The sequence below is a fragment of the Klebsiella sp. Sb-30 genome (assembly GCF_057652795.1).
This window is the reverse complement of the sequence record NZ_CM172749.1, coordinates 2,746,330-2,802,778: the sequence shown is the minus strand read 5'-3', so window position 1 is coordinate 2,802,778 and position 56,449 is coordinate 2,746,330. Positions and strand designations below refer to the sequence as shown.

Annotated in this window: 53 protein-coding genes (2 of these 53 running past the window's edge); 26 read left to right on the top strand and 27 right to left on the bottom strand. The window is 58.3% G+C overall.

Annotation, left to right across the window (positions count from 1 at the left end; all coding sequences use genetic code 11):
• The 5 genes from AC236I_RS13155 to pptA all read left to right on the top strand — a co-directional run.
• Nucleotides 1-260: the 3' end of an amino acid ABC transporter ATP-binding protein gene (locus tag AC236I_RS13155; RefSeq protein ID WP_487608514.1), read on the top strand. 517 nt of this gene lie to the left of the window's left edge; the window shows 260 of its 777 coding nt (coding positions 518-777); the start codon falls outside the window, past its left edge; its stop codon occupies nt 258-260.
• A complete protein-coding gene (locus tag AC236I_RS13150) occupies nt 257-1,150 on the top strand; it encodes a transporter substrate-binding domain-containing protein (protein WP_015584401.1) in 894 nt (297 codons plus the stop codon). The genes AC236I_RS13155 and AC236I_RS13150 overlap by 4 nt, the downstream gene beginning before the upstream one ends.
• A gap of 324 nt (nt 1,151-1,474) precedes the next feature.
• Nucleotides 1,475-2,131, top strand: a complete 657-nt coding sequence (locus AC236I_RS13145; protein ID WP_162661347.1) for a hypothetical protein — start codon at nt 1,475-1,477, stop codon at nt 2,129-2,131.
• 215 nt (nt 2,132-2,346) lie between these two features.
• On the top strand, nt 2,347-2,964 hold the full coding sequence (locus AC236I_RS13140; RefSeq protein WP_054829238.1) for a glutathione S-transferase family protein: 618 nt from the start codon (nt 2,347-2,349) through the stop codon (nt 2,962-2,964).
• Nucleotides 2,965-3,031: 67 nt separating this feature from the next.
• Complete coding sequence (gene pptA / locus AC236I_RS13135; RefSeq protein ID WP_004861642.1) at nt 3,032-3,259, top strand: tautomerase PptA; 228 nt, start codon at nt 3,032-3,034, stop codon at nt 3,257-3,259.
• Nucleotides 3,260-3,467: 208 nt separating this feature from the next.
• Here pptA and AC236I_RS13130 read toward each other — a convergent pair whose 3' ends face one another.
• Genes AC236I_RS13130 through AC236I_RS13120 form a run of 3 tightly spaced genes read right to left on the bottom strand, consistent with a single transcriptional unit; the run spans nt 3,468 to nt 8,096 of the window.
• Entirely contained in the window at nt 3,468-5,072 is a 1,605-nt protein-coding gene (locus AC236I_RS13130; protein ID WP_032717399.1) for a carbohydrate porin, read from the bottom strand.
• A gap of 44 nt (nt 5,073-5,116) precedes the next feature.
• Nucleotides 5,117-6,499, bottom strand: coding sequence for a glycoside-pentoside-hexuronide (GPH):cation symporter (locus AC236I_RS13125; protein ID WP_064367549.1), 1,383 nt, complete (start codon nt 6,497-6,499; stop codon nt 5,117-5,119).
• Nucleotides 6,500-6,524: 25 nt separating this feature from the next.
• The gene (locus AC236I_RS13120; protein WP_487608513.1) at nt 6,525-8,096 is read right to left on the bottom strand and encodes an alpha-L-rhamnosidase-related protein; all 1,572 of its coding nucleotides are present in this window, start codon (nt 8,094-8,096) and stop codon (nt 6,525-6,527) included.
• Between the two features lie 205 nt (nt 8,097-8,301).
• Between AC236I_RS13120 and AC236I_RS13115 the strand changes: the two genes are divergently transcribed.
• Nucleotides 8,302-9,123 (top strand): helix-turn-helix domain-containing protein, encoded by an 822-nt coding sequence (locus AC236I_RS13115; RefSeq protein WP_004861650.1) that lies wholly within the window; start codon nt 8,302-8,304, stop codon nt 9,121-9,123.
• A gap of 8 nt (nt 9,124-9,131) precedes the next feature.
• Here AC236I_RS13115 and AC236I_RS13110 read toward each other — a convergent pair whose 3' ends face one another.
• From AC236I_RS13110 to AC236I_RS13095, 4 genes are all read right to left on the bottom strand, one after another.
• A complete protein-coding gene (locus AC236I_RS13110; protein WP_004861652.1) occupies nt 9,132-9,650 on the bottom strand; it encodes a ClbS/DfsB family four-helix bundle protein in 519 nt (172 codons plus the stop codon).
• A gap of 122 nt (nt 9,651-9,772) precedes the next feature.
• Nucleotides 9,773-10,549 carry a DNA alkylation repair protein gene (locus AC236I_RS13105; RefSeq protein WP_004861654.1) on the bottom strand — a complete coding sequence of 259 codons (777 nt, stop codon included), beginning with the start codon at nt 10,547-10,549 and terminating at the stop codon, nt 9,773-9,775.
• Nucleotides 10,539-11,048: a MarR family winged helix-turn-helix transcriptional regulator gene (locus AC236I_RS13100; protein WP_004861657.1), complete on the bottom strand. Its 510-nt coding sequence runs from the start codon at nt 11,046-11,048 to the stop codon at nt 10,539-10,541. The genes AC236I_RS13105 and AC236I_RS13100 overlap by 11 nt, the downstream gene beginning before the upstream one ends.
• 333 nt (nt 11,049-11,381) lie before the next feature.
• Nucleotides 11,382-11,963 (bottom strand): flavin reductase family protein, encoded by a 582-nt coding sequence (locus AC236I_RS13095; RefSeq protein ID WP_004861659.1) that lies wholly within the window; start codon nt 11,961-11,963, stop codon nt 11,382-11,384.
• 211 nt (nt 11,964-12,174) lie between these two features.
• Between AC236I_RS13095 and AC236I_RS13090 the strand changes: the two genes are divergently transcribed.
• The 4 genes from AC236I_RS13090 (at nt 12,175) to nhoA (ending at nt 16,491) form a co-directional block, all read left to right on the top strand.
• Nucleotides 12,175-12,879, top strand: a complete 705-nt coding sequence (locus AC236I_RS13090; RefSeq protein ID WP_162098180.1) for an ABC transporter ATP-binding protein — start codon at nt 12,175-12,177, stop codon at nt 12,877-12,879.
• Nucleotides 12,876-13,844 carry an ABC transporter substrate-binding protein gene (locus tag AC236I_RS13085; protein WP_032717403.1) on the top strand — a complete coding sequence of 323 codons (969 nt, stop codon included), beginning with the start codon at nt 12,876-12,878 and terminating at the stop codon, nt 13,842-13,844. Before AC236I_RS13090 ends, AC236I_RS13085 begins: the two co-directional genes overlap by 4 nt.
• 69 nt (nt 13,845-13,913) lie before the next feature.
• Complete coding sequence (locus AC236I_RS13080; RefSeq protein ID WP_004861666.1) at nt 13,914-15,569, top strand: ABC transporter permease; 1,656 nt, start codon at nt 13,914-13,916, stop codon at nt 15,567-15,569.
• 76 nt (nt 15,570-15,645) lie between these two features.
• The gene (gene nhoA, locus AC236I_RS13075; protein WP_004861668.1) at nt 15,646-16,491 is read left to right on the top strand and encodes an N-hydroxyarylamine O-acetyltransferase; all 846 of its coding nucleotides are present in this window, start codon (nt 15,646-15,648) and stop codon (nt 16,489-16,491) included.
• A 454-nt stretch (nt 16,492-16,945) separates the two neighbouring features.
• Here the strand turns inward: nhoA and AC236I_RS13070 are convergent, their stop codons facing one another.
• Nucleotides 16,946-17,356: a tautomerase family protein gene (locus AC236I_RS13070; protein ID WP_015584395.1), complete on the bottom strand. Its 411-nt coding sequence runs from the start codon at nt 17,354-17,356 to the stop codon at nt 16,946-16,948.
• 10 nt (nt 17,357-17,366) lie between these two features.
• Entirely contained in the window at nt 17,367-17,681 is a 315-nt protein-coding gene (locus AC236I_RS13065; protein ID WP_004861674.1) for a carboxymuconolactone decarboxylase family protein, read from the bottom strand.
• 105 nt (nt 17,682-17,786) lie between these two features.
• Here AC236I_RS13065 and AC236I_RS13060 point away from each other — a divergent pair, with 105 nt between their 5' ends.
• Complete coding sequence (locus tag AC236I_RS13060) at nt 17,787-18,695, top strand: LysR substrate-binding domain-containing protein (RefSeq protein WP_015584394.1); 909 nt, start codon at nt 17,787-17,789, stop codon at nt 18,693-18,695.
• A gap of 45 nt (nt 18,696-18,740) precedes the next feature.
• Here the strand turns inward: AC236I_RS13060 and AC236I_RS13055 are convergent, their stop codons facing one another.
• From AC236I_RS13055 to AC236I_RS13025, 7 genes are all read right to left on the bottom strand, one after another.
• Nucleotides 18,741-19,013 (bottom strand): hypothetical protein, encoded by a 273-nt coding sequence (locus AC236I_RS13055; RefSeq protein WP_032717404.1) that lies wholly within the window; start codon nt 19,011-19,013, stop codon nt 18,741-18,743.
• Between the two features lie 192 nt (nt 19,014-19,205).
• A complete protein-coding gene (gene narI / locus AC236I_RS13050) occupies nt 19,206-19,886 on the bottom strand; it encodes a respiratory nitrate reductase subunit gamma (RefSeq protein ID WP_004861681.1) in 681 nt (226 codons plus the stop codon).
• A complete protein-coding gene (narW, locus tag AC236I_RS13045; protein WP_004861686.1) occupies nt 19,883-20,578 on the bottom strand; it encodes a nitrate reductase molybdenum cofactor assembly chaperone in 696 nt (231 codons plus the stop codon). The genes narI and narW overlap by 4 nt, the downstream gene beginning before the upstream one ends.
• Nucleotides 20,578-22,104, bottom strand: coding sequence for a nitrate reductase subunit beta (gene narH / locus AC236I_RS13040; RefSeq protein WP_015584391.1), 1,527 nt, complete (start codon nt 22,102-22,104; stop codon nt 20,578-20,580). Before narH ends, narW begins: the two co-directional genes overlap by 1 nt.
• Complete coding sequence (locus AC236I_RS13035) at nt 22,101-25,841, bottom strand: nitrate reductase subunit alpha (RefSeq protein ID WP_487608512.1); 3,741 nt, start codon at nt 25,839-25,841, stop codon at nt 22,101-22,103. Before AC236I_RS13035 ends, narH begins: the two co-directional genes overlap by 4 nt.
• 137 nt (nt 25,842-25,978) lie before the next feature.
• Entirely contained in the window at nt 25,979-27,367 is a 1,389-nt protein-coding gene (locus AC236I_RS13030; protein WP_004861692.1) for a NarK family nitrate/nitrite MFS transporter, read from the bottom strand.
• A gap of 276 nt (nt 27,368-27,643) precedes the next feature.
• A complete protein-coding gene (locus AC236I_RS13025; RefSeq protein ID WP_032717407.1) occupies nt 27,644-28,234 on the bottom strand; it encodes a TetR family transcriptional regulator in 591 nt (196 codons plus the stop codon).
• Between the two features lie 118 nt (nt 28,235-28,352).
• Here AC236I_RS13025 and AC236I_RS13020 point away from each other — a divergent pair, with 118 nt between their 5' ends.
• Complete coding sequence (locus tag AC236I_RS13020; RefSeq protein ID WP_088911773.1) at nt 28,353-29,843, top strand: MFS transporter; 1,491 nt, start codon at nt 28,353-28,355, stop codon at nt 29,841-29,843.
• Nucleotides 29,844-29,845: 2 nt separating this feature from the next.
• On the opposite strand, the gene AC236I_RS13015 is transcribed toward AC236I_RS13020, so the two are convergent.
• On the bottom strand, nt 29,846-30,643 hold the full coding sequence (locus AC236I_RS13015) for an IclR family transcriptional regulator domain-containing protein (RefSeq protein WP_015584389.1): 798 nt from the start codon (nt 30,641-30,643) through the stop codon (nt 29,846-29,848).
• Between the two features lie 211 nt (nt 30,644-30,854).
• Between AC236I_RS13015 and AC236I_RS13010 the strand changes: the two genes are divergently transcribed.
• The 7 genes from AC236I_RS13010 to benD all read left to right on the top strand — a co-directional run bounded on the left by AC236I_RS13010 (nt 30,855) and on the right by benD (nt 37,153).
• Nucleotides 30,855-32,021, top strand: a complete 1,167-nt coding sequence (locus AC236I_RS13010; protein WP_370590890.1) for a muconate cycloisomerase family protein — start codon at nt 30,855-30,857, stop codon at nt 32,019-32,021.
• A 19-nt stretch (nt 32,022-32,040) separates the two neighbouring features.
• Nucleotides 32,041-32,331, top strand: a complete 291-nt coding sequence (catC, locus tag AC236I_RS13005) for a muconolactone Delta-isomerase (protein ID WP_004861704.1) — start codon at nt 32,041-32,043, stop codon at nt 32,329-32,331.
• Between the two features lie 77 nt (nt 32,332-32,408).
• Nucleotides 32,409-33,335, top strand: coding sequence for a catechol 1,2-dioxygenase (gene catA, locus AC236I_RS13000; protein WP_004861706.1), 927 nt, complete (start codon nt 32,409-32,411; stop codon nt 33,333-33,335).
• Nucleotides 33,336-33,479: 144 nt separating this feature from the next.
• Complete coding sequence (locus AC236I_RS12995) at nt 33,480-34,862, top strand: Rieske 2Fe-2S domain-containing protein (RefSeq protein ID WP_316094133.1); 1,383 nt, start codon at nt 33,480-33,482, stop codon at nt 34,860-34,862.
• Nucleotides 34,862-35,347, top strand: coding sequence for a benzoate 1,2-dioxygenase small subunit (gene benB, locus AC236I_RS12990; protein WP_004861712.1), 486 nt, complete (start codon nt 34,862-34,864; stop codon nt 35,345-35,347). The genes AC236I_RS12995 and benB overlap by 1 nt, the downstream gene beginning before the upstream one ends.
• A 9-nt stretch (nt 35,348-35,356) precedes the next feature.
• Nucleotides 35,357-36,370 carry a benzoate 1,2-dioxygenase electron transfer component BenC gene (gene benC / locus AC236I_RS12985; protein ID WP_032717410.1) on the top strand — a complete coding sequence of 338 codons (1,014 nt, stop codon included), beginning with the start codon at nt 35,357-35,359 and terminating at the stop codon, nt 36,368-36,370.
• A gap of 9 nt (nt 36,371-36,379) precedes the next feature.
• Nucleotides 36,380-37,153 carry a benzoate diol dehydrogenase BenD gene (benD, locus tag AC236I_RS12980; RefSeq protein WP_064359363.1) on the top strand — a complete coding sequence of 258 codons (774 nt, stop codon included), beginning with the start codon at nt 36,380-36,382 and terminating at the stop codon, nt 37,151-37,153.
• Here the strand turns inward: benD and yddG are convergent.
• Nucleotides 37,150-38,028: an aromatic amino acid DMT transporter YddG gene (yddG, locus tag AC236I_RS12975; RefSeq protein WP_004861717.1), complete on the bottom strand. Its 879-nt coding sequence runs from the start codon at nt 38,026-38,028 to the stop codon at nt 37,150-37,152. The genes benD and yddG overlap by 4 nt on opposite strands.
• Before the next feature lie 223 nt (nt 38,029-38,251).
• Between yddG and fdnG the strand changes: the two genes are divergently transcribed.
• The 3 genes from fdnG to fdnI are packed head-to-tail and all read left to right on the top strand — an operon-like array spanning nt 38,252 to nt 42,856.
• The gene (gene fdnG, locus AC236I_RS12970; protein ID WP_341799151.1) at nt 38,252-41,299 is read left to right on the top strand and encodes a formate dehydrogenase-N subunit alpha; all 3,048 of its coding nucleotides are present in this window, start codon (nt 38,252-38,254) and stop codon (nt 41,297-41,299) included.
• 11 nt (nt 41,300-41,310) lie between these two features.
• On the top strand, nt 41,311-42,195 hold the full coding sequence (gene fdxH / locus AC236I_RS12965) for a formate dehydrogenase subunit beta (protein WP_015584385.1): 885 nt from the start codon (nt 41,311-41,313) through the stop codon (nt 42,193-42,195).
• Complete coding sequence (gene fdnI / locus AC236I_RS12960; RefSeq protein WP_004861726.1) at nt 42,188-42,856, top strand: formate dehydrogenase-N subunit gamma; 669 nt, start codon at nt 42,188-42,190, stop codon at nt 42,854-42,856. Before fdxH ends, fdnI begins: the two co-directional genes overlap by 8 nt.
• A 36-nt stretch (nt 42,857-42,892) precedes the next feature.
• Here fdnI and AC236I_RS12955 read toward each other — a convergent pair whose 3' ends face one another.
• Together AC236I_RS12955 and ppk2 are read right to left on the bottom strand one after the other, a co-directional pair.
• Nucleotides 42,893-43,324, bottom strand: a complete 432-nt coding sequence (locus AC236I_RS12955) for a VOC family protein (protein ID WP_004861729.1) — start codon at nt 43,322-43,324, stop codon at nt 42,893-42,895.
• Nucleotides 43,325-43,483: 159 nt separating this feature from the next.
• The gene (gene ppk2 / locus AC236I_RS12950; RefSeq protein WP_127673339.1) at nt 43,484-44,302 is read right to left on the bottom strand and encodes a polyphosphate kinase 2; all 819 of its coding nucleotides are present in this window, start codon (nt 44,300-44,302) and stop codon (nt 43,484-43,486) included.
• Nucleotides 44,303-44,602: 300 nt separating this feature from the next.
• Between ppk2 and AC236I_RS12945 the strand changes: the two genes are divergently transcribed.
• Together AC236I_RS12945 and araJ are read left to right on the top strand one after the other, a co-directional pair.
• Nucleotides 44,603-44,935 (top strand): hypothetical protein, encoded by a 333-nt coding sequence (locus AC236I_RS12945; protein ID WP_004861735.1) that lies wholly within the window; start codon nt 44,603-44,605, stop codon nt 44,933-44,935.
• A gap of 217 nt (nt 44,936-45,152) precedes the next feature.
• Complete coding sequence (araJ, locus tag AC236I_RS12940) at nt 45,153-46,322, top strand: MFS transporter AraJ (RefSeq protein ID WP_004861738.1); 1,170 nt, start codon at nt 45,153-45,155, stop codon at nt 46,320-46,322.
• Here the strand turns inward: araJ and AC236I_RS12935 are convergent.
• From AC236I_RS12935 to adhP, 7 genes are all read right to left on the bottom strand, one after another.
• Entirely contained in the window at nt 46,319-47,413 is a 1,095-nt protein-coding gene (locus AC236I_RS12935) for an alkylhydroperoxidase domain protein (protein WP_097357866.1), read from the bottom strand. The genes araJ and AC236I_RS12935 overlap by 4 nt on opposite strands.
• Nucleotides 47,414-47,421: 8 nt before the next feature.
• Complete coding sequence (locus AC236I_RS12930) at nt 47,422-48,411, bottom strand: putative FMN-dependent luciferase-like monooxygenase (protein WP_015584382.1); 990 nt, start codon at nt 48,409-48,411, stop codon at nt 47,422-47,424.
• The gene (locus AC236I_RS12925) at nt 48,408-50,012 is read right to left on the bottom strand and encodes a dipeptide ABC transporter ATP-binding protein (RefSeq protein ID WP_004861748.1); all 1,605 of its coding nucleotides are present in this window, start codon (nt 50,010-50,012) and stop codon (nt 48,408-48,410) included. Before AC236I_RS12925 ends, AC236I_RS12930 begins: the two co-directional genes overlap by 4 nt.
• On the bottom strand, nt 50,009-50,860 hold the full coding sequence (locus AC236I_RS12920; protein ID WP_004861751.1) for an ABC transporter permease: 852 nt from the start codon (nt 50,858-50,860) through the stop codon (nt 50,009-50,011). The genes AC236I_RS12925 and AC236I_RS12920 overlap by 4 nt, the downstream gene beginning before the upstream one ends.
• Nucleotides 50,857-51,801 (bottom strand): ABC transporter permease, encoded by a 945-nt coding sequence (locus tag AC236I_RS12915; RefSeq protein ID WP_004861753.1) that lies wholly within the window; start codon nt 51,799-51,801, stop codon nt 50,857-50,859. The genes AC236I_RS12920 and AC236I_RS12915 overlap by 4 nt, the downstream gene beginning before the upstream one ends.
• Before the next feature lie 10 nt (nt 51,802-51,811).
• Entirely contained in the window at nt 51,812-53,434 is a 1,623-nt protein-coding gene (locus AC236I_RS12910) for a TIGR04028 family ABC transporter substrate-binding protein (protein WP_075808668.1), read from the bottom strand.
• A gap of 205 nt (nt 53,435-53,639) precedes the next feature.
• The gene (gene adhP / locus AC236I_RS12905; RefSeq protein ID WP_487608511.1) at nt 53,640-54,650 is read right to left on the bottom strand and encodes an alcohol dehydrogenase AdhP; all 1,011 of its coding nucleotides are present in this window, start codon (nt 54,648-54,650) and stop codon (nt 53,640-53,642) included.
• 255 nt (nt 54,651-54,905) lie between these two features.
• On the opposite strand from adhP, the gene AC236I_RS12900 reads away from it, so the two are divergent.
• Together AC236I_RS12900 and AC236I_RS12895 are read left to right on the top strand one after the other, a co-directional pair.
• Nucleotides 54,906-55,505 (top strand): inorganic diphosphatase, encoded by a 600-nt coding sequence (locus AC236I_RS12900; RefSeq protein ID WP_004861761.1) that lies wholly within the window; start codon nt 54,906-54,908, stop codon nt 55,503-55,505.
• Nucleotides 55,506-55,706: 201 nt separating this feature from the next.
• Nucleotides 55,707-56,449: the 5' portion of a bifunctional helix-turn-helix transcriptional regulator/GNAT family N-acetyltransferase gene (locus AC236I_RS12895; protein ID WP_097357863.1), read on the top strand. Its footprint extends 235 nt past the window's final position; the window shows 743 of its 978 coding nt (coding positions 1-743); the start codon lies at nt 55,707-55,709; the stop codon falls past the right edge of the window.

Below are 56,449 nucleotides of genomic sequence, written 5' to 3'. Positions count from 1 at the left end.
GAGTGCTGCTGTTCGATGAACCGACATCGGCGCTGGATCCGGAGCTGGTGGGCGAAGTGCTCGATGTGATTAAAAAGCTGGCCCGCTCCGGTACCACGCTGGTGGTGGTGACGCATGAGATTGGTTTTGCCCGCGAAGTGGCCGATCAGGTGGTGTTTATGGTCGAGGGGAAAATTATTGAGCAGGGCAGCAGCGATGCGGTGCTCAATCATCCGCAGCATCAGCGTACGCGGCAATTTTTATCAAAGGTGCTGGCATGAAAAAAAGGATAGTCGCCCTGGCGCTGGGCGCGCTCTCTGCGGGAGCGCAGGCGGAAATCGATCTCCAGGCGAATGAACGGCCGCTGCCGGTAACGGTGGACAACGCCGCGATCGCCAGGATCCCGGCCAGCTATCGCTTTGTTGAACCCGGTACGCTGACGGTGGCGATTTCAGCGCTTAATTCCCCGCCGCTGGCGCTGCTGGCCAGCGACAACCGGACGCGGATCGGTAGCGACCCGGATATTGCCCGCCTGCTGGCCGGCAGTTTAGGCCTCAAGCTGAAACTGGTGCCGACGGCATGGGAAGACTGGCCGCTGGGGATCACCTCCGGGCGCTATGACGTGGCGCTGGTCAATATCGCCGTCACCGAACCGCGCAAAGAGAAGTTCGATTTCGCCACCTATCGCGTCGATTCGCTGGCATTTTCGGTTAAATCCACCAGCGCCATCGACAAAATCAGCGGTGCGGCGGATCTCTCCGGGCGGAAGGTGATCGTCGGATCCGGCACGAATCAGGAGCGCATTTTGCTGGGCTGGAACGGGGAAAATGAAGCGGCGGGACGTCAACCGGCTTTGCCGATCTATTTGACCGATGACGCCTCCGGCAACCTCTATATTCAGTCAGGGCGCGCCGACGTCTTTTTTGGCCCGCAGTCCACGGCAGCCTATAAAGCGGCGCTGACCGGAGCAACCAAAGTGGTTGGGCTGGGGCCGAAAAAGGCCTGGGTCGCCACCACCACCAAAAAGGGCAATGGCCTGGTGTATGCGTTGCAGGCGGCGCTCGATGGCGCCATTGCGCGCGGAGAGTACCAGCAGGTGCTGGCGCGCTGGGGCGAACAGGGAGAGGCGGTGACACAATCGCAGGTGAATCCGCCGGGCATTACCTACTAAAAAAACCGCTGTTTCGCCGGAGTACGGGGCGAAACAGCGGGGGATTATTATTGATAGCGACTTTCATCGCGGTGTTCAGCAATCGGCAAAGATGATGTCAATGTCACTTTATGCGTTGTGTGGCGGATTTAACTTTCGGCAACGTATTTAATATGATAACTGCACCATCATTTTCAGCTCGCCGGTTTTTAATTCCAAAGATAAATATGATGATGACGATTTTGATTTTTATCAAAATCCGTATATTTTTCGTGTGGTTAATATTTTCACTCCGCGGTTCTGCTGGGACCATCTCTTTACATCAATAATCATCAAGGGATTGAAGTGAATATATTATCAGAAGTTATTATACCCTTATCTGGCGTGGTGTTTCCTGCTGTTGTCGCATTCATTCGCGCTATTTATAATCGCTGGGGAGAAGGCAGGAAGCTTCATCGTGACAGTCAGTTTGATAAAGTGAATGTGGAAAAGCGCCTGGCAACGTTTCGCCGTATTAATCAATTGAAAAATAAAAACGATCTTACCCCGTTTGATTTACTGGCTATCAAGGCGTTATATGAAGGTATCGGCATAAGATATCCGGTGACCATCAGCCATAAAATTCTCGAGTATATTGCCAGCAACAATATCGATTTCAATGAGCCAACCCTGAATAGCTTTCTTCGGATGTCGAGGCTGCTGAATGTTACGGATTCAGGCGTGACGCAACCGTCCAGTAAAAGGAAAAAGGCGCGCCGGGAGATAGTTATTTTCGGCGGGCTGATGATTGCCGCTATCATATACGGATTCTTTATGTCGGTGCCCGACGTGGTAGCCGAAATGTCAGGCGCGGCCGCGGTAGCCTGTTTTGTCGTTTTATTTCTTGTTTACCTGGCGATGTTTATTCTGATTGTCAGTGCCGTGGTTAACAGCTTATATGACATTCAGTGTGCCAAAAAATTCTGGAAGACATTTTCACCCTTTCTCAATCGTCAGCCATGAATATTGCTTGCAACGCCGCGAGTATTCTGCGGATAAACGGTAAGGTATGAGGTATTGAAAAGCAGGGCGTCGCTACGCTAAACGTAGCGCTACCGGTCAAAGATCATCGCGGATAACGCCTGTTCTGTAGCATCTTGCGCCGTACTGCTGGCCGGATCTCCAGCATGTCAGCCCGATTTTGTGTCTAAACTTAAGCTTTATCGTGGAGGCAGATGATGATTACTGTCTATGGCGTTCCCGGCTGGGGATCGGCGATCGGTGAGCTGATGCTGACCCTCGCCAACATTCCTTACCATTTCGTTAACGTAGCAGGCTTCGACCAGCCGGGGCCGCAGCGCGATAGCCTGATGCAGATAAACCCGCTGTGTCAGGTTCCCACTTTGCGACTGGCGGACGGCAGCGTGATGACCGAAACCGCCGCGATGGCTCTGATGATCCTCGATAGCCGTCCGGATCTGGCGCCGGCGCCGGGCACAGCGCAGCGCCATCAGTTTCAGCGTCTGTTGATCTGGATGGTGGCCAATGTTTATCCCACCTTTACCTACGCCGATTATCCGCAGCGCTGGGCCGCCGATGCGGCGGAGCAACTGCGGCAAAACTGCATCCGCTATCGTCAATCGCTGTACCTGTGGCTGGAGCAGCAGCTGGCGGCGGCGCCTTATGCGCTGGGGGCGGAGATAACCCTGCTGGATTGTTATATTGCGACGATGTGCCGCTGGGGTCCGCGGCGGGAGTGGTTTTCCGCCCATACGCCGAAGTTTGTCGCCGTGGCTGACAAAGTCTGTCAGCACCCGGACCTGCAGCAGGTACTGCGTGACAACGAGTTGATTTAAAGCACAAAAGGCCAACCGACTGACTACCGCTATGCTAGTTTATCGCTCTCACAATAAGGAGCCTGCTATGCCGCATGTTGATATTAAATGTTTTCCCCGCGAACTGACCGATGATCAAAAAAGCGCCCTGGCCGCCGACATTACCGAGGTGCTGATCCGCCATCTGAACAGTAAAGACGGGGCGGTGAGCGTCGCCCTCAATCTGGTTGAGCAAAGCGACTGGCAAAAAGTCTGGGACAGCGAAATCGCCCCGCAGATGGAGCAGCTGATTAAGAAGCCGGGTTACAGCATGTAATGGCGAACCTTTCCCGGACAGTGATTGCCGCACCTGTCCGGGCTACCTGTCAGCTGGCCGCTGCCAGGCCCGTCGCCGTGGTGGTCTGTTGTCACGGAGTACGGTTTTAAAAGGGTGCGGATGTTGTCGCCCGGGCGATGCTGTGCAGGGTCCGGGCGACCTGTTTTCTGCAGATCATCATCCGCAGCAGCGGCCACGGTTTTGCCGATTAGAACCAAATCTCCGACTGGATGCCGAAGTTCCAGTTCCCCCCGGCGGTAAAGCCTTTGCTGCCAAAATCATCGTTGATAGCGTAGTGGTCCAGCGCTTTGTCCCAGTTCATCCACGTTACGAAGAACCGAATTTCCGGGCGAGCCTTGATATCAAACACATCGCCGACCTTAAACGTCGGCGCAAAGGTCAGCTTATAGAAATCGCCGCTCACCGCCTGATACTGGTACAGATTGTCGTTATAGCGGTAGCTACGCCCGTCAGGATTCAGGTCCATATACTGCCATGACGCTTCGTACAGCAGAGCGAAGTTACGGGTCAGCGCCTGCGAGACGCGCAGGTTGAAGGTCGCCCAGTCGTAGCGGTCGCCGTCGCGGTAGCGGTTTTCACTATGCTGGGCAATCACCGATGGCGCCAGCTGCCAGTTTTTCCCCAGCGGTAAAATGCCGTACGAGGCAAAACGTAACGATTTGGCGTTCTCGGTGAGGTCGCCATCGCTACCGGGCTGCCGCGCCTCGGCGCCCAGTCCGCTGCCGTACTGCAGAGCACTTTCCGATACTCCCGGTGCCAGACCGTAGAACCGCTCTTTGTCGTGATACGCGAGCATCGCGTAATAGCCATTTTTCGCCGTATTGTCGCTGCGCAGAGCATAGCTGCCGGTGGTGGAGGTATTATCTTTCAGCGAATCATTGCCCTGGGCGGTCATCGCGGTGGTCATCAGCTGCCATTTTTGCCAGAAGTGGTTTGCCGTGAACATCAGGTTCTGAATGTCGTTATCTGCGTAGTTATCGCTTCCCAGGTCGCCAAAATTACGCGCATAGAGCGAATAATCGCCGCGCAGGCTGTCGCCCCAGTTGACGTCGTAGATCCCGCCGCCGGTGCCGCCAAGGAACATGATATCGCTGTCGGTAAAGTGGATATCAAAGTTATCGCGGTCAAAGCGTTTACCCGCCCAGATCGACGCGTGCTTAAACGGTCCGGAGAAGTCGGCGAAGTTTCCCATCTCGACGTACAGCTGGCGCACGTTCAGATGATGGCTGTCGTTATCCTGTACCCACGGGTCCGGGTTGGTCGCACCATCGGCCAGCATCGTTTTGAAGCGTGCCCACGACCCGTCGCTGAAGGTCATCTTCTTGCCAAAGCTTAGCTCGACGTAGTTATCCTTTTCATTGCCAAGACGGCCAACGTGGGCATCACCGTTGAGCGAACTGGCCGGAGAGATCCCCGGGCCGCCGCGTGCGCCTTTGCCGTGGCTGTCAACCAGCATCCCGGCGCGGGCATAGGCATTGAACTCAAACCCGTCGCTTAGGCTGCTCTTCGCCAGCTGCTTATCGGTCGCCTGCTGTTTTTGTTCGGCCACCGCGGTTCTTTGGCTCAGGGTCTGTATCTGTTTTTCCGCTGCCGCCGCACGTTGCTCGGCGGCGGTGGTCCGTTGTTCCGCCTGTTGCACCCGGCGGTTTGCTTCTCCCGCCTCACGTTCGGCATGGTTCAGGCGAGCTTCCAGCTGCGCCAGCCTTTGTTCGACAGAAAGCGGCGTGGCATCGGCGGCGAAGGCCGAAAAAAGGGCGCAGCAAACCGCTGCGCTTATCACAGAGATGCGCATATCAATCCTTATTTATTCCAGAGGTAGAACGGTGCAGGGGCGCCTTAGATGGCGTGTTTTTCTCCTGAAGCCACCGACGGATCGGGCGGCGCGCGGCGGCCTGCATCGAGGTCGGCGCGAATCTGTTCGTAATGATCGTCAAGGCGATAGAAGCGCCCGATCCACAGCATTGAGGCAACGATCAGCAGCGCCGGGATGTAGAGATAACAGGCTTTAATCGCCAACATTGCGCTGTTGCTCTGTACCTGGTTAGCGATATAGCCGCCGGAAGAGAGCAGCACGCCGGTGATCGCACCCGCGCCGGCCATCGCCACTTTCCCCAAAAAACCGTTGATGGAGGTTAAAATCCCCGCCGTATTGATGCCGGTTTTCCACACGCCGTAATCCACGGGATCCGCCTGCATGGAGAAGTAAATGGCCGTTCGCTGACCGGCGCCGAGGGACAGTACCACCGCCCCGGCAATCAGCCCCCAGCTGTTAGCGCCGGCCGCCATCATCATGCCCATACCCATGAGGTTAATCGCGCTCGCCCACAGATAAACGTGGCGCTTTTTCATCCGGCTGGCGAGCAGCGGAACGGTGAGAGTGCCCAGCAGCGGGACAAACGTGGAGATCCCGGCAACGATCGCCGTCAGATCGTTATTGCCAACGTAGTAGTGGAAGAAATAGACCAGCGCCCCGGTCTGGAAGAAGAACGCCCCCCACATCAGGAAAATGTTCACCGCGAAGACCAACCAGGGACGATTGGCGCGCAGGCTGACCCACGCACGTTTTAAGGTCATCCGTTCTTCGGTGATGCGGATATTCTCTTTGACGTTACGGAAGCTCACCAGCAGGAAGAAGGTGGCAATCACGCCGAAAACCACCGCGGTATAGAAGAAACCCTCGGCCTGGCTACCGTTGCCCAGCGCCCCGACCAGCGGTAGGGTAGCGACCGCGACAATCGTTGCCCCAAGTGAGCCCAGCAGAATACGCACCGCCGATAGCGTGGTGCGCTCCCGCGAGTCGTTGGTCAGAAACGGTAGCATCGCGCAAAATGGAATATTGACCAGGGTGTAGAGAAACGACAGACACAGGTAGGTCACAAAGGCGTAGAGCAGCTTACCGGTGGTGCCAAAATCGGGCACGTAGAAGGCCAGAATACAGAGCACACCGAAGGGTACTGCGCCAATCAGCAGGTACGGACGGCAGCGCCCCCAGCGGGTGGCGGTATTATCGATCACCAGCCCCATCAGTACGTCAGCGACGCCATCAACCAGACGGGTGACGAGGAACATCAGGCCGACATAGTAGGCGGGAAGGCCCATCACATCGGTATAAAAGAACATCAGATATAAAGAGATCATCTGCCACACGAGGTTGCAGGAGAGGTCGGCGATGCCATAGCCAATGCGCTGCCGCCATCGGGTAAAGAATGTTTCTGCCATAAAATACACTCGCTTATTGTTGTTGTTAAAGTCCGTACTGGCGAATAAACCAGGCCGGGGTACAGCTCCACGCATGGCAATAGCTGTTGATCAGTTTGCTGCCATAAGGGGAAAACTCAGGATCCGCCGGGTCAAAAATTTCCCAGAAGGTATCGGCGCCGTAGTTGATCATCGCGCCCCAGTAGGCCTTGATTTCGGCAATGGCTTCTTCACGGAGCCCGCACTGCAGCAGGGCGGCGATATAGTGATGGCGCAAATAGGGGGTATTCATGGCGATGGCCGGCGGATGGCGTCGCAGATTATGCATGATCTCCCGACGCTGCCCGGCGCTACCGACTTCCGCCAACACCAGCCAGATCTGCGAGGCCCAGGAGACCTGGCGCTGTGCGCCGCTGACGTAAAATCCCTGCTTCTCATCCCACAGTCTCTCCTGTACCGCTGCGCAGAGCTGCTGCAAACGGGCGCGGTAGTCCGGCACCCGCTCAGGCTCAAAGCGCTCGGCCAGCCGGATGGCGCGGCGCAGGCAATAGATCAGCACGCCCTGAGCCGCGGCTTGTTTATTCAATGATGCCTGCCAGTCGATAAAGACCCACCAGTCATCGCTATCGCGCACCAGGCCAGACGCTTCGCAGCGGGCCAGGGCGAGGTCGATTTGTCGACGCGCCGTCGGCCAGAGTTCGCGAGCGGTTTTGTCATCTTCGGTACTGTGCAGATAGTTATAGAGAATGTCGGCAAAAAAAAGAGAGTAATCAAAGAGAAAGGTATCATCAGCCAGCACGTCCGGCTGGACGAAAACGTTGGCTGACACCATCCCGTCTTCCCGGGTATGACCGGCAAACAGGTACAGACAGCGGCGGACCAGATCGTGGTGCGCGAAGGTGACATCATTGACCAACGCCTGCAGGCGTAAATCCCCGAGCCACAGGCGGCGGTCACGTTTCGGACCATCTTCAAACACCTCCTGCATACAGTTCTTCAGGGTCAGGACGGCAACCCGGTCAATAGCCTGAAGCTGCGGATCGGTGGTCACCGCCGGTGGGCAGGTTTGCGTTGCTGACGTCACGGCATTGACCTGGATCTGGTTGAGACGCAGGCGGAATTTCTCCGACACCGCCTTAACCTCCACTTTCAGGTAGCGAAAGCAGTAGCGGCGTGGCAGGTCGACGGCGGCGGGCAACACGTCAAGCCACAGGTCCTGCTGCTGCAACCAGCTGCTGCTGAGCCAGCCCTGATAATCGCTGAAGGGTTCGCACACTTCGCACAGGGTTTCGCCGAAGGTCAATTGCAAATGGGCCGGGGCGTCGGGGGGGCTGCCGGCGCTCAGACAGGTGAAGTGCAGATAGCCGACGATGTGGCTGCCGAAATCGATGATCGCACTGTCACCGCTGGTCAGTTCACGCCGGGAAAAGTCCGCTAAGGTGCCTACTTCATCCCCGCGCCAGCCGAACAGGGACTCGGGGTCGGCATGGGCTTGTATCACCGCCATCGGCTGGCGCGACTGGCTGCGCAGTACGGGTCTGAGCGCTTCGGCGGTACGTAAAAAATGCGGGTGGCGGGTCATCGCGACCTGCGCGTTGCGTTGAATGGCCTGTGACATACTGCGTCCTCTGAATTGATTTTCACGCAGCATAAGATGTCGACGCCCGCCACAACCACTCTGGCAATGCCAATCCTGTTATGAAAATGGCACTGATAGTGGGGTAGGACGGTTGGCGATCACAATTCTATAAATCTTGTACGTGGCAGCCAGTAAAATGCATTATCGTGCCACTGCCCGAATGCCGTTTTGGATATTGTTAACGATGATATTAACCGTTGAGTATTATTTCGCCGATCCGCAGGATAAACTGGGGATGTACGCCAGCGATCCGGAAGATAACAGTCATGAACACAGCCACGAGTTTGCTGAACTGGTGATAGTGGACGAGGGGCACGGCTTACATATTATTAACGGCCGGCCATTATATATTCAGCAGGGCGACGTTTTTTATGTTCAGCCTGGGGATGTACATTATTATGATGAGCTTGGAACACTGAAATTAATTAATGTATTGATTAACCCCGAGGTTGAATTTCATTATTTACAGCATCTCGATTCGCTATTGCAGACCTTCTCTTCCCGGCAGGCCTCCTGCTACGGCTGGCTGGCGCCAGATGCCCGCCATATCTGCAAGGAACTGGTGGGGAAAATATTTTCAGCGGATGGCCAGCGGGGGGAAAACAGGGCGCTGCGGGAAGCCGCTTTTTTCCAGCTGGTGACGACCATAATGTATGCGGAAACCGAAGCGGAATATAGCAATACCAAATATAAACTGCATAAGCTGCTGACCTGGTTACAGGAGCACTGTTTTGAAGACCATAACTGGCAACAGCTGGCCGAAAAATTTCATCTGACGTCACGTACTGCTTTTCGCCATATAAAAGAAGCCACCGGGATGACGCCGGATAATTATTTAAAACGCCTGCGTTTAGTCTCAGCGCGAGTAAAGCTCCGGGAAACGGATATGACGATTACCGATGTGGCTTATTTGTGTGGATTTGCCAACAGTAACCACTTCACGACCCTGTACAAAAAGGTTTTTGGGGTGACCCCCAGCGAAGACAGGCGTCGTTTGCTGCGCTGAGGGAGCCACTATTTCAAGGCGACATTTTGTGCCTTCGCCCACTTGCGCAGGCGGGCGCAGGCGTTGGCATAAGGCGACGAGGTGTTGAGTGAAATCATCCGCCCCAGAGTCCATTTCCCATACCACGGCCGACCGTAAAGCGAATCATTATCCTGGGCTTCGATGCAGGCGATAAGCCGCCGTTTAGCCTGATGCAGAGAATCGAGCAGAGCCGGGTAGTCCTGCGCGGGGTAATCGAGGTAGAACTTTTGCGCCAGCAGCCCAAGCTGGTTCCATTGAAAACCGGTTTCCGGGAAGTCGATGGGCTGCTGCGCTTCATCGTGAGCCAGCCATTTGAGAACCAGTTCATTCCATCCCAGCAGATAACAGACCAGATCGCGAACGCTCATTTCGGTGTTCTGTGCATGACCGGGAAGGGTCTTTTGCTCCGTCATCTCCGGGGGAATATGCGTCAAATAGCCGGCTAGTTTAGCGTAGTTTTTATTGATGGCTTGCAGGAGTTGCGCCTGGGTTTGCGGTACGCTCATAGCGAGTTCCTTTCGGTGGGATGAGTTGGTTATACGGTATGTTTGCGCAGAACGACGCAGGGGGCGACCGTGCTCAACAATCGGCGCCGTTTGTCGCCCGGGCAGGGCGCCTGCGTCGCTCATCAGATTAAATTTCGCCTCGCGCGCTGGCAAATGCGCAAGGTGGCGGGAGACGGGTTGTCTGCCAGCCATTGCGCGCAGAGCGACTGTACCCACTCCGCTCTCTCTTTACCCGCGTCATTCAGCCAGTTGGCCACAGAATCCTGGACATATCTCGACGGATCAGCACGCAGTGGGGAAAGTATTGCCAGCGCCCGCTGGGGCTGTTGTTTCAGCTCAGCGATATGCGCGCACCAGACGCCGCGCGGGCGCAGGGACTCGCAGGCAAAACGGCGAATGTACTGCGATGCGCAACAGGTCCAGGGGGTGAGCAGGGCGATAGTAAGATCCAGATCGTGCGCCAGATGCGGACGCAGCGCCAGCCACGCCCATTCGCGAACACCAAAATGACTATCGTCGGCCAGGGGATAGATAGCGTGTAAGCGCGCATCGAGCGTTAAATCCGGCGCGGCGCCGAGCATAAAACAGGCCCAGCCGCGCACGGTATCCGACGAATGAGCCGCACAGCGGTCGAATCCACTCTCCCCGAGTTCGCTCAGCAACAGACGAGCAATACCCGCCATTCGTTTAACAATACCCTGCGCAGCCAATCCCTCTGCGGCCTGGTGGGAAACCGGCGACAGCTCTGGAAAGACCGAGCGCAGCAGAACGGCCTGATCGATGGCCAGGATTTCCGTCAGGTTGGCACCTGGCAACTCTCCCCGCGAAAGCCGGTGCAAAATGTCGTCAGGGATATCCGCGACGCGGGTTGCGCCTTTACGTTGTTGTTCAACCGGCATGGGCATCTCCTTTTCCTGCCTGGGTACCGGCGGCAACTTTCGCCAGCAGTTCAGACAGCTGGGTGCGTTCTTGCGCCGAGAGAGGGCTGAACAAACCGGCAATCCAGCGGCTGTGTCGGGCAAAAACGCGGGCGATAAGCTGCTTCCCCTCAGAGGTTAATGCGATACGCATGGCCCGGCCATCAAGGGGATCGGCGTGGCGTTCAATTAACCGGTCGCGTTCGAGACCGTTCAGCAATCCGGTAATGGTTGCCCGGGTGACGCCGGCTTTTTCCGCCAGTACGTTGGGGGCCAGACCGTCAGGCGCGCCATCGAGTATAAACAACAGAACAAAGCGCCCCTCGGACAATCCCCATGGCGCCAGCAGCAGCGCACAATCGCGATCAATCGCAGCGGCCAGCGAGAGGGTCTGAAAACAGAGACGGATCGTATCGACATCGGCAAGCTGAAGACGCCGGGCCTCCTGCAATAACGAAAGATATTTCTGTTCAAGCTCCATCGCGGCCTCTGCAATATAGTATGGCGCCTAACTATATGGATGAGTTTATCGATAATCAAATGTCAACGCGCGTTTTGTGAACATCAGCATAAAAGATGATAAATCGGGCCTGGACAGCGTGCCGGTATTTTGCCGGGTGGCGGCTGACGCCTTACCCGGCCTACAGGGGGACACGGGTGATAGCAGAATAGCCTGACCGGCGAGGGAGGGGATGTCATGCGCCGATCGTGTAGGCCCGTGCCAGCGAAGCGCCGGCGGGCAATTTCCACGAAGCGCATATGCGGCCAGCAAGCCAGGCAGGCCGGTAAACCCTGCCTGCGCCGGCGAATGGGGTTACTCTTCCGGAGTATTGGCGCGCACGTGGCGGCCGCTGGCGACAAAGTTTCCGGTGCCGAGATGATGTAGCGTATTGATCTTATCGTCGTCGAACTGCCAGCGTCCGGTGACGAAAGCGCGCTCATCGGCGGCGGCGGAAACCACCTCGCCAAACAGCGTGTCGTACTGCTCCTGAGCTGCCGTTGGCGGCAACAGTCGGCACTCCATCCACGCCAGGCACTTCTCTTCAATCAGCGGTAATCCCAGTTCCGGCCCCTGCACCACGGGGATGCCGTAAGCGTTAAATTTATCCTCATCACGTCCACTGATGCTGCCGACCGCGTAGGTCCAGCTGGCAGCTTCTACGCCGGGAACCACGATGCCGAAGGTACCGTTGCGCTCAATGATCTCCCTTGTCCAGGCACTTTTATCCACCACGATGGCGAGTCGCGGCGGGGCAAATTCCACCGGCATCGACCACGCGGCGGCCATGACGTTACGGCGTTGAGAAGCGGCATCGTAACTGGTTATCAGAATGGTCGGGCCATGATTGAGCAGGCGACTGGCGTACTGGAGTTCCACGTGGCGAAAACGGCTCATAAGCGTTCCTTGGTAAATGGGTCTGATGCCAGACAACACGTTAATCCGCAATGAAAATGTAATCAATATGTCATGCGGGCTCCCTATAGTCGGCACCACTAAATCCCAAAGAGGATAACAATATGTTAGCTCTCCTGTCTTTATCACAGGTGAGTGCGGCCCGCCGGCTGTTGACGGCGGGCGGAGCAACGCTTTCCCGGCAGGGAGGGCGATAATGCGCGCGCTTACCGGCATCAAACTCGACGGCGTTTCGTTCGCCTTCGGCACTCATACTGTCCTGAATCAAATAGACCTGCATATCGATGCGGGGAGCATCGTGGCGCTGCTGGGGCCGTCTGGCTGCGGCAAAAGTACCCTGTTGCGCCTGTTGGCGGGGCTCAGCGTTCCGGCAGCAGGCGAGATACGCTTTGGCGATCGTCTGGTGGCGAAACCCGGCTGGGGTATGGCGCCGGAGCAGCGTGACATCGGCATGGTTTTTCAGGACTACGCCCTGTGGCCGCATATGACGGCGGCGCAGAATGTCGCCTTTCCACTGCGGATGCGCGGCGTAGCGCGCGCAGCGCGACAACAGCGGGTTAATGATGCGCTGGCGATGGTTGGCCTCAACGGCTTTGCCGATCGTAAACCCTCCGGTCTTTCCGGCGGTCAGCAGCAGCGCGTCGCGCTGGCTCGCGCCATCGTTGCCGAACCTCGCGTGCTGTTGTTTGACGAACCGCTCTCCAACCTCGATAGCGAACTGCGCGAATCGCTGTGTGTCGAGATGAGCCGTCTGCTGCGTCAGCTGGGGATCACCGCGGTATATGTCACTCACGACCGCCGCGAAGCCGAACTGCTGGCCGACCGAATTGTTCATTTATCTGCCGGCACTATTGCCGCCGTTCGCACCATCACTTCATCCTCCGGGGAACTCGCATGAAAACCGTTATGACCGTTAAGAAAGGAGCTGTGCTCGCGATGTTGTTGTCTGCCACCATGATGTCCAGCGCCCACGCGCTGACCGTATATACCGCCGGGCCGGGTTCGCTGGCGAAAAGTCTCGCCAGCGGCTATGAAAAGAAAACCGGGGTGAAGGTCAATATTTTCCAGGCCACGACCGGTAAGGTGATGGCGCGTCTCGACGCGGAGCAGGCCAATCCGCAGGCGGATGTGCTGATCTCCGCCTCCTGGGATACCGCGGAAGATTTGCATCAACGCGGCTGGCTGCTGCCGTATCAAAGCGCCAATGCCGATAAGGTCCCGGCGAACCTGAAATCTGCGGATTACGTTGCGCAGGGGATATCGGCACTGGGGATCGTCTGGAACAGCAAAAGCGGCACCCCGGAGCCGAAAGAGTGGCGCGACCTGACCGAAGCGGCGTTTAAAGATAAGGTCACGACGCCAGATCCGGCGCTCTCCGGCGCATCGCTGGATTTGCTGATCGGGTTGCAGAATGGCATGGGCGACAAGGCCTGGGCATTGTTCGACGAACTGAAAAAGAACGGCATGGTGGTCAGCGGGCCGAACGCTCAGGCGGTGACGCCGGTCATGCAGGGGGCGAAAGCGGCGGTGTTCGGCGCGGTGGACTATGTCTCTTACGGTAATATCGACCAGGGGGAATCCCTGAAAGTGATTTTCCCCGCCAGCGGCACGGTGATTGCCCCGCGGCCGATGATGATCCTTAAAACCACGGCGCATGCTGACGATGCCAAAGCCTTCGTTGACTATGTCCTGTCGCCGGAAGGCCAGGCGCTGGTCGCCGGCGCGTGGCTGATGCCTGCACGTAGCGATATCCCGGCTAAACGTCCGCTGCTTAATGAACTGAGAATTCTGCCGACCACCAGCGATGGCAGCAGCGAACGCAGTACGGTACTTTCCCGCTTCAATACCCTTTTCGCGCAGTAATTTGCCTTTCTCCCGGGGGGCGGTTGACGCCTGACCCGGGAGACGGGGCCGTATTCCCAGGACTCTACCGTGAAACAGAAACTGATTTCCGGCGTCACTCTGACGGTGCTGCTGGTGCTGGTGGCGTTACCGCTTTTATTCATCGTCTTACAGGCGATTTTCCCCCATTTCAGCGCCGGTTCCCTGAGCGGAGCGTTGACGGGCGTACCGATGCTGTTCGCCGATCCTCAGCTCCTGCCGATGCTCGGCGGCACCCTGTGGGTGGCCTGCGGCGTCGCGCTGATGAGCGTGGTTATCGGCCTGCCGCTGGGGGTGCTGCGCGGCCTGTTTAATGTTCCGCTGCCGCGCCTGTGGGATCTGCTGTTCCTGATCCCGTTCCTCACGCCGCCATATATCGCGGCGCTGTCGTGGATGCTGGTGCTGCAAAGCAACGGCTATCTGCAACAGCTCACCGGCTGGGATCTGAACGATCTGCTGTTCAGCCGCGGCGGGATCGTGCTGGTGATGACCTTTAATATCTTCCCGGTGGTCTATTTTGCCGTTTCCCGCAGCCTGCTGGCGAGCGGTCAGCGGCTGGCGATCGTCGCGCGCGTTCACGGCGCCAGCGCCTGGCGAGCCTTCTGGCATATTACGCTGCCGATGCTTTCCCCGGCGCTGGCGGCGGGGATGCTGCTGGCGTTTACCCTGGCAATTGAGGAGTTTGGCGTCCCGGCGGCGTTAGGATCGCGGGCCGGTCTGGTGATGCTCACCGTCGGTATTGAGAAAAAACTGGCTGACTGGCCCATCGATCTGCCGGGCGCGTCGCTACTGTCGCTGCTGCTGATTGGCGTCGCGCTGCTGGCCTGGTGGCTGCAAAAGCGGTTGGTGGGGGATACCGAGGTCACCAGCGTGACCGGCAAGCCGGGGGAAAACAGCGGGGCGGAACTGGGGTGGCTGGCGCTGCCCGCTGTTCTGCTGATGCTGGGTATCGCAGGCGTCGCCGTGGTGCTGCCGGGCGCGGCGATGGTCCTGACCGGCCTGATGGGGACCTTATCAGGCGGCATTCATGCCGATAATTTTACTTTCCGCCATTTTGCCGCGCTGTTTGCCAGGCAGGGGGATGCGCTGTCGGCGCTGGGAACCAGTCTGTCGCTGGCGCTGGCGTCGGCGCTGATCGTCGGCCTGGTGGGGCTGATTGTCGCATGGCTGGTGCTGGTGCAGAAAATCAAAGGCCGTGGCATCGTCGATGCGCTGTCGCTGATGCCGGCGGCGCTGCCGGGGGTGGTCGTGGGCGTCGGGCTGATTCTGCTGTGGAACCAGCCGTTCTGGCCGGTTTCGCCCTATAACAGCGGATGGATGCTGCTATTGTCATACTGTTGCCTGCTGCTGCCGTGGCCGGTGCGCTATGTTGGCAGCGCTCTGCGCCAGCTGGGGAATAATCTCGAACCGGCGGCGCGGGTCCACGGCGCATCGCCGCTGCAGGCGCTGCGGCTGATTGTGCTGCCGCTGGTCTTTCCGGCGCTGCTGGCGGCGATGCTGATGGTGTTTGCCGTCGCTTCGCGTGAACTGGTGACATCGCTGCTGTTGGCTCCGGCGGGGACGCAAACCGTGTCCGTGTTTATCTGGCGTCAGTTTGAGCAAGGGTCAATCGGCCAGGGCATGGCCATGGCTTCGCTGACACTGTTGACCGGCCTGGCGTTGATGCTCGGCGCGCTGGCCTTGATGCAACGCGGCGCGCGCGGTTAAGGGTGACCGCACAAAATATGCAGTCGGCCGGGGAAAATAGGCTATAAATGTCGAACACCGATTGCTGGAGGCATTGATGAGTCGATTTTTAAGCGCTTATTTTTCTCGTCTGGGCTGGACGGGAACCCCTGATGTATCGCTTAACACCTTGCGCGAACTGCATATTCACCACAATGGCGCGATCCCGTTTGAAAATCTGGATGTTCTGCTGCCCAGAGAGATCCATCTTGACGATCGGACGCTGGAAGAGAAGCTGATTAACGGCCGTCGTGGCGGTTACTGCTTCGAGCAAAATGGGCTGCTGGAGCGGGTACTTCGCGAGCTGGGTTTTAACGTCCGTAGTCTGCTGGGGCGCGTGGTGCTGGCCAATCCGTCGCAGATGCCGCCGCGAACCCATCGCCTGCTGCTGGTTGAGGTCGACGGTGAGCGCTGGATCGCCGATGTCGGCTTCGGCGGCCAGACCCTGACCGCGCCTGTCCGGCTGCTGGCGGATGCGGAACAGTCAACCCCGCACGGTGTCTACCGACTGATTTGCGAAGGGGATGAGTGGACGTTACAGTACAGCCATCACGGCCACTGGCAGTCGATGTACGTTTTCGACCTCGGGCGCCAGTATGCCGCTGACTATGTCATGGGGAATTTCTGGTCGGCGCACTGGCCGCAATCGCATTTCCGCCACCATCTGCTGATGTGTCGTCATTTGCCGGACGGCGGGAAAATGACGTTAACTAACTTCCACTTTACCCATTGGGATAATGCCCATGTGGTGGAGAAGATCGATTTACCGGATGTTCCTGCGCTGTATGAGGCGCTGCAAACCCGCTTCGGTCTTGGCGTCGATGATGCCAAATATGGCTTTACTGAAGGTGAGCTCGCAGCGGTCATGGCGGCGTTTGATACCCATCCTGAGGCGGGGAAGTAGGGGCGACGCTGTCCAGACAGAAGGGGCGGTCGGCCGTGCAGGCGGACCGCATCTATCGCATCGCCAGACCCGCAAGGTGAAAGGTCGCATCTGAAATCCTCCCCGGTTTTTTTCAGGGCGTCGTCCTGGCGAAAACAGAGTATAGCGACCGCCTTTTCTCGGCCATAAACCGGGGAACTGCGGCATTTGTCCTGTCACTTTCGGCGATGTTAACCCACAAGAGACATGCTTCCAGCGTCACCCGTTGTTCACCAGTATCCCCCGGGGCCGCGGTCTGCTAATCCCGGCCGAGAGCGGTATCGGGCACCTGCTCTTTACTCGAGAGTCATGCTTCGCGATGACCCAACGTGGTGGCGCTGCGTCTCCTGTAGCGTCAGCCGCCGGGAAGCAGCCTCAGCAACCGGGTCGACTTCCGGCTCCTGACTGGTCACAGCTTCTGTTATTGCAGCGTTGCTTAGCGCGGCGGAGGAATATCCGTCAGGCTGAACATTTTCCCGCTGCCGAATGACCAGTCTTCCGGCTCGGTAAAGCCGATCACCACCATCACCTCATGCGGGCTGATGCCCAGCGACTGCTCAAGTCGCGTCACTAAATCCTGATAAAAACGCTGCTTTTGCAGATGGCTGCGTGGCTTACCGGCGGTTATCTGAAACAGCAGGAAATCATCGCTGCGTCCGGCTTCAGCCCTACAGAGATAGTGCGGGTTAACTATCCGCTGCCCTGGGCTGTAGCAGTCAAAAAGCTGAAAGCAGTCGCCGGCCGGGACCGAAAAATGATCTTCAAGCGCCTGCTGCAAATCGATAGAGATTTGAGCGTGCCATTGCGCGAAACGCTGCGCAGAAATGGCGATGCGGGTTATGGGCATGCGCGTCTCCTCATTCGGTATCAAGCTGGCTAAACACATTGAGTGCTGAAACCGCCGCTGGCCATCCGGCGTAAAACGACAGGTGGGTAAAAAGCTCGGTGATTTCGCTCTCCGTTACGCCGTTTTCCCGGGCGAATGTCAGGTGCCAGGCAAGCTGTTCAGGACGATACATTGCGACCAGCGCGCTGAGAGTGATGAGGCTTCTGTCACGCGGTGACAGCGCGGGGCGTTGCCAGATATCGCCAAACAGGATCTCTTCACTCAGTGATGCCAGCTTTGGCGCCAGCGCTGCCAGGGTTTCCCGGGTCAGATTAACTTTGTCCATTTGCAACCTCATAGGTGGGATGTCACGGAGACGATATCCGGTTATGATGGTTTCGATAATCATATAATTTGTGAGTAATAATCCTGAAAAACGGGATGATTAATGATGACCAGACGACCACTGACCTTTGATGCCGACGCGCTACGCGCTTTCGTGACCGGAATGGAACTCGGCAGTTTTGCCCTTGCCGCCGAACGCCTGGGGCGTTCAACGTCGGCGATCAGCGCTCAGCTTAAAAAGCTTGAGCAGCAGAGCGGCACGGCGCTGGTACAAAAGGCCGGGCGTCATCTGGCGTTGACGGCGGAAGGGGAAATTATGCTGAGCTACGCGCGGCGAATGCTTAGCCTGAATGACGAGGCCTGGGCCGCGCTGCAGGCCAGAGGGGTAAGCGGCGAGGTTCGTCTCGGACTGCAGGAGGACTTTGGCGAGGTGTTACTGCCGGCGGTCCTCGGGCAATTTTCGCGGGCCTGTCCCGAGGTGGAGATTGCGGTTACCGTCACGCGGAATGCGCCGCTGCGCGAGGCGATGATGCGCCAGGAGCTCGATCTGGCCCTGAGCTGGGAAGGGCGCGACGCACCGGTTTTTGATCATCTGCTGGGGAGACTGCCGCTGCAGTGGATCGCGGCGGCGGCGTTCGATGTTGCCCGTTATCTCGACAGCAACCAGCCGCTGCCGCTGCTGGCCTTTGAAGCGCCGTGCGTCATGCGCACCGCCGCCACCGCGGCGTTAGATAAAGCCGGAATCCCCTGGCGTATTGCCTTTACCAGTCGCAGTCTGAACGGAATCTGGGCTGCCGCATCTGCAGGACTGGGGGTGGCGCTACGCACAACGATAGGCATGCCTGCTACGCTGCAGATCGTTGATTGCGCAAAATTGCCCGCGGCGGGTGACATTGGGGTGGGATTATATGGCGATGAAAATCGACTTACCGGGCCGGCGAAACTGCTGCTGCACACTATTACCGCCTGTTTTGCGCTGCATATGCCGCCGACGGATAATTGCGCTTTGCGCTGAAATCCGCTTGTTAATCTGTTTGTTGCGCCTGGAGGCGTAAATTTGCTATCTGTTTGAAAATAGAAAAACGATGAAAGCAACAATCGCGCACAGGCACACAAATATGACGCTCGCGGTGTACTCCTTTACCTCCGTCAGATAATCGTCATTAAATCTGTTTAACGCTTTAACGGCATCGTTTTCGTTTTCAGCTTCTACCTCAACGTGATGTTTTCTGAATCCCTGTCGTTTCATCTCTTTAAGCAAAGAGGATGTCACTGCGTCTTTTGCTACGGCTCTCCCGCCGCGACTGCTGATAAAAATGACGTATTTACCCATGGTTCCCTCACCTACGTATCATCCGGCTGAGTCAGCGCGTTTCAAGAGAAGAGATTACGTGCGGGAACAGTATAAGTCATTGCGGGAAGCGACTACAGGTTTACCTTTTCCCCCTGTTTTAACAGCGTCAGCCTCCTGGCGCGGAGGCTGACGGGTTAGCTCATAAGGGTTGACAGAGAGGGAGTCAAACCTTCAGCGTCGGGATCTCACCAGCTGGTAGCGGCGGGTCAAATACTCTATTGGCGCGCTCCAGACGTGCACCAGGCGAGTGAACGGGAAGATCAGGAAGATGGTCATCCCCAGCACCAGGTGAACGCGGTAGATAAATGCCACGCCATCAAGATGCGCCGAGGCGCCGCCGTGGAAGGTCACCACCGCCTGCGCCCAGTCCACCAGCTTCAGCATTTCACTGCCGTCAGGATGTTGAGCGGAGAAGGGGATGGTCGTCAGACCCAGCGCACACTGAATCAGCAGAATGCTCAGAATCACAATATCCGCCGTCGATGAGGTGGCGCGAATGCGTGGGTTGGTCAGACGACGAATCAGCAGCCCGGCGCCGCCCACCAGCGTCAGTACGCCGCAGATCCCGCCGAGAATCATCGCCATCAGCTGCTTTTGCGACATTGGCAGGAACCAGGAGTAAACCCAGTGCGGGGTCAGCATCCCGAAGAGGTGGCCGAAGAAGATGCCCAGGATGCCGATATGGAACAGATTCGACCACAGCACCATGCCGCGTTTGTCGAGCATCTGGCTGGAAGAGGCGCGCCACGTATACTGCCCGTAGTCGTAGCGTAGCCAGCTGCCGATGAGAAACACCGTCCCGCACAGATAGGGGTAGATATCGTAAAAAAAGACGTTCAGGTACTGTATCATTTCGGGCCTCCGGCACCGACGTCGACGTACTGTGGCGCGACGTCCTGGCTAAAGCGTCGTTGATAATGTTGCATCGGGGAGCTGTCGCAGGCGGTGGCGTTATCTTCGATAAACTTCACCTGCTCCTCCTCCCACACCGCATCCAGCGCCTGGCGGGTATCATCGCGCTTTTCACCCGCCACCTGCCTGGTGACACTGTCACTGCTGAGCGCGCTGCCAGCCAGCGCCAGCAGGACGTCAAACAGCTGATAATATTGACACTGGCGCTGTTTGACGCGCCCGCCAAGCAGCGCCAGAATCGGGGCCACGTTTTGCAAGCCTTCTCTGGCGTCGTCTGGCGGCAGGCTACTGAGGTACTCCAGATAGAGCGGTAAATGGTCAGGCAGCTCCCGGCAGTCGATGTGCAGCCCGGCCTGCTCATACTGATTCATCAGCTCGACCATCGCCTGGCCGCGGTCGCGGGACTCCGCGTGCACGTGCTCAAACAGCAGCAGCGAGGTGGCCCGTCCGCGGTCAAACACTTCACACCATTCGGCCTGGCGGTCGAGCAGCGGGGCGGCCAGCAGCGATTCAACAAACGGCAGTAGCGCCGGCGCATCGGCACGGACCAATTCCAGCGCCTCTTCACGGTTGTCCCACAGCAGGCTATCCGGATACTCCAGCAGCAGACCGATAATTTTGAGGATCCGCATTACTCTTTCTCCCCGATGTTGATCGCATCGATGCGCTGGCTGTTGAACAGGTTGAATTTGGTATCCGACCCGTGGCAACCGTCGCCGAAGGTAAATCCGCAGCCGTTGCGTTCCGGGAAGGCATCTTCCGCCATTTCCCGGTGGCTGGTGGGGATCACGAAGCGATCTTCGTAGTTAGCGATGGCCAGGTAGCGGTACATCTCCTCGACCTGTTCCACGCTTAAGCCTACCTCTTCGATAGCCCGGGTGTCGGTCACTCCTTCGACGGTCTGTGAGCGTTTGTAGTGGCGCATCGCCATCATGCGTTTCAGGGCGCGCAGCACCGGGCCGGTATCGCCGGCGCTCAGCAGATTGGCGAGATACTGCACCGGAATGCGCAGGCTTTCGACGGCAGGCAGAATGCTGCCATTATTTGGCAGGCCGCCGGCGTCGGCGACCGACTGAATCGGTGACAGCGGCGGGACGTACCAGACCATCGGCAGGGTGCGATACTCCGGGTGCAGCGGTAGCGCCAGCTTCCAGTCCATCGCCAGTTTATACACCGGCGATTTCTGCGCCGCGTCGATGACGTTATGCGGGATCCCTTGTTTCAGCGCCTCTTCAATCACCGCCGGGTCGTGCGGGTCGAGGAATACCTCGCACTGGCGTTCATAGAGGTCGGTTTCATGTTCGGTGCTGGCCGCTTCCTCAATCCGGTCGGCGTCATACAGCAGCACGCCGAGGTAGCGAATGCGCCCGACGCAGGTTTCCGAACAGACCGTCGGCTGGCCGGATTCAATCCGCGGATAGCAGAAGATGCACTTCTCCGATTTGCCGCTCTTCCAGTTAAAGTAGATTTTTTTGTACGGGCAGCCGCTGATGCACATGCGCCAGCCGCGGCATTTATCCTGATCGATCAGTACGATGCCATCCTCTTCGCGCTTATAGATAGCCCCGCTCGGGCAGGTCGCGACGCAGCTCGGGTTAAGGCAGTGTTCGCACAGGCGCGGCAGATACATCATGAAGGTGTTTTCAAACTGGCCGTACATCTCTTTCTGCATGGCTTCGAAGTTACGGTCACGGGCGCGCTTTTCAAACTCGCCGCCAAGCAGCTCTTCCCAGTTGGGGCCCCAGCTGATTTTATCCATTCGCTTACCGCTAATCAGCGAACGGGGGCGGGCGGTAGGCAGATGCTGGCTCTCCGGCGCGGTATGCAGATGCTGGTAATCGTAGGTGAAGGGTTCGTAATAGTCGTCGATGCCCGGCAGCTGCGGGTTGGCGAAGATTTTTGCCAACACGCCAACGCGGTTGCCGAGGCGCGGCGTCAGCTTACCGGTGATCCCGCGGATCCAGCCGCCTTGCCACTCTTCCTGGTCTTCCCAGTTTTTCGGGTAGCCGATACCGGGTTTGGTTTCGACGTTGTTAAACCAGGCGTATTCCATCCCTTCGCGCCCGGTCCAGACGTTCTTGCAGGTGACCGAGCAGGTGTGGCAGCCGATGCATTTGTCGAGATTGAGCACCATTCCAACTTGTGAGCGGATTTTCATTTTTTCGCCTCCTGTACCTGATCGCGACCTTCGTCATCCAGCCAGTTAATGTTTTTCATTTTACGAATCATGATGAACTCATCGCGGTTGGAGCCGACGGTACCGTAATAGTTAAAGCCGTAGGCCAGCTGCGCATAGCCGCCAATCATGTGGGTGGGTTTCGGGCAAATGCGGGTCACCGAGTTATGAATGCCGCCGCGACGGCCGGTGACTTCAGATCCGGGAATGTTCATGATGCGCTCCTGCGCGTGGTACATCATGGTCATGCCGGGCGGTACGCGCTGGCTGACCACCGCCCGGGCGGTGAGCGCACCGTTGGCGTTGAAGGCCTCAATCCAGTCGTTGTCCTCAATGCCAAGCTCTCTGGCGTCGGTTTCACTGATCCAGACGATCGGCCCGCCGCGCGACAGGGTCAGCATCAGCAGGTTTTCGCTGTAGGTGGAGTGAATCCCCCATTTCTGGTGCGGGGTGAGGAAATTGAGCGCCTTTTCCGGGAAGCCGTTCGGCGGAATCTGATGCATATGGCTGACGCTCCGGGTATCAATCGGCGGCCGGTAGACCACCAGACTTTCACCGAAGGCGCGCATCCACGGATGATCCTGATACAGCTGCTGGCGGCCGGAGAGCGTGCGCCAGGGGATCAGTTCATGGACATTGGTGTAGCCGGCGTTGTAGGAGACGTGCTCGCTTTCCAGCCCGGACCAGGTCGGACTGGAGATGATTTTGCGCGGCTGGGCCTGAATATCGCGAAAGCGAATCTTCTCATCTTCTTTGTTGATAGCCAGATGGGTGTGATCGCGTCCGGTAAACTCTCCCAGCGCCTGCCAGGCTTTGACCGCCACCTGGCCGTTGGTTTCTGGCGCCAGGCTGAGGATCACTTCCGTGGCGTCGATGGCGCTGTCGATGCGCGGGCGGCCTTTTGCCGGGCCGTCGAGCTTGACGTAATTGAGTTTGCCGAGGAAATCGACCTCATCCTGCGTTTTCCAGCTGATGCCTTTACTGCCGTTGCCCAGCTTATCCAGCAGCGGGCCCAGGGAAGTGAAGCGCTCGTAGGTGGCAGGGTAATCGCGCTCGACTACCGCAATGGTCGGGGCCGTTTTCCCCGGAATCAGATCGCACTCGCCCTTATGCCAGTCAACCACATCGAAAGGCTGGGACAGTTCGCCCGCAGAGTCATGCTGCAGAGGCAGAAGCACCACATCGGTCTCCGCGTCGAGATGGCCGACGCAGACCGTCGAAAAGACGTTGGCGATCTCTTTATAGATTTCCCAGTCGCTTTTGGCTTCCCAGGCCGGGTCGACGGCGGCGGAAAGCGGGTGGATAAACGGATGCATATCCGAGGTGTTCATATCGTCTTTTTCATACCAGGTGGCGGTCGGCAGAACGATATCTGAGAACAGGCAGGTGCTCGACATGCGGAAATCGAGGGTCACCAGCAGATCGAGCTTGCCTTCAATCGCCGGGGTCTGCCACTCGACCTCTTCCGGTTTAACCTCGTCCGTCGCCCCCAGTTCATCGCCCTGGATGCCGCTGTCGGTGCCCAGCAGATATTTGAGCATGTACTCATGCCCCTTGCCGGAGGAACCCAGCAGGTTGGAGCGCCAGATAAACATATTCCGCGGATGGTTTTTACCGTTGTCCGGCTGCTCGCAGGCAAAGCGGATGGCGCCGGATTTTAACGCCTGCGCGGTGTAGTCGGCGGGTGAGAGGCCGGCGGCATCGGCCTGCTGCTTAATGGTCAGCGGATTGACGCTGAGCTGCGGGGCGGAAGGCAGCCAGCCCATGCGCTCGGCGCGCACGTTAAAATCAATCAGGTGTCCGGTATATCGACTGGCGTCCGCCAGCGGTGAAAGCAGCTCCTGGGCGGTCAGCTTTTCATAGCGCCACTGGCTGGAGTGGTTGTAGAAATAAGAGGTGCTGTTCATCTGGCGCGGCGGGCGGTTCCAGTCGGTGGCAAACGCCAGCGGCAGCCAGCCGGTCTGCGGACGCAGTTTTTCCTGGCCGACATAGTGCGACCAGCCGCCGCCGCTCTGTCCGACGCAGCCGCAGAACACCAGCATATTGATCATCCCCCGGTAGTTCATATCCATGTGGTACCAGTGGTTGACGCCGGCACCGAGGATAATCATCGAGCGACCGTGGGTTTTATGCGCGGTATCGGCGAACTCCCAGGCGATTTGCTCTATGTGGTGGCGGGGAACGCCGGTAATCTGCTCCGCCCAGGCCGGAGTGTAGGCTTTCACCTCGCTGAAATCGCCGGCCGCGTTCTCATCGTCGAGCCCCCGGTCGAGGCCGTAGTTAGCCAGGACCAGGTCATAGACGCTCACCACCAGTTTGCTCTCGCCGCTGGCCAGGGTCAGACGTTTGGCCGGAAGCCGATGAATCAGCACCGGCTGCTGCTCAACGCTGCGAAAATGCGGGTTCTCGTTGCCACCAAAGTAGGGGAAGCCCACGGCGGCGACGGTATCTTTGATATTCAGCAGGGACAGCGCCAGTTCGGTCTCCTTCCCGGCAGCCCGCGGTTCGAGGTTCCATTTCCCTTTTTCGCCCCAGCGAAAACCGATAGAGCCATTGGGGGCGACCAGTTCACCGGCGGAACTGAAGGCCACGGTTTTCCACTCCGGATTGTTGCTCTCACCCAGCCCGTCCAGCAGGTCAGAAGCGCGCACCATTCGCCCGGGGACGGAGGTACCATCGTCGCGATCGTCGAGCAGCACCAGCATCGGCATGTCGGTGTAGTGGCGGCAGTAGTTAAGGAAGTAATCACTCGGATTGTCGAGATGGAAGCGTTTTAAGATGACATGGCCCATCGCCATGGCCAGCGCGCTGTCGGTACCCTGTTTCGGCGCCAGCCACTGATCGCACAGTTTCGCCACTTCCGAATAGTCCGGCGTAATAGCAATAGTTTTGGTGCCTTTGTAGCGCACCTCGGTAAAAAAGTGGGCGTCAGGCGTTCGGGTCTGCGGCACGTTAGAGCCCCAGGCGATGATGTAGCTGGAGTTATACCAGTCGGCGGATTCCGGTACGTCGGTCTGTTCGCCCCAGGTCATCGGCGAGGCGGGGGGCAGGTCGCAATACCAGTCGTAGAAGCTCAGGCAGGTACCGCCAATTAGCGACAGGTAGCGGGTACCAGCGGCATAAGAGACCATCGACATCGCCGGGATCGGCGAGAAGCCGACAATGCGGTCCGGGCCATAGTGCTTGATGGTCCAGACGTTGGCGGCGGCAATCAGCTGGTTCAGCTCTTTCCAGGTCGAGCGAATAAACCCGCCTTTGCCGCGCATCTGCTTGTAGCTGAGACACTGCTGCGGATCTTCCATAATGCTGTTCCAGGCATCGACCGGGTCGGGATGGCGGGCCAGCGCCGCGCGCCACAGCTCAATCAGCCGTTTACGTGCCAGCGGGTATTTGAGTCGGTTGGCGCTGTAGAGATACCAGGAGTAGCTGGCGCCGCGCGGGCAGCCGCGCGGTTCGTGGTTGGGCAGATCCGGGCGGGTACGCGGATAGTCGGTCTGCTGGGTTTCCCAGGTGACCAGCCCGTTTTTGACGTAAATTTTCCAGCTGCATGAGCCCGTACAGTTTACTCCGTGCGTGGAACGGACGATCTTGTCGAACTGCCAGCGCTGACGGTAACTATCTTCCCAGTCACGGTTGGTATCCAGGACCTGACCGTGGCCGTTGGCAAAGGTCTCGCGTTTCTGCTTAAAGTAGCGAAAGCGATCCAGTAGTTTACTCATGACGTTTCTCCTGCTCCGATAATGTCCGGCATCAAGCCCTTGCCGGATGCGACGCGTTAGCGCCTTATCCGGCCAGCAAGACCGCACGATCCCGTAGGCCGGATAAAGGCGTCAGCCGCCATCCGGCAACGATGCCGTTATTTTTTTGCCGGTTTACGACGACCGTAGACCAGCCAGGTCACCAGTACGCAAACGACATAAAAGACAAAGAAAACCTTCATGGCGCCAACCGGGGAACCGGTCATGGCTAACGAGGTGCCAAAGGCTTTCGGGATGAAGAAGCCCCCGACCGCGCCAATAGCGGAGATAAACCCGAGCGCGGCGGCGGTATCGGTGACCGCTTCGTGCTGGGCCTGCTCATCGCTGCCGCCGCGTTTCTTGACGCTATCGATGGTTATCTGGCGAAAGATCACGGCGATCATCTGGAACGTAGAGCCGCTGCCGAGACCTGCGGTGAGAAACAGCCCCATAAACACCACGTAAAACGCCAGAAAACTCCCGGAACCGGAGCCGGGTAGGGTGAGGAACAGCAGGCCGGTAAACAGCGCCATCAGAATGAAGTTCACCAGGGTGACGTTGACGCCGCCCAGACGGTCGGAAATGATGCCGCCGAAGGAGCGCGCCAGGGCGCCGATAAACGGGCCAAAGAAGGCCAGTTTCAGGATATTCACATCCGGAAACTGCGTTTTGGCCAGCATCGCGAAGCCGGCGGAAAACCCGATGAACGAGCCGAAGGTGGCGAGATAAAGCAGGCTCAGCAGCCACATATGCGGGCGTTTCAACACCGGGAGCTGATCGCGAATGGAGGTTTTGGCACCGGCGATATCGTTCATCCCGAACCACGCCGCCACGGTAGCGGCGAGCAGCAGCGGCACCCAGATGAGCGGCGAGTTGCCGAGCCACAGGGTTGCGCCGTCCGGTTGATCGACGCCGCGAACGCCGACAAAAGTGAAGATCGGCACGAAGATCACTACCGGCGAGAGCAGCTGCATCACGCTGACGCCGAGGTTACCCAGGCCGCCGTTCACGCCGAGGGCGCTGCCTTGCTTCGCTTTCGGGTAGAAAAAACTGATGTTGCCCATGCTGGAGGCAAAGTTAGCTCCGGCAAAACCGCAGAGCAGAGCGATGAGAATAAATATCCAGAATGGGGTTGCCGGGTTTTGCACCGCGATCCCAAGCCACAGGCAGGGCACCACTAAAATAACGGTGCTGATCACCGTCCAGTAGCGTCCGCCAAATATAGGAACCATAAAAGAATAGGGCACGCGTAATATTGCCCCGGACAGCGAAGGAAGCGCGGTTAATAAAAAAAGCTGATCGGTAGTGAAATTAAAGCCGACTTTATTAAGATTCACCGCAACCGCGCTGAATAACATCCAGACGCAGAAGGCAAGAAGTAAACAACTTACTGAAATAAAAAGATTTCTTCGCGCAATGGCTTTGCCTTTATTTTCCCAGAATGCTGGATTTTCCGGGCGCCACCCTTTTAAAAGGTAATGATTATCTTTCTCACTTTCTCTTGACATATTGCCCTCGAATGCACAGTAACCAAAGAAAATTTAAAGATGACAACACCGCAAATTAAGCAGAAGAGGCGATTAAGGGTGGTCGAATGAATTATTGTAGTGTTTGAAGAATAGATAAAAAAAAACGCTTCAGGAAAGCGCGTGCGCAATAGGGGTTTATTATTTGTTACTAAATGTAAATGAAATGTGACTTAAACTGCGCTCCTGTCAGCAGCGGCGACAGGTCTGCCGGGCCGACAGACCGTGCCTTCCCGGCGCATTCAGAAGCTCAGTTGGCTAAATGGTTGGCGGGCGCAGTAGTTCTAACGTTATATAGTAGTTTATATAGCGTGTAAATGCGCTGTCGTCGATCGCTTCCATTCCCAGCGCATAAATCCCATCCAGCCCGCAGACCAGGGCAATTAAACGCCAGGCGATATTCTCCGCGCTGTCATCGGGATGAAATTCACCGCTTTCGCTGCCGAGACGAATAATATTGACCGTCTCTTCGTGCCACATCGACATGGTGAGCAGGTAGGCCTCTTTGATGTCGCTATCGCTCCCGGAGAGCAGTTGGCCTTCGCGCCACAAACGGATATAGGGATCCAGGCGGCCATCTTCGCTGCCGAGCATTGAAAACAGGCGCTCGCGCGAGCTGGCGTCTTCCGCTACCAGCTGGATATCCAGCATCTCACGAATTAAACGAACGAAGGCCTGCGCCTTAAGCTCGCCGATGGAGGTGAAATGGTGATGCAACTGCCCTGTGGAGACTCCGGCTTCGGCGGCGATTTGCCGGACGGTCATGGCGCCTAAGCCCCCCTGCAGCGCGACACGCATCGCCGCCAGCATGATCACCTCCCGACGCGCTTCCCGATTTAAGTAGTGCATATTTCCCCGCTGAGCCGTGGTTTTCTTCGATAGTAACAAAAAGTTGGACAGTTGTTCAACAATCCGGCAGGATCGCAATCCTGGACGCGTGTCCAATTTGCAAAATTGAGGAAAAAGTATGTCTCGGCAATGGTTAACGCTGGTGGCGATTTTGTTGGTGTATTTACCGGTGGCGATTGATGCCACGGTACTGCATGTCGCCGCGCCAACGCTTAGTATGTCGTTGGGGACCAGCAGCAATGAGCTGCTGTGGATCATTGATATTTATTCATTAGTCATGGCCGGTATGGTGCTGCCGATGGGGGCGCTCGGCGATAAAATTGGCTTTAAACGGCTGTTGCTGCTCGGCAGCGCTATTTTCGGCGTTTCGTCGCTGGCGGCGGCGTTTTCACCCACTGCGCTGGCGCTGATCGCCTCCCGCGCGCTGCTGGCCATTGGTGCGGCGATGATCGTCCCGGCGACGCTCGCCGGTATCCGTAACACTTTTTCTCAGGCGCGCCACCGCAACATGGCGCTCGGCCTGTGGGCGGCGATTGGCTCTGGCGGCGCCGCCTTCGGCCCGCTGGTGGGCGGGATCCTGCTGGAACATTTTTACTGGGGATCGGTATTCCTGATCAACGTGCCCATCGTGCTGGCGGTTATCGCCTTCAGTGCGCGGATGGTGCCGCGCCAGCCGGCACGGCGCGAACAGCCGCTTAATCTGACCCAGGCATTGATGCTGATTGTGGCGATCCTGATGCTGGTGTTCAGCGCAAAATCGGCGCTGAAAGGGCAGATGGCATTATGGCTGACCGGATCGATCGCGCTGGTGGGCCTGGCGCTGTTGGTGCGCTTTGTTCGCCAGCAGCTTTCCGCCGCGACGCCGATGGTCGATATGCGCCTGTTTACGCATCGCATTATCTTAAGCGGCGTGATGATGGCGATGACCGCCCTGATTACCCTGGTTGGCTTCGAGCTACTGATGGCGCAGGAGCTACAGTTCGTCCACGGCAAAACACCGTTTGAAGCCGGGCTGTTTATGCTGCCGCTGATGCTGGCGAGCGGGTTTAGCGGACCTGTTGCCGGGTTGATGGTTTCTCGCCTGGGCCTGCGGCTGGTGGCAACCGGCGGTATGCTGCTGAGCGCGCTCAGTTTCCTCGGTCTGTCGATGACCGATTTCAGCTCCCAGCAGTGGCTGGCATGGGGATTGATGATTCTCTTAGGCTTCAGCGTCGCCAGCGCATTGTTGGCTTCCGGCTCCGCCATTATGGCGGCGGCGCCGAAAGAGAAAGCGGCGGCGGCCGGCGCCATTGAAACGATGGCCTACGAGCTGGGGGCCGGTCTGGGGATCGCGCTGTTTGGCCTGATTCTGACCCGCAGCTACAGTTCATCGATTGTGCTGCCCGCCGGGGTGGACGGTCAGGCCGCAGCGCAGGCCTCGTCGTCCATCAGCGAAGCGATCGCCCTGGCGCAATCGCTGCCCGCAGTTCCGGCGAATTCGCTGATTGCAGCGGCGAAAACCGCGTTTATCAGCGCCCACAGCATCGTGCTGGCCACCGCCGGGGTGCTGCTGCTGCTGCTGGCCGCCGGGATCTGGCGCAGTCTGGCGCAGGCGCCGAAAATGAACTAGCCCTACAGCTGGAGAGAAAGCTCCATGGCCGCCCGCCGCAGCGGGGCCAGCGCTTTCTCTCTCAGCGCGGCGGCGCTCATGGCACTGGCGGGCACGCCGACGTTGAGCGCCGCCACCACCTGGCCGCTGCGTGACAGTAGCGGTACCGCCAGCGAACATAATCCCACCTCAATTTGCCGATCGGCGATCGCATATCCCTGCATACGTACTCTGGTTATTTCCTCCCGCAATCCCGCTAAATCACACAGCGTATGCGGGGTGTAGCGAATTAAATTCGCGCGTGACAATGTCACGTCCAGCTGCTCTTCCGCCAGGGCGCTAAGCAGTACGCGGCCCATTGAGGTCGCCCATGCGGGGAGACGGCTGCCGCGACCGATATCAACGCTCAGCAGATTATTGACTGCGGCCCTGGCAATATAGAGCACGTTATCGCCATCGAGGGTGGCGGCGGAGCAAGATTCGCCGAGGCTCTTACCGAGGTTATCCAGCGCGGTCTGGGCCACTTTCGCCAGCGGCGTTCCGGCCAGATAGGCGTGGCCGACGGCCAACACCCGCGGCAACAGTTCATAGCTGCGTCCGTCAGGACTGTGCACCATGCCGAGTGCGGCCAGGGTATACAGGCAGCGGCGGACGGCGGCGCGGGAAATCTGCGTTTTCTGGCTGAGCTGCGAGATAGTCAGCCGCTGGCGCTGGGGAGTAAAGGCGCTGAGAACTTCCAACCCGCGCGCCAGCGACAGCATGAAATTCGGGTCGTGTTCGGCCTGCCTGGCGCTGAGGGGGGTTGGCGGTGTCGCGCTCATTGAATTCCTCTCCATTCGAAAACAAAAGCTCACGGGCACCACTATACCGTGGGGAAAAAGGGCGGCGACGGAATGTGCCTGTTTTACCACCCGGATCACATTATTAACCTCATTTTAACAAGCGCGTCGATAATCGCACAACATTTCGATTATCGCCGTTGACCATTTCACCGGCTCCCCCCTATTGTCAAAGTCACCGTCACCCTTCGTTATGGTTGGCGTCACAAAAAGTTATGAATTTAACGATCAGGAAGAAAACATGACCGCGACCGTAGAACGCATTGAAAGCTGGCTGGTTGATGTCCCGACCATTCGCCCGCACAAACTCTCAATGACAACCATGGGCTGCCAGACGCTGGTGATTGTCCGCATTACGCGCTCTGACGGTATTTGCGGTATCGGCGAGGCGACCACCATCGGCGGGCTGAGCTATGGCGTCGAGAGTCCGGAAGCCATCTCCAGCGCCATTAACCATTATCTGACGCCGCTGCTCAAAGGGCAGCCCGCCGATAACCTGAATGCGCTGACGCAGCGTATCAACAGCGCCATCAAAGGTAACACCTTCGCCAAATCCGCCATTGAAACCGCGCTGTTGGATGCGCAGGGCAAGGCGCTGGGGCTGCCGGTTTCAGCGCTGCTTGGCGGCGCGCTGCAGACCTCGCTGCCGGTACTGTGGACCCTGGCGAGCGGGGATACCAACAAGGATATCGCCGAAGGGGAAACGCTGCTGGCCGAAGGTCGCCATCATGCATTTAAGTTGAAAATTGGCGCCCGCGAACTGGCGACCGATTTACGTCATACCCGGGCGATTGTCGAAGCCCTCGGCGATCGGGCGAGCATTCGTGTCGATGTCAACCAGGCCTGGGACGCCACTGTGGCGGCAAAAGGCTGTCGTGAACTGGCGGCGATGGGCATCGACTTAATTGAACAACCGGTCAGCGCGCAGGACAACGCGGCGCTGGTTCGCCTCAGCCATCACATTGAAACCGCGATTCTGGCGGATGAAGCGGTGGCGACGCACTACGATGGCTATCGCCTGGCGCAGCAAGGCTTCAGCGGCGCCTTTGCCTTGAAAATTGCCAAAGCGGGCGGCCCGGCCAGCGTTTTAGCCCTGGCGCACGTCGCGCAGGCGGCGGGTATCGGATTGTATGGCGGCACTATGCTGGAAGGAACCGTGGGCACCGTCGCATCGTTGCACGCCTGGTCGACGCTGCCGCTGCAATGGGGCACTGAAATGTTTGGTCCGCTGTTGCTCAAAGATGACATCGTCAGCGTGCCGCTAACGTTCACCGACGGCAGCGTCGTCCTGCCTCAGACGCCGGGTTTAGGTGTCGAACTCGATGAAGATAAATTGCAGTTCTATGCCCGCAAAGCGTAGGACATGACAGGAGAAAAATATGCTGTTTAAAGTGGATATGACCGTCAAGATCCCGCTGGGATATCCCGCCGCCGAGCTTGAGGAGATTAAACAACGAGAAAAAGCCTATTCGCAGCAATTACAGCGTGAAGGCACCTGGCGACATATCTGGCGCGTCGCCGGACTGTACGCCAATGTCAGTATTTTTGATGTGCGTGATGCCGACCAGTTACACCAGATATTAATGGCTCTGCCGTTATACCCGTTTATGGAAATACGCGTCGAGGCACTGTGTCGTCATCCCTCCTCGATTCGTGAAGACGATAGCTAAAAATAATAAAAAACCTCGCGCCGGATATTCCGGTGTAAACCCTACAAGCCAACTGCAAGCAATAAGTGAGAATCACAATGAAAAATTCTTTCGTACAACAAGAAGCCGTGCAGAAATTATTACGTGAAAGTGCCGGGTTAAATGTTCCCGGCGGTAATGAACGCTTTAAAGCCATTGTGCATCGTTTACTGGAAGATATGTGCACCCTGATCGACGATTATAATATTACCCAGGAAGAGTTCTGGCATGCGGTGAACTATTTGCATGAACTGGGCGGGCGTCAGGAAGCGGCGCTGCTGGCGGCAGGTCTCGGGCTGGAACACTTCCTCGACCTGCGTCAGGATGCGATTGACGCCGCAGCGCATCGGGAAACCGGTACGCCGCGCACCATTGAGGGGCCGCTGTACGTGGCCAATGCGCCGCTCGCAGAAGGGCACGCGCGGATGGATGACGGCCGCGATGCGGGTGAAGTCATGTGGCTGCACGGTCAGGTGTGCGACACCCAGGGACGTCCGGTTGCCAACGCCATTGTGGATATCTGGCACGCCAACACCCTGGGGAACTATTCGTTCTTCGACCAGAGCCAGAGTGAATACAACCTGCGTCGCCGCATCCGCACCGGCGCAGATGGCCGCTACAGCGTGCGTAGCATCATGCCTTCTGGCTACGGCTGTCCGCCGGATGGCCCGACCCAAAAGCTGCTTAACCAGTTGGGTCGTCACGGCAACCGTCCGGCACATATTCACTTCTTTGTTTCCGCGCCGGGCCACAAGCATTTAACCAGCCAGATTAACCTTAACGGTGATAAGTATCTGTGGGATGACTTTGCCTTCGCCACCCGCGATGGCCTGATTGCCGACCCGGTTAAAATCACCGATCGTGAGCTGATTCAGCAGCGTGAGCTTGACGGCGAACACACCGAAATTCGCTTCGACTTTACTTTGTGCCCGGCCCTCAACGCCGACGAAGAACAGCGTATTTCCCGCCTGCGCGCACAAGAGTAATGACCGGCGCACCTCCCGGGCCGGTGCGCCCGGGGCGGTGAGCCATGCTGTTGCCCGGCCTGCCACGCGCGGCCGGGGATATTCCCGAATTGATTATTCTCTCTGACTTTATTAATTCCTGAATTCTGCAGGAGGGCTAAGCTCATGCAAAAAACACTCTCGCTATTAAAAGATAAAATCAGCAATGCATTAATTGTTGACCGGCAAAAACATATTTATCGCTGCCATCGTTCGATTTTTACCGATCCGCAGCTATTTGAATTTGAGATCAAACATATATTTGAAGGGAACTGGGTGTTCCTCGCCCATGAAAGTCAAATTCCTGAGCCTGGTGATTATTTTACCCTGACTCTCGGACGACAGCCGGTTATTATCACCCGCGATAAACAGCATGCCTTGCACGCGTTAATTAATAGCTGCGCCCATCGCGGCGCCATGCTCTGCCGTCGTAAAACCGGCAATAAAAACTCGTTTACCTGTCCGTTCCACGGCTGGACCTTTGGCAACAACGGTAAATTGCTGAAAGCCAAAGATGAAAGCACCGGCGGTTATCCGGAGACCTTTAAACATGAAGGGTCGCATGACCTGAAAAAACTGCCGCGCTTTGCCTCATATCGCGGCTTCTTATTCGGCAGCCTCAGCGAGGACGTGCAGCCGCTGGAAACCTATCTTGGCGAAACCTGCAAAATTATCGATCTGATGGTCGATCAGGCGTCGGAAGGGCTGGAAGTGCTGAAAGGCTCCTCCAGCTATGTCTACGAGGGCAACTGGAAGCTGGGGGCGGAAAACGGCGCCGACGGCTACCACGTTAGCGTGGTGCACTGGAACTACGCCTCCACAATGTCGCGCCGCAACTACGAAGCCGAAGGGACGCATTCCGTCGATGCCAACGGCTGGTCGAAAAGTCTCGGCGGAGGTTACGGTTTCGAAAACGGCCATATGCTGCTGTGGACCCGGGCGCTCAACCCGGAAGTGCGCCCGGTTTTCGCCCATCAGGCCCGCTTACAGGCCGAGTTTGGCGAGCTGCGCGCCGACCAGATGGTCAATGAAACGCGCAATCTTTGTCTCTATCCCAACGTCTATTTGATGGACCAGTTTTCCACGCAGATCCGCGTCATTCGCCCGCTCGCAGTAGACAAAACCGAAGTCACTATCTGGTGCTTCGCGCCGAAAGGCGAGCCGGACCAGGCCCGCGCGCTGCGCATCCGCCAGTACGAGGATTTCTTTAACGTCAGCGGCATGGGAACGCCGGACGATCTGGAAGAGTTCAGCGCCTGCCAGCGCGGCTATCTCGGCGAGAACCTGGCGTGGAGCGATCTCAGTCGCGGCGCGCTGCACTGGGTCGATGGCCCGGATGAACACGCCCGGCATGCCGGATTCACTCCGCTGCTTAGCGGGGTGAAATCGGAGGATGAGGCGCTGTACATCGCCCATCACCATCACTGGCAAACCGTGATGCTGGCGGCGCTGGAAAAAGAGCAGCAGCGCTATGAACAGTCCATAACCCAACGCGTGGAGGTGGTGTGATGCTGACGCTTGAACAGGTTCGCCAGTTTCTCTATTACGAAGCCCGCCTGCTGGACGACCGCCAGTGGGATCAGTGGCTGACGTGCTACAGCCCGAAAGTGGTGTTCTGGATGCCGGCATGGGGCGATGACGACAAGCTGACCCGCGACCCGCAGCGCGAAATATCGCTGATCTATTACCCGAACCGCGAGGGACTTGAGGACCGCGTCTACCGCATCAAAACGGAACGTTCTGGCGCCAGTACGCCGGAGCCGCGTACCACCCACCTGATCAGCAACGTTGAGCTGCTCGGCGAAAATGAGCAGGGGGTGGAGGTGCGCTACAACTGGGTGACTTACAACCACCGGTACCAGCACACCGATGCGTGGTTTGGCTCGACCTGCGTCACCTTGACGACCTGCGACGGCAAACCGCAGATCCTGCGTAAGACGGTGCGGCTGAACAACGATTATATCCGTCAGGTGATTGACGTTTACCATATTTAAGAGGTGGATATGTTTACTATCGCACTCAATTTTGAGGATGGTATTACCCGCTTTATCCAGTGCAATGCGGGAGAAAAAGTGCTGGACGCCGCCTACCGCCAGAAGGTCAACCTGCCGATGGATTGCTCGGACGGCGTCTGCGGGACCTGCAAATGCCATTGCGCCAGCGGCGACTATGGCATGGGGGAAGAGTATCTCGAGGAGGCATTGAGCGAAGAAGAGGCCGATGCTCGTCAGGTGCTGACCTGTCAGATGATCCCGACCAGCGATTGCGTGATTGACGTTCCGGTGGCTGCGGCGCAGTGCAAAACCGCGCTCGCCAGCAGCGGTGCGGCGGTGATGCAGGTGAATCACCTGTCGGAGACCGCCATTGAGCTGGTGCTCCAGCTGGATGAACCGCTGGCTTTTCTGCCCGGACAATACATCAACATTCAGGTACCGGGCACACCGCAGGTGCGCGCTTACTCTTTCAGTTCGCTTCCGGGCGAGCGCGAAGGTCGGTTCCTGATCCGCAATGTGCCCGGCGGGGTAATGAGCCAGTGGCTGACGCGCCAGGCGGCAGCGGGCGATCGTCTCACCCTCAGCGGCCCGATGGGCAGCTTCTACCTGCGCAACGGAGAACGTCCGCTGCTGATGCTGGCGGGCGGGACCGGGCTGGCGCCGCTGCTGTCGATGCTGCACACCCTGGCCCTGCAGGGCAGTACCCGGCCGATTACGCTGCTCTATGGCGTCACCCGCGATAGCGATCTGGTGAAGACCGAGGCGCTGGATGCGTTTGTCGGTCAGCTTTCCGGTTACCGCTGGCTGCCGGTCGTTGCCGATGAACAGAGCGCCTGCCCGCAGCGCGGGTTTGTTACCGGGCATCTTGATGACGCGATGCTTAACGATGGCGATGTCGACATCTATCTGTGCGGCCCGCCGCCGATGGTCAACGCGGTTTCCGGCGCGCTTCGCGAGCGGGGAATTAATCCGGCAGGTTTCTGGTACGAAAAATTTCTCGCCAGCCAGAGTGCGGCGGCATAAGGAGGAGCGATGCGTTTTCAACATCAAGTGGTGGCCATTACCGGCGCCGCCCAGGGCATTGGCCGTCAGACGGCAGAGCAGGCCGCCCGTGAAGGGGCCCGTTTGCTGCTGATCGACCGTTCGCGCTATGTCCACGAGCTGGCGGCGACGCTGGTCGAGGGGGGCAGCGACGTGCTGGCGCTGGAGGCAGACCTCGAACAGTGGGAGAGCACCGAGCAGGCTTTTGCCGCCGGGGTCGCCCATTTTGGCCGACTGGACGTGGTGATTAATAACATCGGGGGGACGATCTGGGCGCGGCCGTTTGCCGAATATCAGCCGGATCAGATTGAAAAAGAGATTCGTCGCTCGCTGTTTCCGACGCTGTGGGGCTGCCGCGCGGCCCTACCGTGGATGCTCAAACAGGGCAAGGGCAGCATCGTTAACGTCTCGTCCGTTGCCACCGCGGGCGTTAACCGGGTGCCTTACTCGGCGGCGAAAGGCGGGGTCAACGCGCTGACCCGTTCGATTGCTATGGAGTACAGCGGCAGCGGGATTCGCATCAACGCCGTGGCGCCGGGCGGAACCGAGGCGCCGGCGCGCTTAACCCCGCGGAATCATGAAACGCCCACGGCGCAGGAGCAGGAGTGGTATCAGCAGGTGGTCGATCAAACCGTGGAGAGCAGCCTGATGCATCGCTACGGCACGCTGACGGAACAGGCGAACGCGATCCTGTTTCTCGCCAGCGATGAGGCAAGCTATATCACCGGCGTTACGCTGCCGGTGGCCGGAGGCGACCTCGGCTAACGTCGGGTGGCATACCAGCAGAGCAGGGAGCCGGCGCATACCATGCCGGCGCCCTGCCAGAATGGCCAGGAGAGGACCGCGCTGAGCAGCACCGCCGCCAGCGCCGAAGAGAGCACCGGGGTAAAGTAAGAGGCGGCCGCCAGCAGGCTGACGTTGCCGTGGAGAATACCTACGTTCCAGGCCGCATAGCCAAACCCCAGCGCCACCGCGCACATCACCAGCTTAATGACCACCGGCCAGCTGAAAATCATCGGCGGTTGATCGCTGAACATAAACTTGAGCCACAGGGTCAGGGCGGTTAATAAAACAAACAGGGTGATGCCGTTTTTGCCGCGCGCATATTTTGCGGTGACCGTGCAATAGGTCGCCCAGATAAATGCGCCGACAAAGGCCAGAATATAGCTCAGGGGGCTGGAGACGACGTTCCGGGTAATTTCATCGATATTCAGGCCATGCTCACCGCCTAATACCCAGGTGACGCCAAGCAGCGCGAGAAATAAGCCGGGAACGACCAGCCAGCTGGTTTTCTGACCATTAAAGAGAATGGCAAAGAGAATCGTCAGGCTGGGCCACAGATAATTGACCATCCCGACTTCAATCGCCTGCTGGCGGCTGCCGGCAAAGCCCAGCGACAGCGCCAGACAAATTTCATAGCTGACGAACAGCAGACTGCCGGCCAGCAGATAGGCGCGCGGCATTTGCCGCAGCCGGGGAAACCCGACGGTGGCCAGCAATAATAAGCCGCTCAGCGTATAGATCATTGCCGCGCCGCCGACCGGACCTAACCCTTCACTGACGCCACGAATTAGTCCGACCATCGTGCTCCACAGCACAATGGCAGCCAGACCGGTCAACGTTGCTTTTTTCTTTTCCATGTCAAACCTGACACCGATATTCATCAAGAGTCGATTTATAACACTTTTTCATTCCTTCTGGCCCCTGTTTTCCTTCGCGCTTAATACAAAGGGAGTAATGAAATCCGCTGACCTTGACTATTAAGGGGGCGATGGTTTTCGACATTGATTTGACGCAAAAAAATCAGGGGCATTGCTGTTAGTTTCCCCCGCGATGAACACGCATCCTGCATGGAGAAAATCAATGGACGTCAGCCGCAGAAAGTTTTTTAAAATCTGCGCAGGCGGTATGGCCGGAACAACAGCTGCTGCCCTGGGTTTCGCACCCAAAATGGCGCTGGCTCAGGCGCGTAATTACAAATTATTGCGCGCCAAAGAGATCCGCAACACCTGCACATACTGTTCCGTGGGCTGCGGGCTATTAATGTATAGCCTGGGCGACGGCGCGAAGAACGCGAAAGAAGCCATTTATCATATTGAAGGGGATCCCGATCACCCGGTCAGTCGGGGCGCTTTATGCCCGAAAGGGGCGGGGCTGCTGGATTATGTTCACAGCGATAACCGTCTGCGCTATCCGGAATACCGCGCGCCAGGCTCTGACAAATGGCAGCGCATCTCCTGGGACGATGCCTTTACCCGTATCGCCAGACTGATGAAAGCCGACCGTGATGCCAACTTTATTGAGAAAAACGAGCAGGGCACCGTGGTTAACCGCTGGCTTTCAACCGGGATGCTGTGCGCCTCGGCGGCGAGTAACGAAACCGGGATGCTGACGCAGAAGTTTGTGCGTTCGCTCGGCATGCTGGCAGTGGATAACCAGGCGCGCGTCTGACACGGACCAACGGTAGCAAGTCTTGCTCCAACATTTGGTCGCGGTGCGATGACCAACCACTGGGTTGATATCAAAAACGCTAACGTCGTGGTGGTGATGGGCGGCAACGCCGCTGAGGCGCATCCGGTGGGATTCCGCTGGGCGATGGAGGCGAAAAACAACAACGATGCGACGCTGATCGTCGTCGACCCGCGCTTTACGCGTACGGCTTCGGTCGCCGATATCTATGCGCCGATTCGATCCGGGACCGACATTACCTTCCTGTCGGGAGTGCTGCTGTACCTGATTGAAAACAACAAAATCAATGCGGAGTACGTTAAGCACTACACCAACGCCAACCTGCTGGTGCGCGATGATTTTGCCTTCGAAGATGGCCTGTTCAGCGGCTACGACGCTGAAAAACGGCAGTACGACAAAACGTCGTGGAACTATCAGTTCGACGAAAATGGCTACGCCCTGCGCGATGAGACCCTGCAACATCCGCGCTGCGTATGGAACCTGCTGAAGCAGCATGTCTCCCGCTATACGCCGGAAGTGGTGGAGAATATCTGCGGAACGCCGAAAGCCGATTTCCTGAAAGTGTGCGAAGTGCTGGCTTCCACCAGCGCCGCGGACCGGACCACCACTTTCCTGTACGCATTGGGCTGGACGCAGCATACCGTCGGCGCGCAGAACATCCGCACGATGGCGATGATCCAGCTGCTGCTCGGCAACATGGGGATGGCCGGCGGCGGCGTTAACGCATTGCGCGGCCACTCCAATATTCAGGGCTTAACCGACCTCGGCCTGCTGTCGACCAGCTTGCCTGGCTATCTGACGCTGCCGTCTGAAAAACAGACCGATCTGCACACCTGGCTGGCGGCGAACACGCCAAAAGCAACGCGACCGGATCAGGTGAACTACTGGAGCAACTATCCGAAGTTTGCGGTCAGTCTGATGAAAGCGTTTTACGGCGATGCGGCGCAGAAAGAGAACGACTGGGGCTTTAACTGGCTGCCGAAATGGGATCAGGCTTACGACGTCATCAAGTATTTCAACATGATGGATAAAGGTCAGGTCACGGGCTATATCTGCCAGGGCTTCAACCCGGTGGCCTCGTTCCCGGACAAAAACAAGGTGGTCCGCAGCCTGAGCAAGCTGAAGTACATGGTGGTTATCGACCCGCTGGTGACCGAAACCTCGACCTTCTGGCAAAACCACGGCGAGTCGAACGATGTTGACCCGGCGGCGATTCAGACCGAAGTGTTCCGTCTGCCCTCCACCTGCTTTGCTGAAGAGGACGGGTCGATTGCCAACTCCGGGCGCTGGCTGCAGTGGCACTGGAAAGGCCAGGATGCGCCGGGAGAAGCGCGTAACGACGGCGAAATTCTGGCCGGGATTTACCATCGCCTGCGCGAGATGTATCGCCGTGAAGGCGGCAAAGGCGCGGAACCGCTGCTGAAGATGAGCTGGAGCTACAAGCAGCCGGATCATCCGGAGTCGGAAGAGGTGGCGAAAGAGAACAACGGCTACGCGCTGGAGGATCTCTACGACAGCAACGGCGTTCTGCTGGCGAAAAAAGGCCAGCTGTTGAGCAGCTTCGCGCTGTTGCGCGATGACGGCACTACGGCCTCGTCCTGCTGGATCTACGCCGGTAGCTGGACGGAGCAGGGTAACCAGATGGCCAACCGCGATAACGCCGATCCGTCAGGGCTGGGCAATACGCTGGGCTGGGCCTGGGCGTGGCCGCTGAACCGACGCGTGCTGTACAACCGGGCGTCGGCGGATATTAACGGCAAGCCGTGGGATTCGAAGCGGATGCTGATCCAGTGGAACGGCAGCAAGTGGACGGGGAACGATATTCCTGACTTCAATACCGCCGCGCCGGGCAGCAATACCGGGCCGTTTATCATGCAGCCGGAAGGGTTGGGGCGTCTGTTTGCGCTCGATAAGCTGGCCGAAGGGCCGTTCCCGGAACATTACGAGCCGATGGAAACGCCGCTGGGGACCAACCCGCTGCATCCGCAGGTGATCTCCAGTCCGGTGGTGCGTCTGTATGAAGAGGACGCCCTGCGCTTAGGGAAAAAAGATAAGTTCCCTTACGTCGGCACGACCTATCGTCTGACCGAGCATTTCCATACCTGGACCAAGCATGCGCGGCTCAACGCCATCGCCCAGCCGGAACAGTTTGTGGAAATCAGCGAAGGTCTGGCGCAGGCGAAAGGCATTGCCAACGGCGATCGGGTGACGGTGAGCAGCCAGCGCGGCTTTATTCGCGCGGTGGCGGTGGTGACTCGCCGTCTGCGGACCCTCAACGTTCACGGCCAGCAGGTGGAGACCGTCGGGATCCCGCTGCACTGGGGCTTTGAAGGGGTGGCGCAGAAAGGCTATATCGCCAATACCCTGACGCCAAACGTCGGCGATTCCAACTCGCAAACGCCGGAGTATAAAGCGTTTCTGGTCAACATCGAGAAAGCGTAAGGAGCGATTCAATGGCGATGGAAACACAAGACATTATTAAGCGCTCCGCAACCAACCCGATAACCCCCGCGCCGCGTGCGCGGGACTACAAGGCGGAAGTGGCTAAGCTAATTGATGTCTCCTCCTGCGTGGGCTGCAAAGCCTGCCAGGTGGCCTGTTCCGAGTGGAACGATATCCGCGACGAGGTGGGGCATTGCGTCGGGGTGTACGATAACCCGGCGGACCTGAGCGCAAAATCCTGGACGGTGATGCGCTTTAGCGAAACCGAGCAGAACGGCAAGCTGGAGTGGCTGATCCGTAAAGATGGCTGCATGCACTGCGAGGAGCCAGGCTGTCTGAAAGCCTGTCCTTCCGCCGGCGCGATTATTCAGTACGCCAACGGCATCGTCGATTTTCAGCAGGAGAACTGCATCGGCTGCGGCTACTGCATTGCCGGCTGTCCGTTTAATGTCCCGCGTCTCAATAAAGAGGATAACCGGGTCTATAAATGTACCCTCTGCGTGGATCGCGTTAGCGTCGGTCAGGAACCGGCGTGCGTGAAAACCTGCCCGACCGGCGCCATCCATTTTGGCAGCAAGAAGGAGATGCTGGAGGTCGCGCAGGAGCGGGTCAACAAGCTGAAAGCGCGCGGCTATTCACAGGCCGGGGTATACAACCCGCAGGGGGTGGGCGGTACCCACGTGATGTACGTCCTGCACCATGCTGACCAGCCTGAGCTGTACCACAATTTGCCGAAAGAGCCGCAGATTGATACCAGTATTAATCTGTGGAAAGGGGCGCTGAAACCGCTGTCAGCGGCCGGTTTTATCGCTACCTTTGCCGGGTTGATTTATCACTACATCGGCATCGGGCCGAACAAGGAAGTGGATGACGACGAGGAGGAGCATGATGAATAAATCGAAAATGATTGTGCGCACAAAGTTTATCGATCGCGCCTGTCACTGGACGGTGGTTATCTGCTTCTTTCTGGTAGCGCTCTCCGGGATCTCGTTCTTTTTCCCGACGCTGCAGTGGCTGACGGAAACCTTCGGTACGCCGCAGATGGGGCGCATTTTGCATCCCTTCTTCGGCGTGGCTATCTTCATTGCGCTGATGTTTATGTTTGTACGCTTTGTCCACCATAACATTCCGGACAAGCAGGACATCCCGTGGCTGAAGGGCATTGTTGAAGTGCTGAAGGGCAATGAGCATAAAGTGGCCCGCGTCGGCAAATATAATGCCGGGCAGAAGATGATGTTCTGGACCATCATGAGCATGATTTTCGTGCTGCTGGTGACCGGGGTGATCATCTGGCGTCCCTGGTTTGCCCCTTTCTTCCCGATCCAGGTTATTCGCTACAGCCTGCTGATTCACGCCACCTCGGCGATTATTTTGATTCACGCCATCCTGATCCATATGTATATGGCATTCTGGGTGAAAGGGTCGATTAAGGGGATGGTCGAAGGGAAAGTCAGCCGTCGCTGGGCGAAGAAACACCACCCGCGCTGGTATCGCGAGGTTGAGCGCCTGGAAGCGAAAAAAGAGAGTTCGGAAGGCATCTCGTCCCGCCGTTCCTGACCGTTTCATGGCGCGACCCGGTCGCGCCATGTGCTTTCAGCTCTCGCTACGCAGGACTTCCAGCCCAACGCGCTGGCCGTAAGAGAGTTCCAGCGTATTGCCATCCGGGTCGCGGAAAAAAACGTAATAGCCCACCGGTTCCCCAAGTTGCTCCGGCTCCTTTCTCAGCACGCCTTCCCGCCGCGCCATCGCGGTTTTCACGTCGATCTCCGCTTTGGTCGCGCAGGCGACACCTAAATGACCAAACGGCCCCAGCGGGGTATCGGTCGGCTCATCCGCCTGCACCAGCACGAGGGCGAATAAGCGGGTACGATCGCTTAACCACGCCACGTGGCGTGCGGAGGGAAGATTCGGCGAGCGCCGATGAATCACCTGCATGGCGGTATAACGGGTATAAAAATCGATGCTCCTGTCGAGATCCCGCACCATAAAGGCGACGTGGGTAAAACCGCTGTCAATCTCATGCATATCATGTCCTTATTGTGGTCTGACGAGTATGCGTTAAGGGTAATACCTTAAGTTAACTTGAGGTAAACGGCGGATTTGTCGATTTGAGCTCCCCAGAAAAGGGGGGGCTTTGCCCGCCCCGGCACCGAAGGGCCGAGGCGGACAAGGCGGGGTCCGGGCTCAGAAACGCTCGGCAATAAAACGGAAAGGGTAATCGGCCGTTTTCACTTTGCCAATTTTACGTTTGGGTAATTTGACCGGTTCGGTATGGACGCTCTTATAGGGGATCTGCGACAGCAGATGCGTAATGATATTCAGGCGCACGCGCTTCTTCTCTTCCGAACGGGCGACAAACCACGGCGCCCAGGAGGTGTCGGTGGCGGCAAACATCGCATCCCTGGCCTGCGTGTACTCATCCCAGCGGTTAAATGACTTGATATCCATCGGTGATAATTTCCAGATTTTTCGCCCGTCATCGATGCGGTCGCGCAGCCGACGTTCCTGCTCTTCCGGCGTCACCTCGAGCCAGTATTTGAGCAGGATGATGCCGGACTCCACCATCGACCGCTCTACCAGCGGCGCGCCTGCAAGGAATTTTTCCACTTCGTCGGCGCTGCAAAATCCCATCACCCGTTCAACGCCGGCCCGGTTATACCAGCTGCGGTCGAAAATGACGATTTCTCCTGCGGCCGGCAGATGCGGGATATAGCGTTGAAAATAGAGCTGGGTCTTCTCCTTGTCGGTCGGGGCCGGCAGGGCGATCACCCGGAACACACGCGGGCTGACCCGCTCGGTGATCGCTTTGATGGTGCCACCTTTACCGGCGCCATCGCGGCCTTCAAAGACAATGCAGACCTTCAGTCCCTGACTGACCACCCACTGCTGCAATTTAACCAGCTCAATGTGGAGCTTGCGCAGCGCTTTTTCATACTCTTTGTCGCCAAGCGGCTTCATTTTGGTCGAACCCGCTACACCCTTGGCCTTCTTGTTGTTTCCCATGGCTATCGCTCCGTTCTGAGAGGGGAAATGGGACCCGTGTACCGTAAAGTGTAATCACCCCGGGCCAGAGTGGCGGACATTATGACAATTCCGCGGGTTAACGGCTGAAAGCGGCAAGGCGTCACGCGGCAGAAGGCATGAAACTTGTCCAGATTTGGACAAGTTTTCTCTTTTCATTCCGCCAGCGAGCGCATACCGTTTGCCGACTCTTTGCCATCAGACCGCGAGGTCTGGCTCCTGAGGATTGCCCGTAGGGCTGGCGTTAACGCCTTCGGGAGCGAACTAAAAAGGAATTGACCGATGAAAACAGCGAACGGTATAGCCATTTTTTTGGGATGCGCACTGACCTTTTCCGTCAGCGCGATGGATAAAACGGCCGGTGGCGCCGTGGCGGGGGCCGCCGTGGGGGCGCTAAGCGGAAAAAGCGTGCGCTCTACGGTACAAGGCGCGGTCGTCGGTGGCGGTATCGGCGCCATGACTGAACACGGCGACAAAGGCAAAGCCGCACGTACCGGCGGGGCCATCGGCGCCGCAGTCGGAGCGGGCGCCGCAGCCGTTTCCGGCAACAGCGTGCTGCAGGGCGCGGCGCTGGGCGCCGGGGCCGGCGGCATGATCGGGAAAGCGACCCACTAACGCTCTCCAGCCGTATTGCGCTGCGATACGGCTGACTGCCTCTGCGTCACGCCGACGCGCCGGCCATCCTCTCCAATTCATCTCTCCCGGCCCCAGACTCACATGCAGGGATCGCGCTATTTTATGGACAAACGGGTCAGCGGACGTTTTTGTCTGGTTTGCCGATCCTGAATGGTCAATAATGCCGGCCGAAAATCCAAACTACGTGATTAACTGAATGAAAAAGACGATTTTTTCGCTCGCGCTGGGTACGTTTGGCCTGGGCATGGCGGAATTTGGCATTATGGGTGTGTTGCCGGAAATTGCTCACGATGTCGGGGTCTCCATTCCTGTCGCCGGCAACATGATCGCCTGGTATGCCTTCGGGGTGGTGATTGGTGCGCCGGTGATGGCGCTGTTTTCCAGCCGCTTTTCATTAAAGTCGGTGATGCTGTTTCTCGCGGCGCTCTGTATTGTCGGGAATACCTTGTTTACCTTTTCTTCCAGCTATTTCATGCTGGCGACAGGGCGGCTGGTGTCCGGCTTCCCGCATGGCGCCTTTTTCGGCGTCGGGGCGATTATTCTGTCGAAGGTGGCGCCGCCGGGTAAAGTGACCGCTGCGGTGGCGGGAATGATTGCCGGGATGACGGTGGCTAACCTGGTCGGCGTCCCCGCCGGGACATGGCTTGGGCATCAGTTCAGCTGGCGCTATACCTTTCTGGGCATTGCCGTCTTCAACGTGGCGGTGCTGATGTCGATTCTCTGGTGGGTACCGACCGTCTTTGATCGATCCACATCGCGGCTGCGGGAGCAGTTTCACTTCTTATCGTCGCCTGCGCCGTGGCTTATTTTTGCCGCGACCCTGTTTGGCAACGCCGGGGTGTTTACGTGGTTCAGCTACATCAAACCCTTTATGATCCATGTCTCCGGATTTTCCGAAAGCGCGATGATCGCCATCATGATGCTGGTAGGGCTGGGGATGGTTATCGGTAATCTGCTGAGCGGGAAAATCTCCGCTCGCTACAGCCCGCTGCGCATTGCGGCCGCCACCGACGGCGCCATTGTGGTGGTGATGCTGCTGATCTTTCTCTTTGGCGACCATAAAACGGCATCGCTGCTGCTGGCATTTTTGTGCTGCGCCGGACTCTTTGCGCTGGCGGCGCCGCTGCAAATCTTATTGCTACAGAATGCGCGGGGCGGAGAGATGCTGGGGGCGGCCGGCGGGCAGATAGCCTTCAACCTCGGCAGCGCGATCGGCGCATTTTGCGGCGGGATGATGATTACCTCGGGCTTTGGCTGGAATGCGATTGCGCTCCCGGCGGCGTTACTCTCCTTCCTGGCCATGACATCCCTGTTGATTTACGCCCGCGGCCAGCGAAACCGCATCGCGGCGGGCGCGGTGAATTAATCGGTTTCCCACGGTTCGCCAAGGGTCAACATCAGGCGGTTAGCCCATGCGAAAAAGGCCGCCGATTGCAGTAAATCGAGCTGGGCCAGCGTATCCAGCCCCTGTTGTTCAAGGCCATGAAGATGCGCTGTGGTCAGGGCTGGCGGCGTGACGGAAAGGGCGGCGGCAAAGTCTATTTCCGCCCGCCAGCGCGGCGACTGGCCGTCGCTCAATGTTTCCCCCGGCGTCACCGCCAGCAGCGTTTCTATCGCACTCTCATCTTTTGCCAGCTGCGCCGCCTTGCGGGCATGGACCGATGCGCAATAAATACAGCCGTTAACTTTACTGGCGACCGTGGCGGCCAGCTCCCGTTCCGCACGCGGCAGACCGCCTGGGGTGTAGAAGATGCCTTTGTCGGTCAGCGTACGCTGCTCCAGCACCGGCTGATTGCGCGCCAGCAGCCGGAAGTAGGGGGAATCCGTATGGCCAAATTTCGCCAGAATCGCCCGTTCGTCGTCGTTGAAGGCTTCCAGCGGTTTGGCCTCAAGCCAGGGCTCCCAGTTGAGCTCATCTCGGGTGAAATGTCCCGGGGCGGGCCTACCGCTGACCGTTTGCCGGGTGGTATGCCAGAAACCGGCCGCCACCGGCGTATCGGCGCTGGCAAAGGGTTTGCCGTTCAATAACCGCAGACCGTTGAGCAACCGGCTCTGGAAGCTGACGAAGGCGATCAGCTGGGCGAGGGTGACTATCCCCCGCGGGGTCCAGCCGCCGCGGGTAAGCGCCTGCAGCGCCGAGGGCGTGGCCTCCACCGGGCTGAAGGTTAACAGGCGGGCAAACGCCAGCGCCGGTGTCAGCCGCGCGGAGGTCGGGTCGGCGAGGCCAAAACCGGCATAGTGGGCGGCCAGCGCATCGGCCTGATGCAGTTTCGCCACTTTGGCGGCGACGGCAAAACGCTCATCGGGTGGAAAATCCTCATCCTGCTGGCTGAACAGCACCTCATAGCTGCCCTGCGCATGGCGGGTCGCTGCATCGCGCACGGCCCGGGCCTCGGCTAACGGGGAACCCGGGGAAATCTCTGCCAGCTCTGCCAAAATATCCTGACTCAGTGTCATGGTGACTCCTACCTTAGTTGCGGGGCGATATGTTGAGCGATCAGCTCAAGGGAACGCAGCGTGTCACGGTGCGCGGGCTCAACGGAGTGGACCTGGAACGAAATATCGGTGACGCGGGCCAGCACGCTGTCCCGCGCCAGAGACGCCTGTACATGTTCGACATCCCCGACGTGGGCATCCAGTTGCGACAGATGGTCGGTGACAGTGTCACCGATTATTTCATGCCCGGCGGCGCGATGCGCCGCCGCCTGCTGGCGTAATCCGGGTGCTGCAACCTGCAGAGCGTACTCCTGGCTGTCGGCAATAAAGGCGGTGCGCGAGGCGAGGATCCTTGGCGCTTTGCCGGCGGGCAGCGCCGCGAGGTAGGCATCGATCAGCGGATTCTGGATGGCATCAAGCGCTAAATATGGCTGCCCGGGCGGGCGCGGCTGCGTGCGGGAGAGCATCAGGCCGTGACCGGCCTGACCGGCGCGAATGGCACCGTCAATTGAAAACGTCGCTATCCAGATCCGTTCAGCCAGCTGCGGCGCCGGTGGGTAGAGATGGTTTTCTGGATGGGCCAGTGAATCACCGCGCCAGGCGCTGTGGATCAGATGCAGATTATCGGCAAAGGCGGCGCCCCGCTGTTCGCTGGTTAAGCCAAACGGCAGAAATGAAGTGGGCGTACCGCCGGAGCCAAAGCCGACTTCAAGACGCCCGTTGGCCAGAAGATCCAGCACCGCCGCGTCTTCGGCGACCCGCAGTGCGTTCTCCATCGGCAGCGTAATAATGGCGGTACCGAGGCGAATATGTTCGGTCTGTGCCGCTACGTGGGCGAGAAAGACCAGCGGCGAAGGCAGGCCGCCTTCATGCTCGTGGAAGTGATGCTGGGCAATCCACGCGCTGTCAAAGCCGAGACGTTCGGCGTGGCGAATCTGTTCGGTTGCCAGCCGGTAGCGCTCTTGCGCAGGGGCAGAGTCCAGCAGGCGGGTGAAAAAACCCAGGCGTTTACGCGTCATGCGATCTCCTTGCTCAGAGTGGACAGGTGGGGAATAGCGGCGATGAGTTCACGGGTATAGTCGTGCTGCGGCTGGCTAAACAGGCGGTTGACCTCGCCGTATTCCACAACCTGACCGGCGCGCAGTACCGTGACGCTCTGCGCGATGCGACGCACCGTCGCCAGGTCGTGGGTGATAAACAGATAGGTCAGCCCCAGCTGTTGCTGGAGCTGCTGAAGCAGGGCCAGAATCTGCGCCTGCACCGTGACATCCAGCGCGGAAGTCGCTTCGTCGAGGACCAGAATCGTCGGCTCCAGCACCAGCGCCCGGGCAATGGCGACCCGCTGGCGCTGGCCGCCGGAAAGCTCGCGGGCGGTCCGCGTCAGCAGCTCCGGCGCCAGTGCGACCCGGGCGGCAACCGCCTCGACCCGGGCACGACGGATGGCCGGGCTCAGCGGTTCGAAATTTTTCAGCGGCTCTTCGATAATCTCAAACAGGGTCTGACGCGGGTCGAGCGAGGCGAACGGGTTCTGGTAGACGAACTGAATTTTACGCCGCAGCTGACGCTGCGCCTCGCGACTTAAATGACCGGCATCGATACCATCGATGGCGATGTGGCCGCGATCGGCCTGTTCAAATCCGAGCAGAATCCGCGCCAGCGTGGTTTTGCCCGAACCTGATTCACCCACTAACGCATGGGTTGTACCGCGTTTCACCTCAAAGCTGACGGCGTCAAGCGCCTGCAGCCCGGCGTCGCCCAGCGAAAAACGTTTACTGATATCCGCGACCCGGATAGCGGCCGTCGCCGGATGGCGGCGCTGCGCTGCCCCTATTGTCGGCTGGATTCCCTGCAGATCGCTCAACAGCTGGCGAGTATAGGCGTGTTGCGGTGCGCGGATAACATCCGCCGTAATGCCCTGTTCCTGAATTTCTCCGTGGCGAAAAACCAGCAGCCGGTCGGCACGCTGCGCCGCCAGCGCCAGATCGTGGGTGACGAGCAGTACCGCCGTCCCGGACTCCCGGCGCAGGGTATCGAGGAGGTCGAGAATACGTTTTTGTACGGTGACATCGAGGGCGCTGGTTGGCTCGTCGGCAATGATCAAGTCCGGCTTCAGGGCAATGGCGATCGCAATTAACACCCGCTGCTTCATGCCGCCGGAGAGCTGATGCGGATACTGATGAAAACGCTGTTCGGGGTGGCTGAGGCCAACTTTGCTCAGCAGGGCCAGCACCTGCTGCTTACGTACGGCGGCGGGCTCTTTCTGGTGCAGACGCAGAATTTCGCCAACCTGCGCGCCGATCGTTTGTACCGGGTTCAGGGAGTTGCCCGGGTCCTGCGGGACCAGACTGATGCGCGTACCGCGCAGACTATCAAGTCGTTTCCCCGACCAGCCGCTGATATCCTCGCCATTGATCTCCACTCGTCCACTGTCGCGTCGGGCATTGTTCGCCAGCAGGCCGATAATGGCCTGGGCGGTGGTGGTTTTGCCGGAACCCGACTCCCCGACAAATGCCAGCATTTCACCGCGTTGCAGGCTGAAACTGACGTTATGCACCACTTCCTGCCAGCGGTGCTGCGAGCGGTAGCTGATGCGCAGGTTTTCCACGCGTAATACGTTCATGAGCGCTCTCCGCTAAATTGACGGCTGATGCGGTTGGCCGCCAGCACCACCGCGACGACCGCCACGCCGGGAAAGGTGGTCAGCCACCAGGCGGTTGAGAGATAGTTACGGCCTTCGGCAATCAGCAGCCCCCATTCCGGCACCGGCGGCGGGGTCCCGTAGCCGAGAAAGCTCAGGGTGGAGAGGGCGAGAATCGCCTGGCCAAACTGCAGCGTGGCGAAGGCCAGTACGGCGGTGAGGGAATTAGGTAAAATATGCCGCCAGAAGACGGCGAAGAAAGTGCCGCCGCTGCCAAAGGCCGCTTCGACGTAGTCGCTGTGCCGCACGCGGACTACTTCCGCTCGTGCCAGGCGGGCAAAACTGGCAATGGCGGCAACGCCCACGGCAACCGCGGCGTTCAGCGTGCCGAAGCCAAGCAGGATAATCACCGTTAATGACAGCAGCAGCGACGGGATGGCCAGCAGGACGTCAACCAGCCGCATCACCAGCGACTCGACGCGTCCGGCAACGGCTCCGGCCAGCGTACCGAGCGCGGTGCCGACCAGCAGCCCGATAGCGACGGCCGCCAGCGCGGCGGAAAGAGAGTGGACCGCGCCATAGACGATCCGCGTCCACAGATCGCGTCCCAGCTGGTCGGTTCCCAGCCAGTGGCCGACCTGCGGCGCCAGACGCTGCGCGCCGGAGGTCCCTTCAAGCGGGTTATAGCCGCTGAACAGCTGCGGGGCGAGCGCCATCAACAGCGCGGCGATCATGATGCTCCAGGCGAGCCATAGCCCCGGCTGGAAACGCAGCGGTCGACGGCCGGGCGCCCGCCGGCGGGCGGCGGTAGCGTAATCAACGAGGCTCATACCACTCCTCCGGTCACTGTTTTCAGGCGGGGATCGAACAGCGGCATCAGCAGATCCACCAGCAGGTTAATCAACACAAACGCGAGGGCGGAGATCATCACCACCGCCTGTAAGACGGCAATATCCTGATTGTTGACCGCCTGCTGGGTCAGTTGACCCAGACCGCCGCGGCCGAAGACGGTTTCGGTAATCAATGCGCCGGCGATCAACTCCCCCAGCAGCAACCCGGCGATATTCAGCGCCGGTAGCAGGGCGTTGCCGGTAACGTGTCGCCACAGGACGCCGGTTTCACTCATCCCTTTGGCGCGGGCGACGGCGACAAACGGCAGGGCGGCCACCTGGTCCATGCTGCGCATCAGGATCTGCGCCAGCGGGGCGGAAATGGGCACCGCGACGGCAATGATCGGCAGTATCAGACCCTGTAGCGGGCCGGGGTTGATCACCGGGATCCAGCGCAGCTGGAAGGAGAAGAGTTGAATCAGCGCAATGCCCAGCCAGAAGGTCGGCAGCGAGATAAACAGCACCGGCAAAGATTGTAAGGTATTGCTCAGCCAGCGCAGCCCCGGCAGGCGTGAGGCGAAGGCCAGGCTAAAGGCCAGCACGATAGCCAGTATAAACGCCGGGATCGCGAGGCTGAGCGTATCCGGCAGGTTGCTGGCCAGCAGCGTACTGACCGCAATACCCGCCTGTAACGAGTAGCCAAAATCCCCCTGCAGCATCGCCGCTAAGGTGTGGAAATACTGCGTCCAGATTGGGCTGTCGGCGCCGTAGGCGATACGCATATCGGCGATTTGCGCCGGACTGAGACCCAGATCCGGATTCTGGAACTTGATCAGTACCGCGTCTCCCGGCAGCACCTGCAGCAGCACGAAGGAGAGGGTGAAGGCCGCCCACAGCACCAGTAAACTCTGGCCCAGACGTCGCAGAAGGTTATGGCTCATCCCATGCTCCTCAGTGCTTTTCCAGCCAGCTGCCGTAGAACGACGGACGACCAACGGCTTCAAAACTCACCCCCTTCACCCACGGCGCGCCGGCAAAGACCTGCGGCTCTTCAAATATCGGGATCACGTAGGCGTTATCCAGCAGATAGCGCTGGGCATCGCCGGTCAGCTGCAGGCGTTTTTGCGCATCGACTTCGGCGGAAATCGCGGTCAGCAGATCGTTAAGCTTATCGTCGCGGAAGTGCTGCACTTTGTCGCTGGAACCGCCCTGTTGCAGCAGAGCATCGCGGTTGGTCGGGAAGAACATGCTTTTCACCACGTCCGGGTCGGCGCGACCCACTTCTGAAACGGTCAGCGGGGTCTTCAGCGGATCGAGGTTATCAATTACCCGGCTACCGGCATCGCCCGCTTTGACGCTCAGCGCCGCCCCCACCTGGCGCCACTGCTGGGCGATCAGCTGGAGCACCTCTTTGTTTTGCGGCTGCGGCAGCGATTCATAGACCGTCAGCGCCAGGCGCTGGCCATCTTTCTCTCTGATCCCGTCGGCGGCCGGTTTCCATCCGGCTTCATCGAGCAACTGTCTGGCTTTGGCCTGATCGAAGGTCAGCTTGTCGCTCAGATTGACATACCCTGCCGCCGTGCTGGCGATAGCCGAGGTCGCCTGCGGGTAGTTGGCGGAGAACAGCGTATCAACCACCTGTTTTGCATTGGTGGCATGCAGCAGCGCCTGGCGGACGCGCAGGTCGGACACCAGCGGGTTATCCGGGCGGAAACTCAGGCTGTCATTGACGCCGCGGGTGGGGGCGGCATAAATCCTGAATCCCTGGTCGGTCGCTTGCTTTTCATCGTAGGCCTGGACCTGGCGGATAAAGTCGGCCTGACCCGCCAGTAACGCCCCGATACGCACGCTGTCTTCCGGAGTGACGATAAAGGTAATGCCGTCGAGGTTGGCCGGCCCCTGTTGAGCCAGGTTTTTCGGCCCCCACTGGTAATCCTTACGGGCGACCAGCGTCAGCTCGCGACCCGGCTTTTCATCTTTAACGATAAAGGGTCCGGAGCCGATAATATTGCGCGCGTCGCCGAGCTCGTCGAAATTACGCTGCAAGGTGCTGATAGAGACCAGCCCGGAGCCAATGGTGGCGGTACCCTGCAGGAATCCTGGCGACGGTTTTTTGAAGTAAAACTTCACCGTTAGCGGATTGATGACTTCGCTATGGTCGTAGTTGTTGATCACTTCAGAGACCGGCAGCCGGTGGGCTTTATTGCCGAGACCGTAGGTATCAAAATTTTTGGCCACCGCGTTGGCATCCAGCGGGGTACCGTCGGAGAAGGTGATGCCCGGACGCAGCGTAAAGGTGTATTCGGTTTTGTCGGCGTTCGTGACCCAGCTCTCAGCAATCCACGGTTCAACCGCCAGCGTCTTCGGGTTTTGCCAGGTGAGCTTATCGGTTATCTGATTGAGAATGCCGCCGTTGGGGTAGAAGCCTCCGGCCGGTGGATAGAGATTGGTGTGCGGCTGCTGCTCCAGATAGATTAATGTCCCGCCTTTGACCGGCGTATCGGCGGCCCAGGCGGAAAAAGCGCCGGATAAAAAGAGGGCTGCCAACGCGGGCAGACGAAAACGGCTTTGCATGGTGAATTCCTTTGTTATCTATTGTGTTGCCATCATCGGGCGCGGATATAAACAAAGGAACCAACGAATTGCGCTAAGCATTTGCGGAAAAGGCATTTACCGCGTCGGGGAAATATTCTATGTGGGTAACAGCCGGAGGAATGCGTTCATGCCGGATGGCCAGCGTCATGAAACGGCCTCTCCCTGAGCGGGAGAGGCGCGAGGCTTAGCAGCGGAAATCGATAACCATACGGCCGCGAATTTGCCCCTGTTCCATCTCTTTAAAGATGGCGTTGATGTCGCCCAGCGGACGCAGCGTCACTTTAGGAACGACTTTCCCTTCGGCCGCGAACTGGAAGGCTTCGGTCAGATCCTGACGGGTGCCGACCAGCGAGCCCACCACTTCGATACCATCCAGTACCAGACGGGGAATATCGAGGCTCATGGCTTCCGGAGGCAGGCCAACGGCCACCACGCGGCCTCCGGCGCGAACGGCGTCAACGGCGGAGTTAAACGCCGCTTTGGCGACAGCGGTGACGACGGCCGCGTGAGCGCCGCCGGTTTTTTCCTGAATCACCTTCGCCGCATCTTCATTGCGGGAGTTAATGGTCAGATCTGCGCCCATCTCGGCCGCCAGCGCCAGCTGGGCATCGTTAACGTCGATGGCGATGACTTTGACATTGAACACGTTTTTCGCATATTGCAGCGCCAGGTTGCCGAGGCCACCAAGACCGTAGATGGCAATCCATTGGCCCGGTTTAATATGGGAAACTTTCACCGCTTTATAGGTGGTAACACCCGCGCAGGTGATGCTGCTGGCGGCAGCAGAGTCGAGGCCGTCCGGCACTTTGACCGCATAGTTAGCGGTGACGATGCACTCTTCAGCCATGCCGCCGTCTACGCTGTAACCGGCATTTTTTACCGAACGGCAGAGCGTTTCGTTGCCGCTGTTACAGTAATCGCAGTGCCCACAGCCTTCGAAGAACCACGCCACGCTGGCGCGGTCGCCCGGTTTCAGGGAGGTGACGCCCGGACCAACCTGCTGTACGACGCCCACGCCTTCATGGCCCAGAATCACGCCGGTTTTATCGCCAAAATCGCCGTTTTTCACGTGCAGGTCGGTATGGCATACGCCACAGCACTCCATTTTCAACAACGCCTCTCCATGTTGCAGGGGACGCAGTGTTTTTTCCGTCACATCAACCTGATGATCGTGGGTAACAACGGCTGCCTTCATGTTTACTCCTTGAATTTTGAAGAAAAAATGGGTGTTTACTCTTAAATAATACTCATTAAGGATTAACCCTTATAGTCAGGAATGCAAGGGAGCTAGTGAAATATGTGGTCTAGAGCAGCACTAATAGCGCAAAATTCGAGCATATGTGTGAATTTTGGCTGTTAATAATTATGCAATGAGGTCGTCATATTCTGTTCATGGCTAAGCGGCAGGCTGTTACAGGCAAATTTCTTATAACAACAGAGTGATACTACAATGCATCTGGTAAAAACTATCCTCGCCGCATCGCTGTTCCTGTCTGCCGCCGCTCAGGCCCACAACGTACTGGACTTTCCGCAGCCGGAGAACAACCCGGAAGAGTTTTACGCGGTCACGGAAATTCCGACGGGCGGTATCATCAAATATGAGACCGACGCGAAGACGGGATTTATTATAGCCGATCGTTTCCAGTCGATGCCGGTCGCCTATCCGGCTAACTACGGTTCACTGACCCAGTCGCTGGCGGGAGACGGCGATCCGCTGGACGTGGTGTTCTACACGCGTGCACCGATGGCGCCGGGGACGCTGATTAAGCTGCGGGCAATCGGCGTCCTGAAGATGATCGATGGTGGGGAAAAGGACGATAAGATTATTGCCGTGCCGGCGAGCAAAATCGATCCGACCTATGATGACATCAAGAATATCAGCGACCTGCCTGCCATTGAGCAGGAGCGGCTGCAGGCCTTTTTCCGCGTCTATAAGCAGCTGCCTGACGGGCGTAAAAAGGTGGAGCTGAATGGCTTTAACGATGCCGCTGCGGCAAAACAAGAGATTAAGCAGGCATGGGATGCGTGGAAAGCCAAAAATCCACAATAAGATAAAAACAGGCACCGCACGGTGCCTGTACTTTTTTAGCCGGGAAATGACCCGTTGCGACCGTGTTTAATCCTGACAAAGAGCCGATGAGCCGGAAGGAAATACCGTTCGTGTGTGCGGGCCGAATGGCGGCGTGGATTGACAGGGAGAACGCAATAATGGTTGTATTGTGCAACTATTAACTCACCTGCACCCATCGCCATGACGCATCCATCGCTTATTAACCAATCGCTCATCACTGAAATTCGCCGCTCTTCCCGCCTGATGGTTCGTGAACTCGGCTTCATGAATTCTACGCTGGCAGCCACCGACTATTCACCCTCCGCCGTGCATACGCTGCTGGAAATTTCCGCACACGGGGCGATGACCGCCGCGCAGCTGGTTCAGATCCTCGGCCTGGAGAAATCAAGCGTCAGTCGGATGTTGTCCCGTCTGCTGGCCGCCGGCGAGCTGCAGGAAAAACCCGACGGCGAAGATGCCCGCTTCAAGCAACTCGAACTGACGGAACAGGGACGAGGGACGGTCGGACGGATTAACGATTACGGGGCGATGCGGGTCATTGATGCGCTTATGCATCTCGATGCCGGACAACAGCAAAACGTGGCGCTGGGGCTGACCGCGTACGCGCAGGCGCTGGCGAAATGCCGCGACGTACCAAGGCCCGCTGCGGCAAACAACGTGACGATTGTGCGCGGATACCGGCCGGGTATGATTGGCCGCATTGCGCAGATGCACGGCGAATATTATGCCCGGCACCACGGGTTCGGCCACTTTTTCGAAGGTAAGGTCGCCAGCGGGCTGGCAGAGTTTTCTGCCCGACTTGACGCAGAGTGCAATCAGATCTGGCTGGCCGTGCTGGAGGGCAAAATCGTCGGCTCCGTGGCCATCGATGGTGAAGATCTGGGCAATAACGAAGCGCATCTACGTTGGTTTATTCTCGACGA

Excerpts from the sequence above, each read along its gene's own strand:
- AC236I_RS13085 (WP_032717403.1), top strand. The coding sequence starts at position 12,876 with ATGAAAACCGTTATGACCGTTAAGAAAGGAGCTGTGCTCGCGATGTTG.
- AC236I_RS13030 (WP_004861692.1), bottom strand. The coding sequence starts at position 27,367 with ATGTCAAGAGAAAGTGAGAAAGATAATCATTACCTTTTAAAAGGGTGG.
- AC236I_RS12930 (WP_015584382.1), bottom strand. The coding sequence starts at position 48,411 with ATGACGCGTAAACGCCTGGGTTTTTTCACCCGCCTGCTGGACTCTGCC.
- AC236I_RS13055 (WP_032717404.1), bottom strand. The coding sequence starts at position 19,013 with ATGGGTAAATACGTCATTTTTATCAGCAGTCGCGGCGGGAGAGCCGTA.
- AC236I_RS13105 (WP_004861654.1), bottom strand. The coding sequence starts at position 10,549 with ATGCCGGTTGAACAACAACGTAAAGGCGCAACCCGCGTCGCGGATATC.
- AC236I_RS13125 (WP_064367549.1), bottom strand. The coding sequence starts at position 6,499 with ATGGCAGAAACATTCTTTACCCGATGGCGGCAGCGCATTGGCTATGGC.
- narH (WP_015584391.1), bottom strand. The coding sequence starts at position 22,104 with ATGAAAATCCGCTCACAAGTTGGAATGGTGCTCAATCTCGACAAATGC.
- AC236I_RS13020 (WP_088911773.1), top strand. The coding sequence starts at position 28,353 with ATGTCTCGGCAATGGTTAACGCTGGTGGCGATTTTGTTGGTGTATTTA.
- AC236I_RS13035 (WP_487608512.1), bottom strand. The coding sequence starts at position 25,841 with ATGAGTAAACTACTGGATCGCTTTCGCTACTTTAAGCAGAAACGCGAG.
- AC236I_RS13065 (WP_004861674.1), bottom strand. The coding sequence starts at position 17,681 with ATGGACAAAGTTAATCTGACCCGGGAAACCCTGGCAGCGCTGGCGCCA.
- AC236I_RS13010 (WP_370590890.1), top strand. The coding sequence starts at position 30,855 with ATGGTTGGCGTCACAAAAAGTTATGAATTTAACGATCAGGAAGAAAAC.
- AC236I_RS12900 (WP_004861761.1), top strand. The coding sequence starts at position 54,906 with ATGCATCTGGTAAAAACTATCCTCGCCGCATCGCTGTTCCTGTCTGCC.
- AC236I_RS13130 (WP_032717399.1), bottom strand. The coding sequence starts at position 5,072 with ATGCGCATCTCTGTGATAAGCGCAGCGGTTTGCTGCGCCCTTTTTTCG.
- pptA (WP_004861642.1), top strand. The coding sequence starts at position 3,032 with ATGCCGCATGTTGATATTAAATGTTTTCCCCGCGAACTGACCGATGAT.
- AC236I_RS12945 (WP_004861735.1), top strand. The coding sequence starts at position 44,603 with ATGAAAACAGCGAACGGTATAGCCATTTTTTTGGGATGCGCACTGACC.
- AC236I_RS13115 (WP_004861650.1), top strand. The coding sequence starts at position 8,302 with ATGATATTAACCGTTGAGTATTATTTCGCCGATCCGCAGGATAAACTG.
- AC236I_RS12935 (WP_097357866.1), bottom strand. The coding sequence starts at position 47,413 with ATGACACTGAGTCAGGATATTTTGGCAGAGCTGGCAGAGATTTCCCCG.
- AC236I_RS13100 (WP_004861657.1), bottom strand. The coding sequence starts at position 11,048 with ATGGAGCTTGAACAGAAATATCTTTCGTTATTGCAGGAGGCCCGGCGT.
- AC236I_RS13095 (WP_004861659.1), bottom strand. The coding sequence starts at position 11,963 with ATGAGCCGTTTTCGCCACGTGGAACTCCAGTACGCCAGTCGCCTGCTC.
- AC236I_RS13060 (WP_015584394.1), top strand. The coding sequence starts at position 17,787 with ATGACCAGACGACCACTGACCTTTGATGCCGACGCGCTACGCGCTTTC.
- catC (WP_004861704.1), top strand. The coding sequence starts at position 32,041 with ATGCTGTTTAAAGTGGATATGACCGTCAAGATCCCGCTGGGATATCCC.
- AC236I_RS13015 (WP_015584389.1), bottom strand. The coding sequence starts at position 30,643 with ATGAGCGCGACACCGCCAACCCCCCTCAGCGCCAGGCAGGCCGAACAC.
- catA (WP_004861706.1), top strand. The coding sequence starts at position 32,409 with ATGAAAAATTCTTTCGTACAACAAGAAGCCGTGCAGAAATTATTACGT.
- benC (WP_032717410.1), top strand. The coding sequence starts at position 35,357 with ATGTTTACTATCGCACTCAATTTTGAGGATGGTATTACCCGCTTTATC.
- AC236I_RS12925 (WP_004861748.1), bottom strand. The coding sequence starts at position 50,012 with ATGAACGTATTACGCGTGGAAAACCTGCGCATCAGCTACCGCTCGCAG.
- fdnI (WP_004861726.1), top strand. The coding sequence starts at position 42,188 with ATGAATAAATCGAAAATGATTGTGCGCACAAAGTTTATCGATCGCGCC.
- AC236I_RS13110 (WP_004861652.1), bottom strand. The coding sequence starts at position 9,650 with ATGAGCGTACCGCAAACCCAGGCGCAACTCCTGCAAGCCATCAATAAA.
- AC236I_RS13070 (WP_015584395.1), bottom strand. The coding sequence starts at position 17,356 with ATGCCCATAACCCGCATCGCCATTTCTGCGCAGCGTTTCGCGCAATGG.
- AC236I_RS12995 (WP_316094133.1), top strand. The coding sequence starts at position 33,480 with ATGCAAAAAACACTCTCGCTATTAAAAGATAAAATCAGCAATGCATTA.
- adhP (WP_487608511.1), bottom strand. The coding sequence starts at position 54,650 with ATGAAGGCAGCCGTTGTTACCCACGATCATCAGGTTGATGTGACGGAA.
- AC236I_RS13140 (WP_054829238.1), top strand. The coding sequence starts at position 2,347 with ATGATTACTGTCTATGGCGTTCCCGGCTGGGGATCGGCGATCGGTGAG.
- fdxH (WP_015584385.1), top strand. The coding sequence starts at position 41,311 with ATGGCGATGGAAACACAAGACATTATTAAGCGCTCCGCAACCAACCCG.
- benD (WP_064359363.1), top strand. The coding sequence starts at position 36,380 with ATGCGTTTTCAACATCAAGTGGTGGCCATTACCGGCGCCGCCCAGGGC.
- AC236I_RS13120 (WP_487608513.1), bottom strand. The coding sequence starts at position 8,096 with ATGTCACAGGCCATTCAACGCAACGCGCAGGTCGCGATGACCCGCCAC.
- yddG (WP_004861717.1), bottom strand. The coding sequence starts at position 38,028 with ATGGAAAAGAAAAAAGCAACGTTGACCGGTCTGGCTGCCATTGTGCTG.
- AC236I_RS12920 (WP_004861751.1), bottom strand. The coding sequence starts at position 50,860 with ATGAGCCTCGTTGATTACGCTACCGCCGCCCGCCGGCGGGCGCCCGGC.
- AC236I_RS12915 (WP_004861753.1), bottom strand. The coding sequence starts at position 51,801 with ATGAGCCATAACCTTCTGCGACGTCTGGGCCAGAGTTTACTGGTGCTG.
- AC236I_RS12910 (WP_075808668.1), bottom strand. The coding sequence starts at position 53,434 with ATGCAAAGCCGTTTTCGTCTGCCCGCGTTGGCAGCCCTCTTTTTATCC.
- nhoA (WP_004861668.1), top strand. The coding sequence starts at position 15,646 with ATGAGTCGATTTTTAAGCGCTTATTTTTCTCGTCTGGGCTGGACGGGA.
- narW (WP_004861686.1), bottom strand. The coding sequence starts at position 20,578 with ATGCGGATCCTCAAAATTATCGGTCTGCTGCTGGAGTATCCGGATAGC.
- benB (WP_004861712.1), top strand. The coding sequence starts at position 34,862 with ATGCTGACGCTTGAACAGGTTCGCCAGTTTCTCTATTACGAAGCCCGC.
- ppk2 (WP_127673339.1), bottom strand. The coding sequence starts at position 44,302 with ATGGGAAACAACAAGAAGGCCAAGGGTGTAGCGGGTTCGACCAAAATG.
- araJ (WP_004861738.1), top strand. The coding sequence starts at position 45,153 with ATGAAAAAGACGATTTTTTCGCTCGCGCTGGGTACGTTTGGCCTGGGC.
- AC236I_RS13025 (WP_032717407.1), bottom strand. The coding sequence starts at position 28,234 with ATGCACTACTTAAATCGGGAAGCGCGTCGGGAGGTGATCATGCTGGCG.
- AC236I_RS12955 (WP_004861729.1), bottom strand. The coding sequence starts at position 43,324 with ATGCATGAGATTGACAGCGGTTTTACCCACGTCGCCTTTATGGTGCGG.
- narI (WP_004861681.1), bottom strand. The coding sequence starts at position 19,886 with ATGATACAGTACCTGAACGTCTTTTTTTACGATATCTACCCCTATCTG.
- AC236I_RS13150 (WP_015584401.1), top strand. The coding sequence starts at position 257 with ATGAAAAAAAGGATAGTCGCCCTGGCGCTGGGCGCGCTCTCTGCGGGA.